Source organism: Nocardiopsis nanhaiensis (assembly GCF_054778635.1).
Genome location: NZ_BAAGZJ010000046.1, coordinates 1 through 57,671 on the forward strand (window position 1 = coordinate 1; position 57,671 = coordinate 57,671).

The window sequence follows — 57,671 nt, forward strand, 5'->3', positions numbered from 1 at the left end:
GGGTAGCGTCGGGCACGTCGAGGTCTTTCGGATGGATGGCGTAGGAACCTCCATCGTCGGGAGACCTCGACGTCTATCTGCGGACCGACGCGCCCGGCCGACCTACACCTTCATCTGGGAAGAGCCCATTTCCCTCCTCTGGGAAGAAGCCACCGGGAAAGGAGCGACCAGCCTTGTGTGCATTCTTAGGCAAAGCGGGCATATGCGCGCCCGATTGGGAATGATCTTGCTTCTGTCGCCATTCTTGACGGCCGAGGGTGGAGACAGGAGCAAGATCATCGGGGTTTTCGCCGCGCACCTTGACCGGCCGCGACACCGCCAGGCGTCAACACTCCGGCGGAGTGGCCCACCCGGCCGAAGGCCGCGCTGTTCGGGGTCCGCCGCACACATTGACCAGCCGCGACACCCGACCCGTCAACGCTCCGGTGGAGTGGCAGGCATCGGCCGCCAGGCCGACGCAGTTATCGGGCGGAGCCCGAGTATTTCCGCTCAGACCTCGACCACCCTTCCCCCTTTCCCGATAGCCGCCAACCCGCCGTCGTAGCGGAGCGGGTCAAGGTGGAGCGCCGTTGACGCGCGAAGCGCTCGACGGCGACGACCTTGACGCGCGCAGCGGAGACGGCCACAATCACGCGGCGGGAAAGGAGGGAACCCGCCATGACCGCCATGATCCGGGGCGACCTTCCCCGGACTGACTGTTTCTCTGACCCAATAATCCCCCCTTACTTCAATTCATTCCCTTTCCCGGAGACCGTTTCACCGGCGGCCGTTGTCTTTCCCAGTCAATGTCGGTAAACCTGGCCCGGCGAGGAACTCCGTCTCACCGGAGCTGATCTTCGGAAGCCCTTCCTTCTTTGGACTACAAGGGCTGCTTCATGAAGTGTGGACAGCCCTCAAGGATTCCTGAAGGACGACCAAGTCGTCGGGAAGCATGGGCTGTGCGTGGTGGGGTCGAGGGGAAAGCGGTTCTCTGAGCAGGGCGACGGGAACGGACTCCAGACCGAGCCGAAGAGCCACGGCGATTCGATGATTTCCGTCGAGCGCGCCGAACTCCTCGTTGAACCCGAGGCGAAGCGGTGTCAGGATCCCGTGTTCTCCGATGTCGGCTGCCAATGTATCCAGGTGACGTGGTGTGTCGACAAGCGCGGAACCGACACTCTCACGGTCGACAGCTCGGTATCGCGCCACAAGCGCGGTTGAGACGAGGACTGCGGCGAACGGCATGGGTCCATCGTGCACGACCACGCGCCGGACTGGCCCGAGTCCCCGGTCTTGCTGGGCTCTGTCAGGCCTGCGGGCGCAGGGGCGGCGGCAGCGGGCAGTAGGGGCCGATCAGGCGGCACAGCAGGACCAATCCTGCAAGTCCGGCCATGATGACCGCCAGGCCAAGGCTGACCTGCGCGGGGAGCTCCTGGATGAGTACGAAGACCCCCATGATGAGCACGAGGACCCCGAAGCCCTTGCGTAGGGCGGCCTCCGGCACCCGGGAGCTCGCGAGCGCGCCGACCAGCGACCCGGCGACCGCGACGGCGGTGACCGCGGCCACCAGTGCCCAGTCCGGGCTCACGGTCGTCAGGTATCCGGTGAATCCGGCGAAGGACTTCATCGCGATCACCAGCAGAGAGGTCCCCACCGCCAAAGGCATGGGCAGTCCGCCGAGCAGGACCAGGGCGGGCACGACGAGGAACCCTCCGCCCGCTCCGACGAGTCCGGTGACCGTCCCGACCACCAGGCCGTCGACCACGATCCGCCAGAAGGACAGGGTTCCGTGTCTCCTTCCCGGTTCCTTCCCTTCGGGGGACGTGCCGTGTGCTCGGAGCATGGCCGCAGCGGTGGCGACCATCATGAGGGCGAAGGCGATCATCAGCAGGGTGCCGGGGAGGTGTCCGCCTGCCAGGCCTCCCATGAAGGCCCCCGCCATGCCCGCGGTTCCGAAGACCAGGCCGGTGCGCCATCGGACGTTCCCCGAGCGTGTATGCGCGAGTGTGCTGACCAGTGAGGTGACACCCACGACGAACAGGGACGCGGCGATGGCTTCCTTCGGTTCCATGCCCGCGACGTAGGTCAGCAACGGGACCATCAGGATGGAACCACCGCCTCCGAGCAGTCCGAGCGCGAGCCCCACCACCATGGCGAGACCAAGAACGAGGACGAGGTGAAACTCCATTGACGGCTCTTCTTCCGAGGTCCGGCCACGCAGGCGTGGCCGACGGGTGGTGGGGCTCGACTTCGGCGCGGCGTGCTCAGCCGGTGGCGGCCTCTACTGGGGAACCACTGCCGAACCGTCCCGGCCCTGCTGCCACGCGACCCAGGCCGCGTAGCCGCCGTCGAGTTCGGCGACGTCGTATCCGGCGCGGCGCAGGGCACTGGCGGCAACGGAGTTGCGGGCGCCGGTCTGGCAGTAGGTCACGATGGCGCTATCGGTCGGCAGGGTGTCGAGGTTCCACAGGACCCGTCCGGCGCTGAGCTGCCGGGAGCCGGGGATGTGCCCCGCCGCGTGCTCGGACTTGTTGCGCACGTCCAGGACGAGCGCGGCGTCGGAGTCGGCCAGTTCCGCCGGGGTGATGCGCGGTGGCACGGTCGTCGGCAGGCCCTCCATGGTGGTGGTGTAGCCGGCCACGCGGTCGATGCCCACGCGCAACAGGTGGTCGCGCACCCGACGGGCCGCGTGTCCGTCGGGTGTGAGGAGCACCAGGGGGCGGGTTTCGGTCTCCGGGTCGTAGGCCCAGGCTCCGAAGGCCGCAGTCTTGGCCGGACCCGGGATGTTCAGCGCCCCGGCCGCGGTGCCCCGGTGCACGTCGGTGTGGGGCCGGGTGTCGGCGAGGACGACCTCGTCTTCGGTCAGGGACTGCCGGATCTCCTCATTCGAGAGTTCGGGCGGCGCGGTCAGTGGGCCCAGGACCTGCGGCCCCTCCTTGTTCTGGCGCTTCATCCGCGCGAAGTAGGCGTGGGCGTCGGGTTGTCCGTCGAGCAGTTCCCCGACGAAGCCGTCCATGTCGTCGTCGCGCAGGTACCGGGCCCACCAGGCGTTGAGCCGCTCGTATCCGACCGTGGTGGCCGGGAGCGCGCCGAGACCCTTGCCGCAGGCGCTTCCCGCGCCGTGGCCGGGAAGGACCTGGACGTGGTCGGGCAGCGCCAGGAAGGTGTCCCGCAGGCTGGTGAACAGCTGCCGGGCGCCCTCGAACCGGGTGTCGGTCCCTCCGGCGGCCTCGTCGAGCAGGTCGGGACGGCCCAGGTCTCCGGCGAAGACGAAGTCGCCGGAGAGCATGTAGCCCGGGTCCTGGCTGAATGCCCCGTCGGTGACCAGGAACGACAGGTGTTCGGGGGTATGTCCGGGGGTGTGGCGCGCCCGGAGGGTGATGTTGCCGATCGTGACGGTGCCGCCGTCCAGGAGCCGTTCGGCGTCGAAGCCGTACTGCCAGTCCTGGCCGCCCTCGCCGGAGACGTACACGGTGGCGCCGGTCGCGGCGGCGAGTTCGCGGGTGCCGGAGAGGTAGTCGGCGTGGATGTGGGTCTCGGTGACGGCCACGATCCGCATGCCGTGTTCGCGTGCCAGGTCGAGGTAGTCGTCGATGTCCCGGCGAGCGTCGACCACGACGGCCTCTCCCCTGGCCTGGCAGCCGATGAAGTAGCCCGCTTGGGCGAGGTCGTTGTCGTAGAGGCGTTCCAGCAGCATGTTTTCTCCTTGATCGATGTGTCCGGTGCGGAGTGCCACCGCAGGTCAGATACTCCGGGGAGTATCCAGAGGACAGAATTCGGCCCTGTGCACACCACTCACCCGCGGGCGCCGATCCGGGCAAGGGAGTCCTCGATGTCGACGTCGTTGCGGGGCTGGTTGTAGGGCAGGCGGGACAGGGCCATGCCCATGGCGCAGGTGTTGGTGACGGCGGCGAAGGCCAGCCCGGCGCCGACGAGCCCGGCGACCGCGACCGCCGGGGGCCACACCAGGGAGGTGAGCACGGAGGTCAGGACGATGCCGCCGGCCACCAGCCGGACCTGGCGCTCCAGGGCCCAGCGTTTCCGGCCGTGTACGACGGGGGCGCCCTGGGCTTCCCAGGCGTTCATACCCCCGTTCAGTACGACTGTGTCGTTCAGGCCCGCCGAGGCCAGCTTGTCCTGGCACTGCCCGGCCCGGCTTCCCGACTGGCAGACCAGGACGAGGCGGCCCCCGGCGTCGGCGGCGATGCGTTCCAGGTGGGCGTCCACTCGCACCAGGGGCAGGTTGATCGCCCCTGCGATGTGGGAGCTCTCGTACTCGGCGGGGGTGCGCACGTCGACGAACAGGGTGTGCGGATCGGTTTCGAGCAGGTCGCGCACAGCGGGCACGTCGATGCCGTGGTTTCTCATGTGGCTCTACCTTTCGTCGTGGGTTCGGTGATGGCGGATTTTGGTGGGGTACCCCGGGGAGTATGCATCGGGTAGACGTGTGCCGTGGATTCGGCGAGGACATGGCGCCCGAAGCGACTGAGTCACATACTGGGGGGAGTATCCAGAAGACGCGGGTTCACCCGTGTCGAGGACAAGGGCACCTTGTACGAAGTCGAAGCGTGGGCGCCCACCTCGCGGTCGGCGCCCCGGGTCCTCAGGCCAGGGCCAGGAACAGCTTCTCCAGCTCCTCCTCGGTGAGTTCGGGCTCCTCCCCCTCCTCACGCGCCGCGTTGCAGTGCCGCATTCCGCTCGCGACGATCTTGAACCCGGCCCGGTCCAGGGCACGGGAGACCGCGGCCAACTGCTGGAGGACCGTGGTGCAGTCCTCACCCTCCTCCATCATCGAGATGACACCGGAGAGTTGACCTTGGGCACGCTTGAGTCGCGTGATGGCGTCGCCCACCATTTCAGGCTTCATACTGGTCTCCTTTCGGCCCGCAGCCCCCACCATACCCCCGGGTGTATCTGACCCGCCAATCGCGTCGGTCACACCGCCCGGCGGCACGGGTCGCTCGCTCGGACCCGAGAGTCCGGGGGCCCGGGCCTTTCCGGGGCCGGTGAGGCCACAGCCGCAGTTGCCACTACCCGAGGCGGAGTCGGAGCATTGGCCGCAGTTCCCCGTGCCGGGGCCTTCACCCGCTGGCAGCCGCAGCGCGTACCTTTGGGTTCTGTACGGGTGGAGCTTCGGACGCTCCAGAACCTGTCGGCCTGGAGGAGAGACATCAGCCTCACAACCGTCCCTGTCACGCCTGCGGCGGAAGGAACACCCCGATGACCAATACTGAGGCGAACCCGGCCACCCACGTGTGCGCCGACGGCGGCCTGCCGGGGCCGTGGGCCGAGTGCGAGGGCGGGGCCGCGGTCGAGATCATCACCGCCCGCGCCGTTCCGCTGGGCGGGCCGCGCGCGATGAACGTGCGCCGCACCCTGCCGCAGCGGCAGCGTTCGCTGATCGGCGCGTGGTGCTTCGTCGACCACTACGGGCCGGACGAGGTGGCAGCCACCGGCGGCATGGACGTGGCCCCGCACCCGCACACGGGGCTGCAGACGCTCAGCTGGCTGTTCGAGGGCACCGTCGCCCACATCGACTCCGGAGGCCACAGTGCCCACGTACTTCCCGGGGAGATGAACCTGATGACGGCGGGGGCGGGCATCTGCCACTCGGAGACCTCCACACCGGACACCGGCCGGCTCCATGGCGTGCAGCTCTGGATCGCCCTCCCGGAGGAGGCACGCCACAGGCCGGGCCGCGACTTCGAGCACTTCGTCCCCGAACCGGTCGGGTTCGACGGGGGTTCCGCTTTGGTGTTCCTCGGTTCGCTGCTGGGGTCGGAGGCGCCGGTCAGCATGTACACGCCGCTGGTGGGCGCCGAGATCAGGCTCGATCCCGGCGCGGCCCTGGACCTCGCGGTCGAGCCCGGGTTCGAGCACGGCCTCCTGGTGGACACGGGCGAGGCCGTCACCCTCGAGGGCGTGCACGTGCCCGAGGACGCCGTGGGTTACACCGGGGTCGGAACCCGGTCGCTGCGTATCGCCAACGGCGGCGACGGACCGGCCCGGCTCGTGTTCCTGGGCGGTGCCCCCTTCGGCGAGGAGGTCGTCATGTGGTGGAACTTCCTGGGCCGCTCGACGGAGGAGATCCGGCAGTACCGGGAGGAGTGGCAGAACCACGGCGACCGGTTCGGCCACGTCGAGGGGTACGTGGGACACGGCGGCCCGGGTAGGAACAGGGACGGGATGGGGAGGATCCCCGCCCCGGAGCTGCCGCAGGTGAGAATGCGGCCGCGGAAGAACCCGCCGCCCCACGCGCGCTTCCAGGACTGACAGCCGCAGGAGCGTCCGGACGGGCACTCCCCCGGGCCGGGCACCACTGTGTCCGCCGCCGACCGAGCCGAGTACCGCCGCACAGAGAGGTCGTTGCCATGACCGAGCCGCAGACCGACAAGACCGGTGCCGTCGTCCACGTCGAACTTGACGAGACGCGCACCATCAGCGCCTACACCGTGAGTCTGGACGACGGCACCCTCGCCGGCCGCGCGGACTTCGTCGATCCCCCGGAGACTGACGGCGAGCGCGTCTTCTTCCACACCGAGGTTGATTCGGAGTTCGGCGGGCGGGGCCTGGGCGGGCTCCTGCTGCGTGAGGCGCTGGCCGACAGCGTTCGCCGGAACCTCACCGTGGTCCCCGTGTGCCCGCTGTTCGCCAAGTACTTGAAGGACCACGGCGACGAGTACACGGCCCAGGGCGGCAGGTTCCGACGTCCGCGGCCGGCCGATCTGGAGCTGGTCAAGCAGACCACCGAGGGCGGGGTTTGAGTGCGGAGCTCTCCTTCATCGACAAAGAGCACCCCGACGCTATGCAGTAGGAAAGGTGCTCCCCTCCGTAGTCGCCCGGTCCCGAGAAGCGCTACGGCGGTGGGACCGTCCTACTGCGTCCTGTCGGGGCCGCGTGCCTCTCCCAAGGCCGCACGGGCAACGCTCCCCAGTCTTGGCCACCTTGCGTAACACCGCGATCGGGCTGATCTGGGCGGCCGGGTTAGACAACATCACCGAGGCGAACCGTCGCAAGCTCCGTGACGAGAACCGCCAGCTCAGCCCCCCTAACGACCTGACTTTGCCGTGCCCTGGGGCTCTGGGCAAGCTTGGCGTCTGAAATTCTCTTCCCTGGTTCCGCCATCGAGGGGCGAGAAACTCTCAAGCTGACGTGAATTCCTGAGGTTCAGAAGAGGGCAGGCGGTGAGGAGATCGGCATGGCATCCAACGTCTTCGAGGACAAGTCCAACGAAACGATCAGGGCGCTCAGCCGCCTGCCCGACGCGTTCGCCCCACCCTCACTCAAAGAGCCGGTCCTGCGGTCAGCCCTGTCCGCTCTACGACGACGGCCGGATCACGCGAAGCCGACTTGTTGGCTGGTCCACGAGCTCGGGGACTCCTGTGCCCGAACCGCGTTGGAGTACGAATGGGCCGAGTTGTGTCACCCGCTCACTTACCACCCCTGGCAGAGCGATGCCCCGGGAACCGTGAACGATCCCGGAGTGCTCTTCGCGCAGCGCGCCGCGCACATCGGTTGGCACCCCCAACTAGGGTTCGGTGACGAGGAAGAGCTCAGCGACCACCTGGCTGCTCTCTTCCAGGACGAGAGCCTGGTGGAAAGGGCAGCGGCCCTGTGTAGGTACGGCCGATACCGGACCCTGGGCGCGTTGATCGAGCATCGAATCACGCAAGACCTCTTCTCCTGGGTGGCGCGCCACCGCCCGGAGGAGGCGGTCGGCGCAGTACTGGCGGAGCTGGTGGCCGCTCTGAACGCCGAGTTTCCGGCCCCGGTGCACACGGCCCGAGAGAAGCTTCGCCCCCGGGCGGTGAGTGGTGAGTCGAGATTTCCCATCTCGGTGCGCGGCATCGCGCACGGTTCCCAGACCACCCTGATCACGTCGAGGATCAAGCTGCCCCGACCCCATAAAACGGAGGGGCAGGTCTCCTGTCTGCACTGGGAGGGTTTCTCGAGGCTGGAGGACGACCTGGGCCACCTCTACCTGCTGCGGCTGGACACGGAGAAGCAGGGCCGGGGCCGCATGGGCACCGATGAAGAAGTGACCCAGGTCGTGATTCCCGCCATCGTGCCGCAGGCCCGACGGCTGTATCTGACCAGTCCCGGCTACTGGGAATCCCAGTTCCAGAAGCTCGAGGGCCATCTCCGAGGCAGACCGGTTCACACATCTGTGCCAGACAAGGCGATGGTGAGTGTGGACCTCACCTGAATTCCCTGCCGCGATCATGTGAGCCGTCGGGCTTTGGGAGCGCGGGGGCGGCGTACTGCCGACCGCGCCCGGTCCCAGGCGGTGGGAGGCCCGGCGCTGGGTACCGCGATCGCGAGAGCGGTGGGAGGCCCGCCCGTACCCGGTGCGGACCTCCCATGACTCAGTGCGTCCCCCGACTCAGTGCGGTGACGGCGGTCGATCCAGGCCCAAATGGCCCCGGAGCGTGTCGGACTCGTAGTCCCTCCGGAACAGCCCGCGCTTCTGCAGGACGGGCACCACGTGGTCCACGAAGTCCTCGATCCCGCCCGGCAGGGACGGCGGCATGAGGTTGAACCCGTCAGCGCCGCCGTTCTCGTACCACTCGGTCATCCGGTCGGCGATCTGCTCGGGGGTTCCGACCATGGTGCAGTGTCCGCCGCCGGCGGCCAGCCGCCCGAGCAGCTGCCGTACCGTGGGCTGCTCGGAGCTGATGATGCGCAGGATGGTCTCGTAGCGGCCCTTGGGGCCGGTGAACTCCTCCAGTGGCGGCAGGTCGGGAACGGGGGCGTCCAGCTCCCAGTCGCCGCAGTCCTGTTCGGTGAACAGGCCCAGTTGCTGCAGCGACTCCTCGGTCGGCAGCAGTTCATCGAGTTCGCGCTGCTTGGCTCTGGCCTCCTGCTCGGTGGAGCCGACGTAGGTGACCAGCCCGGGCATGATCCCGACGGACCGGGGGTCGCGGCCGGCCCGGCGGATCCGGGCTTTGACGTCGCTGTAGTAGGCCTGGGCGCTGGGCAGGTCGTAGGCCACGGAGTAGATGGCCTCCGCGCGGCGGGACGCCAGCGTGCGGCCCTGCTCCGACGAGCCCGCTTGGAACAGCACCGGGTTGCCCTGGACCGGGCGCGGCACGTTCAGCGGACCGTCGACCTGGAAGTGCTGGCCCTGGTGGTTGATGGGGCGCACCAGGTCCGGGTCGGCGAAGACGCCGCCCCGGTCGTAGTGGATGGCCTTGTCGCTCCAGGAGTCCCACAGCCCCAGTACCGCCTGCACGAACTCCTCGGCGCGCTCGTAGCGCTCCTGGTGCGCGGGCATCTGCTCGTACCCGTGGTTGCGGGCCTCGGTGTCGAACATGGACGTCACCACGTTCCAGCCGATCCGTCCCCCGCTGATGTGGTCCAGGGAGGCCAGCAGGCGTGCGGCGTGGAAGGGGGTGTAGAACGTGCTGGACACGGTGCTGACCAGCCCGATGCGGCTGGTGGCCCGGCTCATGGCCGACAGGGCGGTCAGGGGCTCGAGGAACCACCACGGGCCGCCGGCGACGTTGCCCGCGGCGTGGCCGTCGGCGAAGAACACCGCGTCCAGGCGCCCGCGTTCGGCGGTGCGGGCCAGTTCCTCGAAGTAGGTGATGTCGCCGACCCGTTCGGCGGGCGAGTCGGAGTGGCGCCAGGCGGCCTTGTGGTGGCCGCAGCCGAAGATGAACAGGTTGATGTGCATCTGGCGGTCGGTGGGGGCGTCCATCAGTTCATCACCAGCCCGCCGTCGACGACGAGGTTCTGGCCGGTGACCGCGCGCGCCCATGGGGAGGCGAAGTACAGGGCCGCGTCGGCGAACTCGGCCGGGGTGGTGACCCGGCGCAGCGGGGTGGTGGAGGCGATCATGTCGAACACCTCGTCGGGGGTGGCGGAGCTGGCGTCGGTGGTGCGCAGCAGGCCGCCGGAGACCATGTTGACGGTGATGCCGTCGGGGCCCAGGTCGTGGGCGAGCGTGCGGGTCAGCGACAGCAGGGCCGCCTTGGCCGCGGTGTAGTCGTGGTAGGGGACGACCGGGTGCTGGAACAGGTTGGTGCCCACGTTGATCACCCGGCCGAACTCCTGGCCGCGCATGGAGGCGAGGGCGGCCCGGACGGTGTTCAGGGCACCGTGGACGGTTCCGCTGAACTGCTGGTCGAGGTGTTCGGGAGTGAGGGTGTCGGCGTGGGGCCGGGCGTCGCCGTTGAAGGTGAAGTCGGCGAGCGCGTTGTTGACGACTGTGGTGACCGGGGTGCCGAAGTGGTCCTGGGCGGCTTGGACCATCGCGGTGACCTGTCCGGGGTCGCGGACGTCGGCCTGCACGGCCAGGGCGCGGTCGGGGTGGGCGGCGGCGAGTTCTTCGGCGGCGTCGGCGCTGTGGAGGTAGTTGACCACCACGCGGGCGCCTTGGCCCAGGAAGGCCTGAGAGAGGTGGGAGCCGAGACCCCGGGCCCCGCCGGTGACGACGACGGTCTGCTGGTCGATGGGGAGCGCGGTACGGGAGGAGCTCATCGGTGGCCTTTCTGACATGGGCGAAGGCGATCCCCTCGGCCACCGATGCCACCGGCCGTGTGCGGACATCCCTTCGCCAGCGTTACCTGGATCAGGTTCGACGGGTGTCATCTCAGCCCGGGAATTCGGTTCCGGGCACCCCGTGTCACTCCCGCTCAAGGTAGCCCATGGGTGCTGTCCCGGGCTACTCCTCACGCACACGGCCTCATCCCGTGGGAGGGCGGCTGTCGACTAGCCCCAGACCTCTTCGGCGGTCTCCACGATCAGGCGCAGCTTGGCCACCTGCTCGTCGTAGGTCAGGTCGTTGCCCTCGAAGGTCGAGGAGAAGCCGCACTGGGGCGACAGGCACAGCTGCTCCAGCGGCACGTGGCGGGCGGCCTCCTCGATGCGGCGCTTGAGCCCGTCCTTGCTCTCCAGCTCGCCCTTCTTGGTGGTGACCAGGCCCAGGACCACGTACTTGCCTTCGGGGACGAAGCGCAGGGGTTCGAATCCGCCGGAGCGCTCGTCGTCGAACTCCAGGAAGAAGCCGTCCACGTCCAGCTCGTTGAAGAGCTCCTCGGCCACGTGGTCGTAGCCGCCGCTGGCCACCCACGACGAGCGGAAGTTGCCGCGGCACATGTGGGTGGTGACGTTCATGCCGGTCGGCCGGTTGGCCAGTGCGGCGTTGAACTGGCGGATGTAGCGGGTGTGCAGCTGGTCGCCGTTGTCGCCGCGCTCGTCGATCATGCTGCGCTGTGAGGGGTCGTTGAGGTAGGCGAGGCTGGTGTCGTCCAGCTGCAGGTAGGTGCAGCCCAACTCACCGAGGGCGCGCACCTGATCGGCGTAGGCCGCCGACAGGTCCGCCCAGAACTGTTCCTGGTCGGGGTAGACCCCGGGGTCGATGGCGGCCGAGCCGCCCCGGTAGTGGACCATGCTCGGCGAGGGGATGGTCAGCTTCGGGGTGTTGCGCGTGACGGTCTCCCGCAGGAAGGCGAAGGCGTCCCCGAAGATGGTGTGCTCGGACCGGATGCGTTCGGTGACCCGCAGCCCGGAGGGGGTGAACTCGATGTCCTCCTTCTCGTTGTGGAAGGTGACCTTGAGTTCGTCCTTGACCTTGGAGATCCCGCCGAGCTGGTAGATGAAGTCCATGTGCCAGGACCCGCGGCGGTGCTCCCCATCGGTGGCCGACTGGAGCCCGACCTCTTCCTGCATGCGCACGACGTCGCGGATGGAGTCGTCCTCGACGGCCCGGAGCTCCGCGTCGTCGATGTTGCCCGCGGCGTGCTCGGTGCGCGCCTTGAGTAGCCGTTCGGGCCGCAGCAGGCTGCCGACGTGGTCTGCGCGGAATGGCGGTGTGGTCTTGGGTGCCATGTGGGGCTCGGCTTTCTGTCAACGGGGGCCGCGGCCAGCCGACACGTTCGCGCCCTCTGGCACGGTCACCGTCGGGGGTCAGGGTGCCGAGCCACTCGGTGCGGGCACGGTGCCACCGTGTCCGGTTGCGCATAACCCAATTCGTGCGGAATGCGAACATTTGTTCTCTGAGTGAACCTATTGGATCTCCCAAACGAGGTCAACCCTCTGACACGCCGGAAGGTGATCATCGCCAGCTCACCGGCCCGACCCATGTGCGGGCCGCACGCTTCCGCCCCCGTGGCCGCCAGTACGGACACCAGCGATCGCTGGCCGCGTCGACCGCCGCGATGACGAGCGCCGCGGCTCGGTCGCTCAAGGCTCCCGTACGTTCCCCTCCTCCAGGTGGCGTTTGGCCCGGGAGAGCTCCCCGGCGACCTCCCTCTGCAGCCGACTGCGCAGAAGGGGTTCGTAGAACCAGCGGACTGCCGCCGGGAAGGTGAAGTCCAGTGTCCGGGTGACCTCGGTGCCGCCGGGGACCTCACGGCAGACGAAGCTCGCGTGGAAGTCCGCCATCGCCCGCGCGATCCGGTTCCGCGGGGCGGGTGCGAGCGAGATGTCGACGCGTTCACCCGGCGTGAGTTCGATGAGCTGGATGACCGGGGTCGGCGTGGGAAGGCCGCCGAGCGTGGGGCGGCACTTGAACTCGGTGACGTTGCCCTGGCGCCTGGCCCAGTGGACGGGGCGGATCTTGTCGTCCACGTGCTGGTAGCGCTCTATGTCCATGACCAGCTGCAGGAGATCGTCCGGAGCGCACCGGACGGTCTCGGTGGCTTGCGCGGTAACCATGGTGAGAGAGTACTCTCTCACCATGGAGTCAACAAGCCCCCGGTCCTCGACAAGCCGCGATCGGTTCATCACCGAGGCCGCCCGCCTCTTCGCCGCCAAGGGCTACAAGGCCACGAGCGTCGCCGACATCCAGGTCGCCTGCGGGCTGACCCCCGGGTCCGGGGCGCTCTACAAGCACTTCCAGTCCAAGCGGACCCTGCTGGACGCGGTGGTGCGCGGGCACAGCCGAACCCTCAGCAACGGTAGAAGCAGTTTCGAGCGGGAGCTCCCGGAGAACCCCCACGACGCGCTGCGCCTGATCGTGGACGAGACCTGGCGGGGCATCGAGCGCGACCGCGAGCTGCTCCGCATCATCCTCCGCGACCTCGACGGTGTCCCCGACCTCCTGGAGGAGATCTGGGCCGACATCGTCGCGGCCGTCTACACCGGCCTCTCCGACTGGCTGCGCGCGGAGTCCGCGCAGGGCAGGATCCACGTGGCCGACCCGCGCGCCACCGCGGCCGTCCTCATGGGATCGCTGACCTACTATCCGATCCTCGACGCGCTCATCGGCCACGTCCCCGGAGACGTCTCCGCCGAGTCCTACGCCGCCGCCTGGGTGGCCCACGCCGCGGCGACGCTCGGACTGCCGCCGGAGGAGCCGGTCGCTCCTTCGGACGTCCCGTCCTGATCCGGCGCAGGAGCAGCCCGCGGCCATCGGCGGGAACCAGAACCGGATCGGCACAGTCAGACCCGTGTACGCAACCGAAGGGAGAGGAACGTGCTCATTCGTGCGGTGTGCGGGGCCGCGGTCGGGGCTGTGCTCGGTGTCCTCGCCGTCGCGATCGCGGCCGGGGCCACCGCCGCGCTCTCGCACTACACGCAGACGGTTCAGGAGATCCCCTACATCTTCCTGGCTGCTTGGGCGGAAGGCGGTCAACAGGTGCAGCGGTACTACTCACCCGACGAAACGGGGATGCTGGTCGTGGTCCTGCTCTTCGCGCTCGCGGGCCTGCTCTCCGCCGTGTTCGCCAAGGGCGGGCAGCGCCGGAAGAGCAGCAGCAAGTAGTAGTGGCGGCCGGGCACGGGTGGGAGCGTTGCTCAGGGACGCGGGGTGCGGACGGCGGCCTCCACGAGCAGCGCGCGGATGCCGGGCCGGTGGACGTCCGCAGTGGTGCGGAACTTGATGTGCCGCGCCTTCTTGCCGGTGCCCTCCAGCAGACCGCCCGGATCGAGGTCGGTGAGTTCGGCGCCCCTTGCGAGCATGAGGTTCACGTGCCCGCTGTGCACGGCGATCGCGGCAACCAGGTGCTTGTACGTGCCGGGCTTGTAGGTGAAGCCGATCAGCCTGGCCGAGGGGTCGGGCTCCTCGACCGCTTCAGGGACGGCATCGGCCGCGAGCTCGCGCAGCAGGTCGACGATCTCGCCAATGTGCGTATCGAGGCCCCTGACCAGGTCCTCCACGTCATCGCCCATGCCCCGATCCTACGGGCACGGCCGCTGCCATCCCAGGTCGCTCGGGTGTCAGTCCAGGTAGTTGCGTACCGTCTCGCGGATGGTTTCCGCGTGGTGGTAGATCTCGTCGACCGAGTCCACCGGGTGGCGGGTCTCGTTCTTGTCGGCGTCGAAGGTGCCCAGGTACTTCTTCGACTTGGCGTTGAAGTGCAGGCGCGCGATCGGCTTGCGGTTGTTGTCGTCGAACAGGATCGCGAAGTAGCTCTTGGAGTCGCGGTGTGCGATCCGCTGGGGTTTGATCTCGCTGCACGCGATCGCCTTGACCACCTGGAAGCCCTCCAGCTCCTCCAGGGTGGTCTCGATACCCGAGTCGGACTCCGCGTCCTCCTCCGCCGCTTCCCCGCTGTCGACGGGCTCCGCCTCGACCTGTGGACGCGTCGATTCCAGGGCGTTCTTCAGGCGGGCGTTGACCTGGTCGTCGAGGAAGGCGTTGGCGGCTTCCTGGACGAGCGGTGTGAACTGCTCCCGCGCCCGCTTGGTGAAGGACTTGTCGTAGACGCGGCCGGCGAGGAACTTCACCCAGTCGTCGTCGGGCTCGTGGAACTGATCCGCCAGCGTGCGCTTGAGCGCGCCGAGGTACTTGAGTTTCTCCGCGGCGTCGATCACCGAGGTGAGGTCGAAGGAGGCCTTCGTGAGCTTGCGCAGTTCCGGGAGGAGGCTCTCGTCGACGTCGTTGAGGTCGAGCACCATGAACGGCTTGGGGTCCATGAGGTTCGAGGAGTCGAGGTCGGTGTAGAACTGGTACTCCGCCCCGTTGGTGAGGATCGCGATCCGCGCCTTGGTGACCGAGAAGTACCGGTAGAGCTGCGAGGCGTGCTCCGCCTTCAGGCCGCCGTCGATCTTCTTGCACTCGACGAGGATCTGCACCTCGTCGTCGTGCATGATGACGTAGTCGACCTTCTCCCCCCTCTTCACGCCGACGTCGGCGGTGAACTCGGGCACCACCTCGTGCGGATCGAAGACGTCGTAGCCGAGCACGGTGGCGATGAACGGCATGACGAAGGCGTTCTTCGCCGCTTCCTCGGTCTGGATCACCTCGCGCTGCTTCTGCACCTTGGCGCTGAGCGCGGCGATCGTCTCTTCGAACTCCATACCGAACCCTTCGAAGTGTGATGGGGGAAGTAGGACTGCGGTCGGAGACGCCCGGGAGCGGGCCGGGTTCAGGACCAACGTCCTGTCGTTGAGCGGACCTCCACAGCCAGGTAAACCCGGAGGTTCACAGCACCGTCCTGACCATTGAAGCCCACGACGGCACCGTGCAACACATAGTACACACTTTGAGTGTAAACATAGCTAACAATGAAGTCTCGGCTGTCGACGAGGCCATCCGGGGCGGGGAGACTCCGGTCAGGGGTGGTCCGTCAGGCGCCGGGCACAAGCTTCCAGGTCCTGCTGCTGGACCAGATACGGCAGTGGGGCACCGACCTGCCTGTCCACGCCCGTTCCTCCCGTGAAACGACCGCGCTCGATGACGGTATCCCCGCTCCCGTCCTCCCGAACGGGCATGTAACCCGCGCTCCGCAGCGAAGCGACCGTCTCTTTCGCTGATTTCGCACTGATCAGGACGGTGTCGGCGATCAGGCGCGGACGCAGGTTGCGCAGGGACCGGTCCGCCACCATCTCCCGGGCCAGGGCCGGGTCCGCGCACCGCACACAGCTGGCCGCGGCCGCCACCCGGATCCGCCCGTGGGTGCGAGCGGTGTCCTTGACCAGGTATTCCAAGGTCTGGGGCAGGGCGCCGTCCGCGGCCACCTCGGACAACTCCCCGAGGATTCGGTCGCCGGTGTACCCCTCGTCCAGGGCGCGGCCCACGGAGGCGACGGATAGGCGCCACACACTCGCGTACCCGTCACCTTCCCGGTCGGCGACGGTGGACAGGAGCTGCTCCAGCCGGGTCGCCGGGGTCCCCATGACCGTGGCGGTCAGGTCCCCCTGGAAACGGACGGTGTCCTGCACCTCGGGCAGCAGGGTGTTCAAGGCTTCGGTCAGCGCCGCGTTCGTGCCGGTCAGGGCCCGTCCGATCGGGGTGAGCGCCCCGTGGGCGATCACCCCCACGCGTTCGGCTTCGCGTACGAGGTGAGCGGAGGGCACCATATCGTCCGCGACGAGGATGCCCGCGTCGCGGTACCAGGTTGCGGCACGGACCAACGACCACAGCGGGCTGAGTGACGGGATCTTCGTCCTGGCCAGCTTCCCCACCTCTGCCTGCCCGCTGATCCCCGTCCCGTATCCCTCGGGCAGGTCCGCCAGGGCCAGGAGCATGCCGGTGCGGAACGGGGCGACGCCCGGTTCCTCTTCTTCTGCCGGTACGGACGCTTCCCGCTCTGGCCGCGGGGTGGCGACGACGGGCAGTTCCGTCCAGGCGCGGAGCAGGGCGGTCAGCCGCTCCGCAGGTCCGGCTCGGAACCAGGCGCTGTCGGGTTGGTCCGCGGTGAGGGTCCGCTCGGTCGGCACGAGGGCCCCGGCCCGGTGGGCGAGTTCGATCCACAGGAAGGTGTGTTCCCGTGGCTGCCCCAGTGCGTCGGCGATGCGTTTCTGGTCGCGCGCGGTGATTCCGCCGCTCTTGCGCATGGTCAGCGGGGCGCGGACGACCTCTGCCACCAGCCGGTCCACGGCGCCCAGGAATCCGAGCAGTGCGGCCCGGCCTTCGTCGCGCACCAGGGTCTCGTCCACGGGTACCCGGTCGAGCTCGGGCGGGCGCGGGGTGAACGGCCTCGGGGTGCGCTCTTTGAGGTATTCGTCGATCTCCTGGGGCACCATCGCCAGGTCCCGCTTGTACGGGTGCGGGACGACGAGCCCGCGCTCGGCGAGCCAATCGGTGTCGGGGTCGCCCGACCCTTCCTCGCGGAAGCGGAACTTGGCCTCGAAGGGCGGGCCGCCGACGAAGCAGCGGGTGGCCAGGAGTTTCTCTTCGGCCGCGAGTGCCTTCATCATGTCCTTCGCGCCGGAAGGGGCCGCGTCGAACAGATCCCGGAGCCTGCTGGGATCGGTCAGGGCGGCGACGACGTCCTGCTGCACCTCGTGGCGCCTGCGTGTGGGGTCCACCCCCAGGGCCAACGCCACCCGGCGTACCTCGGGGACGTTGTAGCAGGTGTCGAGTGCTTCCGAGACGCGGGGCGGCCGTATCCGGCTGCTTCCGAACTGCTCCACCAGTCCGGTGGCCAGGTGGTGGTCACCTTGGCCGGTGGGCCAGGTGAGGGCCTGGGCGGAGAGTTCAGCGATGGCCGCCTCCGCCGCCCGCCGAGCCTCGTCACTGGGCAGGTCCAGCACTTCCATGACCCGCAGCCAGTCCACGGTCAGGGGCTCCCCGTGCCCGATGGCCCGCAGTGCCGTGGACATTCCGGGATCGTACCCGTATTCCCTGGGGTCGGTTACGGAGAGTTCGGCCGCCACCTTGAGGAGTTCGCCTTGGGGCTGGGTGAGTGTGTCCACTGCCCCGGGTCGGTGCATGAGCTCGGAAAGGCTGTGGGAGAGGCGGATCGGTTCCGAACCGCGAAGCCTCTCGGGGAGGGTGCGCAGGGCGTCCGCGACGCGTTCGACCGGGAGGGTTCGCAGGTGCTCACGCAAGGCATAGACGCGGTTCATACCTAGACGGTAGCGACTCGGCCCGGCGGTTGTTACCCGCTTCTACGAACTGCGCTCGTCGGAGTCCGCGCACCGCGCTCAAGGCGGCGGGCGACGGGCGGTCAGGCCTGTCGGGGCCAGGTCTGGAGCGCGGCTCGGGCCAACAGCTTTCCTTCGGCGGTCGGGCGGGCGTCGCGTCCCCTACCGTCCAGGGCGCCGAGGAAGGAGAGCACGTCGTGGGAGTCGCGGACCAGGTCGAGCACCGCGCCGCGTACCACGGACTTGTCTTCGGGTTGCAGGTTCCTCCACCCGAGCGCGCTGAGGGCCCGGCCCACGGCGGTGAGCACGTCGCCCTCTCCTCCCGCTACCGCGAGCAGCAACAGCAACCCGCCGTGCGAGCTCCCGGAACGGAGCTCGTCCACCGGCATCCGCTCGGCCAGGTGGGTCCACAGGGCGACCGGGCCGGTGGCCGCCTTCCGGCCGTCCGGAGTCACCATCAGACGCCCCCGGTAACGGCGGACCAGTTTCATCCGCTGCGCCGTCTCCCGAAGGACGCGGACGGGCACGGTCTGCTCCTCGCGGTTGAGCTTGCCGATCCAGGTCTCCCGGAGGCCGAGCACGTCCGCGGCCCCCTCGACGCTGGGGGGCTTGAGGTATCCGGCCTGGGTCAGCGGTACCCCCTCGGCCCCCGCGTGGTCGAGCAGCCAGGCGTAGGGGGCCACCATGCGGCGCGCTGTGCCCTCGTCGACCTCCACGGGGGTGTCGAGTCCGGCCCGCTCCACCATGGCGGTCAACTCGCCCTCCGCACCGAAGAAGGAGGCGTCGACGAGCAGATCCGCCACAGGGCCGGGCAGTCGTGTTCCCTGGCCCGGCCCGTCGGGGGTCCGCTGTTCCTTGGCCGGACCTGGTTCGGGGAACAGGCGCTCGAGGTCCTTGTTGACCGCCGCTTGGTTGAAGGGGACGGGCTTCCAGTAGGTGGGGTCCTCGCCCTCGTCGCGGTGGGCGTGGAAATCGGCCAGTGCCCCCTCGTGGTGGGGGTGGTCGGGGCTGTTGACCGCGTCCCAGAAGTCGTAGCCGCCTACCCCTCCGCAGCCCTCGACCGGTGCGGGGCGGCGGCCGTCGGTGCATCTGGCCCGAGGGGTGCCGTCGGACAGCGCGGCGGTCTTCTGGAGCGTGAGCACGTGTTCCCAGCAGTTCCCGAAGTCGTACAGGTAGAAGAGCCGGTCCGCCTTGCGTTCGAGGACCTCGTCGAGGCGGACCTGGTCCTCGGCGAGACCGGTTTCCCCTTCCTCCAGGTCGTAGGGGGACAGGAAGTGCGCCGTATCGCGGTCGTAGAAGCGCTTGCCGCCCTTGCCGAACTTGTGCAGGTGGTCGTCGTCCCAGGCGAACACGGCTTGGAGGATGTCGTGCACTTCGTCCAGGTAGAGGTCGGAGGCCAGCTCCAGGCGCCGCCACAGCGGGGGTGAAGTGTGCGCGAGCTCCACCCTGACCGTGAACAGGGCGGGCTCGTCGCGCCGGGGGTACAGGTTCGGGATGAAGGATTCGAGTCCGCGGAACATGCCGTTACCGTAGCGAGGATTCCGCTTGCTCGTAGCCCTTCGCCGGCTTCGGGCGCAGGGCAGGGAAGGTTCAGGTCAGGGACCGGACCGAGGTCCCATAGGAGGCGGTCCGGCGCCCACTTCTCCCACGGAGTCGCTGTGGTCGGCGAGGATCGAGCACGCCCGCATGAGGGCCGGGTACCACTCCGTGACGCTGTGGTCGTGGGAGGCTGTGGCGAGCCGTCACCGAACGAAGGGGCTCATGGCTGATGCGTGTCTCTCTGCTTGACCGGTCGCGGACGCGCAGTGGCGAGTCCGACGCGGAGACGATCGCGACGACTGTCGAGAGGGCAGTACGTGCGGAAGAACTTGGTTTGCACCGGTTCTGGACCGCTGAGCATCACGCGGTTCCAGGCATCGCCAGCGCGGCTCCCGCTGTGTTGCTCGCGGCGATCGGTGCCCGCACCCGCAGCATCCGCCTCGGCACGGGCGGGATCATGGTTCCCAACCACAGTCCGCTGGTGATCGCCGAGCAGGCGCTGCTGCTTGAGGCGCTCTCCCCCGGAAGAATCGACCTGGGGTTGGGCGGCTCGCTCGGCTTCACCGCTCCGATCCGGCGTGCGCTCGGGCGCACCGCCCTGCGCGAGGGCGAGTACCCGGCTGACGTCGAGCAGATCCAGCGGTACCTGAGTGGACGGGCCGGGATCACCGCCCGGCCCAGTGTCGGACCTCCGCCGGTTTTCCTGCTGGCCGTCCAGGGCGGATTGTCCCTCGCCGCAGAGCTGGGACTTCCGGCGGTGGTCGGAGGGCCGGTTCTTCGTGCCCCGGAGAGACTGGCCGCGTACTTCGAGGATTTCCGTCCGAGCCCGACGGCGCCCGCTCCCTACCTGATGGTGTCGGTGGACATCGCCGTCGCGGAGACCGCGGAACGTGCCCGCGACCTGCTGCTGCCCGAAGCCTGGGCGTTCGCGGACTCACGGGATGTCGGAGAGTTCCGCGCGCTCCAACCCGTCGAAGAGGTGCGTCGGCTGCTCAGTGACTCGAGCAGCGCAAAGAAGGTCAAAGCGGTGAACGACGCGATGGCCGCGGCGATCGCCGGCACCCCGGATCAGGTGGCGGACTCAATCACCGACCTTCTCGAGCGAACCGGTGCCTCTGAGGTTCTCGCGAGCGTCAGCACCTACGATCGCGACGCAGTCAGGAGAACCGACGAGTTCCTTGCTTCGCTCCAGGCTCCGTAGCAAGCCACTCCAGACCCGTTCGGCCCCGTCTGCGTGGAGTTGGCAGGCGGGGCCTCGTACTTGCCGGGTCAGGGCGAAGCGTGCCGGGGGCCGTGGCCGGGCGGCGGGTTGAGGGCGGAGCTGAAGTTCTCGCCGTCGATCAACGGGTTCTCCAGCGAAACACCAGCTCCCGCCATCCGGTCGTAGATCTCCAGGATCAACTCCTTAGTGCGGTAGGCACCGAACTTCGCCTCATCCTTCCTCTTCACGATCGGGAAGGTCTCCATGATGTAGTCCACGTCATCGCGGCCGATCTCATACAGGTGGAAGAACAGCGCGTCCAATTCAGCGCGCATGACGGCGCGACGATCGCCATCCCAGTGGAAAGGCGACCCCTGGTCTCCGAGGTCACGTGCGAACGGGGCCATGTCATACGCAGTGTAGGTCAGTTCGACGACTCTTGACGAGATGAATCCCGACCATCGGGACAACTGCCCAGGACTCAGAACGGGGAGCTGGTAGGCAATATAGAAATTGAGATGCGTTCCACCAACTTTCGGGCGAGCACAGTAATCAAATACAAACGACGAAGTGCAGGCGACGAAATCCGCCACCGATCCACCGCCAGAAAGATCGAGGAATGACACCGGAAGATTATTACCGACAGCAGCCCGGGGGAGAACGCCAATGATAGCGGTCCGTTCATCCGTGGAACGGCAGATATCACGCCATCCGAGAAGCCATTTTCGCTCCCACCCAGCTGCACCCAGCCTAGTCTGCACTCCGGGGCTCACGGGCGACTCCGCGCCCCGGCCGACCTCACCGTTGACAGCTCCTAGCTCTGAAACCCAGTAGCGCGGAATGACGGAGGAATCCGGGTCCATCTTCTCTTCAAGGGATAGATCGCGCGTATTTCCCTCGCCAGTGAACGTGGCCCACCTATGGTCGTAGTGGTGGAGCATTTTGGCCTCGTACAGGGGCAGCATCCTCTGCTCGTCCTTGACAAAGACGTTCCCTTCCAGGACCCAGTTTTCCTTTTCAAGGTCCTCGCGGACGCGGAACTTATCCGAATCCGTGTTCATCATGAACATCAGCTGGAAGCTGATCCCCCAGGGGTTGCCTTCCGGATCACCTTCTCTCACCAGAACCGGAACCCGCTGATAGATCCCCAGTGTGATCTCGGCGTCCCGACGGGACCGGAAGACCGGACTCGTTCCCGTGTTCGGGTTGAGTAGCGCGATCTCCTCGGGGGCCATGGCGAACGACTTATCGGCACTACCAAGTTCGACCGGGTCCTGCAGGAAGAACGCGAAAGACGCCGCAGGCTCCCTCCGCGCACGTCCAACCAAGGACAGGATGCAAAACTTGAACGACCGGTGCACGGCTGAGAACAGAGGGGACGAATTCTCAAAATCGTAGAGAGCCGATATCGAACCGTTCCGCACCAGATCACTGAAGAAGTGCTGGTTGAACGAATCCGTCGCGATGCCGGAGGGAACGATCTGCGCTGTCCTCCCCTGGGAAGACACCAGCTGCCGGGCGGCCTCCGCGAACAGGGAATAGGTGTTGAGGCGCCCATAGGAGGTCAGGGGAAACTGTCCCGATGCGTGAGCGAAATGTTTGAAACCATCGTTGGCTCGTTTCGCTTCCCGGTACTCGTTGAAGAGTCCCGGGTTCTCCTGTTCCAATTTCTGGATCATCCGGTTGCGAGCGGTCATATTATCGGCTTCCGCAATGTCTGCCCGCCTGGATCCGAAGAACTCGCGTGCGTCCACCTGTACCTGGTCCCACGGAGGATTCCCGACCACACAGTCGAACCCGCCGGACCAGCCGGTCCCCTCATCAGCCTCTGCGCCACCAGCCAAAGCGAAAACGTCCGGGAACTCCAGGTGCCAGTGGAAGAACCGGTACTGCTCGCGTAGGCGCACGATCTCGTCGTTGACCTCAACTGTGCCGCCTGCGCCCTCCGGGTTCTCCAGTTCCTTGAAGACGTTCTGAGTGATCGGCTTCGGGTACTCCGGAGTCTTCACCCACGTGAAGGCCGCACACCAGGCGTCAGCGACGTGCTGTGCTCTGGTGTACTCCTCGGAATTCCCCCACTCGCGGTATGCCTCCTCCTGACGGCGTACCTGGTCCAGAGAATCAGCGGTAATACCGGTAATTTGTTCCAACCGCCGCGCGTGAACGGTGTTGTCGACCTGCACCGGCTCGTCGTCGATGTCGAAGAGGCCGATCTGGCCGCCGCGCTCGTCCTTGTTGGTCTTGGCGAGGAACCGCGCGTACTTCTTGTCGTCGCCTTCAATGGGTTTGAACGCCTCGTCAGGAATACCATTGCGCAGAAGCTTCGGGGTCGCACCGATGAGCGCGTTGCCGTGCTTGACGTGCGCGTCCAGGAAACTCAACGGCTTTCCGGGCTCCAACGCCTCCAGCCACAGCGAGACCTTGGCCAACTCCACCGCCATCGGGTTGAGGTCCACCCCGTAGATGCAGCGCGCCACCACCTCGTGCATCGCCGCGCGGACAGCATCCACGGTCGGCTCGGGGTTACCCTCCCGCACCGCGGCGACCTTCTTGGCGATCCTCCGCGCCGCCGCCACCAGGAAATGCCCGGACCCACAGGCCGGGTCGCAGACGGTCAGCTTCAGCAGCTCACTGACGATCGCCTCGGCTTCATCCGCCTGGCCTGCCGCGCTCGCCTCAACCGATCCCCGCTTGATCGCCTCTTCGATGACCGGGTCCAGCGAGGAATCCAGCAACGTCTCGATCAGCGAAGAAGGCGTGTAATACGACCCCGTCGTCTTACGGTCGTTGCCCGCCAGCTCCACCAGCTCGAAGCTCCGCTCAGCGGCGCTGTGCTTGGGCACCAGCTCCAGCAGCGACTCGTAGACCGAACCCAGCTCGTCGGCGTCCAGGTTCCGGTAGTCCACCGAGCGCCACCGTTTGGAAGCCGGGTCACGCACCTGCGCCAAGTGCCGGACAGCCCCCAGCAGCGCATCGTTGGACAGCTCCAGGCCCCGCAACGGAGCATCAGCCTCAGTATCAGTGAACAGCCCGCCCAACCTAGGCAGAGCGAGCTCGGGCCGACCGTTCACATCACCCAGGGCATCCAGCACGATCTTCAGCGCCCGGTACTGATCGCCGTGCGCGGTACCCCGACGGCGGCGCGCGTGACCACGCAGCCGCTCGGATGAGAAGTACTTGGCGTAGCGCTCCCTGGCCTGTTCCGGAGCCTGCGGCGGGTGCAGGGCGCCCCGGTCCTCGGCCACGAACAGGAACAGCAGCCGGTAGACCATCCGCAACAGTGCCGCGTGCAGTTCCCGGGTGTCCAGGTTCTCGCGCAGGTGCCCGTTGGCCGGATGCTTGAGGAAACCCGTACCCAGCGTCGTGATGGCCTCCTGCACCCCCTTGCGCAGCTGCTCCAGGGCCCGCGTACCCGAGGTGATGGCATCGGTGCGCCACTTCTCCAACCAGCACGTCGTCGGCGGCTCACCCTCCCTGGTCTGGAACCGCGAGGCGTGCAGCAGCCGGTAGAGCAGCACGAACTCACTGAACAGCTCGCCGTCGAAGATCGCCTCCAGGTCGAACTCGACATACGACGCCGTCGCCAGCGCGCTGGAGTCGCGCAGCAACCGCACCTGCCGCCCATTGGTCACCACCGCCCACAAGTGGTCAGCGGTCCGGTTCAACGCCTCCTGCACCAGCGACTGCGGCGGAACCGTCCCCGCTCCCCCGGGCCGCCGGTCCAACTCGGTCCCCCACACCGAAACATGGATCGGCACGTGCTGCCAGCGGTGGCTGAGCGGGAAGACCTTCTCCGGATCGTCGTCAGCGGTGATCCCGCCCGAACCCACCTCACCCAGACGGCCGAAACCCAGCTCGTCGAAGAGCGGCAGCACCCACTGGGACAGGGCCAGACCGGTCGGGTCACCGGCCGGAGTACCGTCACTGTCCGCCGGAAGCTGCCTGCGCAACTCCTTCCACACCGACCTGAGGAACTCCCAGTGCCGCTCGGCGTCATCGCTCACCGAACGCGAACCCACCACCCCGTAGTCGGCGGGCTTGGAGCCGGGCACGTCCTTGCCCTCGGCGATGCGCACCAGCATGTCGGCGGGCAGCAACCCGCCCACCGTGTGCACGGCGGTGAACACCTGGTTCCTAGCGATGGCGGACATCAGGCGGCACCTCCGGCGGGGGCAGCGGCGTCAGCGACGGGCAGGTAGACGTAGGCCCCGAGGATGTCGGCGCCTTCCTGGGGTTCGACCTTCAACCCCCGGCGGATCTCACCGGAGGCCCCGCGCACCCGGCGGTGGGAGTCGGCGAGCTCCTCGGCGAGTTTGCGGCCGTAGGCGTCCAGATGGTCCGAAAGCGCGGGCAGTCCCTCCAGGACCCGGCCCATACGGCGCTTGGCCGGTTCCGGTTCGGCGTTGGCGTCCGGCTGGACGGTCAGCAGCGCGGTGGCCTCTTCCGAGCTCAGCCACTCGGCGCGGTCGGGCGCACCGCGGAAGGCCAGCAGGCGGGCGTCCTCGGCCACGAGCTGCCGGGTTCCGTGCCGGGAGGGCAGGGTCAGGTGGAAGCGGTAGCGCACCAGTAGCAGGGTGGTGGCCTTCTCCACGGCCTTGGTGCGGACCACCCCGCAGCGCCGGGCGGGCCGGGCCCCTGCGGTGGCGGGGTCCAGGGCGGCGTCCAGCACGTGGGAGGCCAGGGCGCCCACCACCGGGTCGGTGCGCACCAGGGCGGCCTCGCCCCTGGCGGTGGCGGTGGTGTCCCGGAAGGGGAAGGGCGGGAAGGGCTGGTCCGGGTCCACGGCCTTGCCCAGCGCGGGGGTGAGGGCGTCGCGCAGACCCACCGGGGTGCCGGACACCTCGGCGAGGAAGCCGTCCGGGGCCGGGCGCAGGACCGCCTCCAGCTCCCGCAGCGAGGTCTCCACGAACGCGCGGACCTCCTCGCTGCCGCCCAGGGCCTCGCGGACGGCGGTGACCTCGCGGGCCACCTCTTCGGGGTGGATGGCGCGCTGGGCGTACTTGGAGCGGGAGAGCTTCTCCCGGTCGGCGGCGGACTTCCACTCGGCGTCGAGCTCGTCGGCACGGGCGGTGAGTTCGTCGGTGCCGAACAGGGCCTCCTGCTCGCCAGAGCGGGAGCGCATTAGCAGCCAGTCGACGATGGCGTCGGTGACTCCGGCGGACGACTCGTCGGGCACCGACACCGCGATCCCGAGGTCCTTGCGGATCTGGCGGTACTTGCGCAGCAGCACCTCCAGGACGTTGCCGTCGATGCCGTTGTCCTCGCCGTACAGGGTGACGACGCGGACTTCGTCCCGCCGCTGTCCGTACCGGTCGACGCGGCCCTCGCGCTGGTCGTGGCGGGTGGGGTTCCACGTCAGGTCGTAGTGGACGACGGCGTCGAAGTAGTGCTGGAGGTTGACGCCCTCGGACAGGCAGTCGGTGGCGACCAGGACCCTGCGGCTCTGCGTACCGGTTCCCGTGGTGCCCGCGCCCTCAGCTCCCTCGTCGCCCCCACCCTGGGCCTCGGCCTCGCGGGCGGCCTCGGCTGCGGCCTCCTCCGCGAGCTCCTCGATGCGCTGGACGCGCTGCTGCGGAGAGAGGGTGCCAGTGACCGACTTGACGGTGGTCTTCCAACCGGGCCTGCCGTCCTTGGCTCGCCCGTTGAGCTTGTTGTCCAGGTGCTCGGCCACGTATTCGGCGGTGTCGATGTAGCGGCAGAAGACGACGGGGTTGTAGCCGTCGGCCAGCAGGTCCTTGAGGTGCTTGACCAGGGCCTTGAGCTTGGCGTCCTTGACGGGGCCCTCTTGCTGCCCGGCCCGCTCGGCCAACAGCAGCAGCGGGTGCTCGGTCTGCCCCTCCTCCTCGTCGGCCTTGGCACCGGGGGCGGTGTCCATGCCCTCCAGCTGGTCGGAGTCGACGGAGTCACGGACCAGCGGGGCGCCGAGTTCGTCGGCCTCCTTCGCCGTCTTGGCAAGGGCGGCCGCGGAACGGGTGGTGAGGGTCTTGGCGGCGGCCCGAGGGGAGGAGACCAGGGCGCGCAGGATGGCGATCGCCGACCACCAGGCGATCCGGTAGTTGCGCCCGCCGGGCGCCCCGGCCTGTTCCACGCGCTCGCTGGCGTAGGCGATGGCGTCCTCGAGCAGCTTCTTGTACTCGGGGGCGAGCTTGTACTTCTCGTCCTTGAACTGGCGGTCGGACGGGAAGGCGGTCTTCTGCGCGAGGGAGTCGTCCGCCAGGCCGTCACCCTCACGGGTCAGGTACTGGCGTACGTCGGCGCGCTTGCGCTGCACGAAGTGGCGGGCGAGGAGTTCCCGCCCGGCGCGGGTGTCGAAGTCGGCGGTGGCCAGCTCCGGGTTGACCAGCCCGAGCAGGTTCCGGAAGGCCGATTCCTTGCCGCTGTGCGGGGTGGCGGTGACCAGCAGCAGATGGCGCTCGGGGTCGGCGGCGACCTTCTGCAGGAGCTCGTAGCGCAGCTGGCTCTGGTTGGCCTTGGCGTCGTCGGCGGACACGCAGGTGTGCGCCTCGTCCACGATCACCAGGTCCGGGCAGTGGCGGACGAAGTCGTCGCGGTGCCGGGTGGGCTTGATGAAGTCGGTGGAGATGATGACGTGCTTGTGCTTGTCGAACAGCGACTGCCCCAGGTCCAGGCCGCGCTCCAGGCGCGAGACCGTGGAGGCGAGCACCAGTTCGGCGTCGATGTTGAACTTGGTGCGCAACTCCTCCTGCCACTGCTCGGCCAGTGCCGGGGAGCACAGCACGGCCAGGCCCTCGGCCTCGCCCTGGGCGAGGAGTTCGGAGGCGACCAGTCCGGCCTCGATGGTCTTGCCGATACCCACGTCATCGCTGATGAGCATGCGCACGGTCCGCTGGCGCAGCGCCATGAGCAGCGGCACCAGCTGGTAGGCACGCGGCTGCACGGCCATACCGGCCAGGGAGCGGAAGGGCCCGGCGCCGGACCGGAAGCCGATGCGCAGGGCCGAGCGCAGCAGCCCGGCGGCCTCGGCGTTGCCCGGGTCGGTGGGGTCGGGGGCGGCGAAAGTGGCCGCGGAGACCTCCTCGAAGGCGGGGAAGAGCGCGGCCACGTCGTCGTCGCTGCCGCCCAGGGGGCGCAGCACCAACATGTCGGCGGCGCTCTCGGGGAGCACCACCCATTCGCGGCCCCGGGCCGAGACCAGGGAGCCGGGCGCGTACGTGGTGGTCATGTGGCGGAGTTCCTCGTTCCTCACGGGGGGGTTTCGCGGGAGGTCTGCGTTCGGGCTTCCGTGATCTTGCTACCAGGAGCTATTTCGGCGCCGATTTCGCTTCTGGTAGCAAGATCACGCCGGGTCAGGCCGGGCGCCGGGGCCGAGGACGAACACCGCGGCCTGGGCCCCGGGGAGCCGGTAGACGGCGTCCTGGCGGCCCAGGCGGTCGCCCAGGTCCTGGAAGCGGTGGGAGGTGACGAGGCGGAAGCCCGAGCGGCGGCGCAGGATGAGCTTGACGGCGACGTCCTGGTCCCGGTGCTCGTCGGTGGCCAACTGGTCCTCGGCGCGGTGGACTCCGCCCATGTTGCCGCGGTCGATGATCTCCTTCAGGCGGAACCGTTCCGCCACGATCTGCCGATCCATCGCTGTGTCCTCGCGCTCCATGACGTCCGTCCCGCACACCTGGGTGTGCCCCATGCTCTCAGGGGCGCTCTTGTATTCTCGGCCGGTTGCGGGAAAGCACCGACTTGCGCACTGTTAACAACGCGAACATACACAGTGTTCTGTGGATCGACCATTGCGGTGCGGGCGCACGTGTGCGGGGACTCCACGCCTTACCCCTCCCTGACAGACGCACCGCACACCCGCCGGATGACAAGCGGCCGCCAGATGAAACGGCCCGCCGGACAGTAACGAACACGCCCCAGCGCGGCACGAACGTGTGGGCACAACTCCAGACGCGACTCTCGACTAGATGCGGTCCTCAACGCCATCCATCCCTAGCGACGGCGGCAGCACCGGGGACCTTGGGCCTCGGAGCCCGCCTTTCACGCCGTGTTTACACCGCAAACAAACTGACCTGGGGACACTTCGGCAATCCGTGTACTGTGATTCCATGGACTCCCGCGCCCAGGCCGACACCGAAGAACAGCAGATCAACGCCGCCGACATCGCTCGGCTGGCCGGGGTGACCCGCGCTGCCGTGTCCAACTGGCGGCGCCGCCACGACGGTTTCCCCGCACCCAGCGGCGGCACCTCCTCCAGCCCGCTCTTCCCGCTGAGCGAGGTCCGCGCGTGGCTGGACAGCCAGAACAAGGGCGCCCAGGAGTCCCCCGAGGTCCAGCTGTGGCACACCCTGCGCGGCGACTACCCGAGCAACATGCTCGGCGGGCTGGCCGACGTCGCCGAATACCTGGAAGGGAAGGGCCCGGGGTCGCTCAGCGCGGCCGCCACCGACCTCGCCCGCGCGCTGGCCGAGGAGAGCTCTCCGGCACAGGTCACCCGTGCTCTCGCCGAGCGCTTCCTCAACTCCAACGAGCGCTCCGGAACGGCGTCGGCCTCCACCACCCGGCTCATCCGGGCCCTGGCCAAGCTGACCGACCCCAACGCCACCAGTGTGTTCGACCCCGCCTGCGGGACCGGCGCACTCCTGTTCGCGCTGGGCGAGCCCGACGCCTACCGCACCGGCCAGGACCTCACCCCCGAAGCGGTCCGTTTCGCCACGGCGCGGGCCGCGCTGGAGGGCGGCGAAGCGGTCGACATCCGCGAAGGGGACTCCCTGCGCTCAGACCAGTGGCCCGGGCACCAGGCCGCACTCGTGGTGTGCGACCCCCCGACCTCCAGCACCGACTGGGGCCGGGAGGAACTCCTCATGGACCCCCGGTGGGAACTGGCGCTGCCACCCAAAGTGGAGAGCGAACTGGCCTGGCTCCAGCACGCCTACGCCCACACCGCCCCGGGCGGGCAGACCGCGATGGTCGTGTCCACCTCCTGTGCCTACCGGCGGACCGGCCGCCGCATCCGCGCGGAACTGGTGCGGCGCGGCCTGCTCACCGACGTCATCGCACTGCCCGGCGGGCTGGCCGCCGCCCACGCGCAACCGGTACACCTGTGGTTGCTCCGCCGCCCCTTCGACGACCGGGACACCGCCGCCTCGGTGCGCATGTGGGACCTCACCGGCATCGACCCCGACAGCCCTTGGGAACTCCACGAGGGCGCGAAGGCCGTGGTGCCCCTCATCGAACTGCTCGACGACGAGGTCGACCTGACCCCGGCCAAGTACCTGGCCCCCGACCTCAGCGACCTGCCCGAGGCCTTCGAGACGACCCGTGAACAGCTACGCCGCGCCTCCGCCGCACTCGACGGCCTCCTGCCCGCGCTGAGCGGCGGCGTCGCCCCGGGGACGGTCACGGGGACCCAGATCAAGGTTTCCGACCTGATCGACGCCGGCCTGGTGGAGCTGGAAGGGGACCGGCTGCGGGCCACGGACGACCGGGTGGACGCCGACTTCCTCAACGGATTCCTGCACAGCCCGGCCAACACCCGCCGGTCCACGAGCGCCAGCGGCACTTTCCGCACCGACGCCCGCGCCGCCCGGATCCCGCAGATGAGCGTCGAGGAACAGCGCCGCTACGGGGCCGCCTTCCGCGCCGTGGCCGAGTTCGAGCGCAGGGCCAAGGAGCTGGCGGCCGCGGCCGACCAGGCGGCCAAGCTGGCCAGGGAAGGACTGACCTCGGGGGCCCTGGCCCCGGAAGAGGATTCCTGACCGCAAGGTCCCTGCCCCTCGGGGCAGGGCGGGACCGGCCGGGGTGAGCGCAGTTGGCCTGGCCCGGGTCAGCGGGCGGAGACAGCAGGCGGAGACAGCTGTCAGAGCCTGGTGACACAGGGGTCAGGAGCGGGTCCACTCCCCGCAGCTCCTCGTCTCGAAGGCCACGTCCGACGCGGCGATCGTGACGACCTGCTGCCCGCCACCGAAGTGGTTGGCGATGACGGCGTCAAGGGAGCCGTCGGTGCTGGACAGCCGAGCCCAGTAGCAGCTCGATCCACCGTCAGCCCGGTAGGTGCCCGGGGAGATCTCGTCGTCGACCATGAACGTACCGGTGCCGGGGAAACTGTTCTCCTCCGCTTCGGTCTCCAACCCGGTGACCTCAGCTTCCCGGTCGTCGAGCTCCTCCTCGCGCTCGTCCATGTCCTCCTCGCGCTGCTCGAGGTCGTCGGTGCGCTCGCCGATGTCCTCCTCACGGTCGTCCAGCTCGCCTTCGCGCTCGTCGAGCTCCCGGAAAGGACTCTCCAGCTGGGTCACCTGCTCGCGCAGGTCGCTGATCGTGTCCTGGTAGTCGGTCTCCAGGGCTTGGGCGTCGTCGAGCTCGAGGGAAACAGCCTCGTGCTCCTCCGCCAGGTCCGTGTACACGTGAGCACGCTCCGGAGACCGGAACGCCCACCCCAGCACGATCCCCAACCCCAAGGAACCGGCCACGACCGCCACGAGCGGAAGCCGCAGCTTCGAGACCCAGTTCCACCTTCCCGACCAGCTCTTACCCGCAGGTTCGGTGTTCTCCCCAGACATGACCGTTCACCACTCTTCTGTGCTCCTCAGTAGCTCTGCGCACTGTGCAGATGGGATTCCACAGTATCCCCAGGCCACTTAGCTTTCAAGTGAAAGCTATGTAAACAGTCCATCGTGCACAGTACGCATACTCAGACCAGGGAACGTAGGACGGCCATAGCCCCGGCGGATACGCATCACCTCTGGTGAACACCGGGTTCCACCCGATCGACGGAGCCCTCTGGTTGCGCGACCAGGGGGCGGATGAGCGGCTGGTGTGTTTGGTGGCCCACCACACCGGAGCCGTCTTCGAGGCCGAGCGTCGGGGTCTATCCGACCATGTGAAGGACTTTTCCCGGGAGGAATCAGCGGTCGCCGATGCCCTGTGGTACGCGGATCTGACGAGCGGGCCCGACGGCCGCCCCAGCACGTTCGAGGCACGGGTAGCGGAGATCCTCACCCGCTACGAACCCGGCTCTGTGGTGCACGAGTCCGTTTCCGAGGCCAGACCGGCCCTCTCTGCCGCGGTACACAGAACCCTTGAGCGGCTGGCTGATCACCCCAGGTAGGGCACTGCCCGGCCCTCCAGCGCGTGCCGCACCCGCAAGGCCATCGACGGATGCATCCCGTAGTCGGCCACGCTCTCGGGTTCGGCCCACACCACCCGTGTCGACTCGCTGCTCGGCGTCGGCTCCCCACCCGTGGCGCGGGCCCGGAACACGAAGGAGCACTCCTGGCGGCACTCGCCGTCGCTGGTGTAGTAGATGAGGTGTCCCGGGTCGGTGTACATCCCCACGAACCCGGTCACCTCGCAGTGGACCCCGGTCTCCTCCAGGGTCTCGCGCACCGCGCACTCGGCCAGGCGTTCCCCGGGGTCCATCCCGCCGCCGGGCATCGCCCAGTTGCCGTTGTCACTGCGACGGATCAACAGCAGCCTCCCCGAGTCATCGAACACCGCCGCGTTCGCTGAGGGCACCAGGCTGTTGGGCTCAGGCGCAGCAGGGTCGTCGAGGTAGTCGATTCGTCGTCCCAAGGGGTCAGGTACCTTCCTACAAGCCGGAGCCAACAGGCCCGCTCAGGCATTGAGCCCAAGCCAGCTGGCGAAGTGCGCGATGCCGTCGGAGGAACACCGCTGTTCGGAGAGGTTCACATGGACCGTCTCCTGAACGCGCGGGAGCGGGTGCGGACCCGGAGGCGTCAGGTTGTGGCTCTGCCCTCTGCACGGGTGGCTGCCAGCCGGTCCGGGTCAGTGACAGGATTCCCGTGTACCGGTTCCCCTGCCCGGGAGTAGCCGCACACCGGCGGACAATATCTCGCCTCCGCATCGGTCACCGGTCGGTGACCCGGGTCGCGTAGAGGTACAGAAGCGCGTTCATGGAGGTGCCGCTGACGATCTCCCGCTTACGCACGAGATCCGGGATCTGGTCGATCGGAACCCAGTCCAGACGCTCGGCCTCCCAATCCTCCTCGGGCTCGCCGATCGGTTCGGCACTGTCGGACACGAAAATGTGGTGCTCGCTGTCCGAGATACCACTCGAGGGCTGGGTGTAGAGCAGTGGACGCAGAGGCCCCGGACGCCATCCGGTCTCTTCCTCGACCTCGCGTGCTGCCGCGTCCTTGGGTAGCTCACCTGCCTTGATGCCGCCGATGAGCCTGACAGTGAGGGTCCCACGGGATCCGGCTCTTGTCTGGAAGACGGAGCAGGCACTCCCACTCAGGTCTTGAGTCCAAGCCAGCTGGCGAAGTGCGCGATGCTGCCGGAGGAACGCCGCTGTTCGGAGACGATCACATGGACCGTCTCATGAACGTGCGGGTGGTACCGGGTCTGTTGGGGAGCGGCTTTCCTGGCCCTGTTCAGTGCCTTCAACGCAGCAGAATGATCGCCAGCCATGGTCCACGCACGCGCTACGTCCTGCCAATGGCGACCGACCCGTGTCGCCTTCACCCCGGAGGGCAGTCGCAGTCGCGTGCCCGTGTGGGCGGCTCGTCCGGGATCGCCGATGTCCAACGCCACCGCCACCTGATGGATCATCACGTTGCCCGGTCCGAAGTTCGTGTCGTAGGCAGCGGACTCATGACCGACGAGAGCGGCCAGCCGCTCCGCCTCCACGAGATGTTCTTCCGCACGGTCCGAGTCGAGATCGCGAGCCGCGAGAATAGCTCCTCGCAGATGCGCTGACCCGGACAGGGCGAGCTGCGCTTCGCCATCGAGCGGACCGATCTGGTCAAGGGATCGTTGAACACATCGTTGACCACTCGCGTAGGCAGAGTGGGAGAGCAGTAGGAGCGCGCGCTGCTGTACCGCGTGCGCGACCAACAACGACTGCCCAGAAAACGAGGCGGCGTGCTCCATCCGGTCCAGGAGGGTGGACGCCATGACCATCCAGCCGAACCGGTAAGTCAGCTGTGCGGCGTTCCCATAGGCACGGGCCAGCAGACGGTAAGAACGCTCTCGCTCAGCTCCGGTGCCGCCGGATTCGACCGCACCGTGCAGTTGTCGCAGTAGGACCGGAACCTTCGCCAGTGCGCGGCGCGCATGGTCCCCATGCCGGTCGCGTTGGACCGCCGCCAAGTCGGCGGCGAGTTCCTCGTGGGAGGAAGGTTCCACGGGGTCGACGAAGGATCCCTCCGCGAGGATCGCCTGGAGTTCCGCTACACCGGGAAGTCCACCACCGTCTTCAGCCAACAGCCGGTGGTAGGGCTGCCCGTACAGCTCTTGAGGCTCGATGCTCAGGGCTTTCGCCACGGCCGCCACGAACCCGGAGGATGCGGGTTCGCGGCCCTGCTCAACTGCTCGGACCATACTGACGCTGTAGTTGGCCCGTTGCGCAAGCGCCTGCTGATTCACACCGGCGATCTTGCGGGCTAGGGCGACGCGCTCCCCGATCGACACCCCAGGGTCGGTCACGGACATCGGCGCTCCTTCGAACTCGCGGCTCTTCGCGCACGAGCCTACGCAACCGACGTCGACCAGTACCACTGGCGGGACTGTCACTTCGCTGATACTTCGCCTCGACCACAGATGTTTGCCTGTGGTCATCAGCCCCCTACTCCTTGAGAAGTGTGCCGAGACTTGCCACGTCCTGCCGCCTTAACCGGCAGTTGAGACGCAGATGAACCCCGTTCTCGCACTCCTTCGCAAAGGTGGCTTGCTTCGTCAACACCATCTGGCAAGGATCAGCGGCCCTGCTCCGCCGTCTGTTGCATTTTCGTTCGAAGAGATGACCGAAGGACCCCAGAGCCCGTGGGCTCGCTTGGTTCGAAGGCGTCTCGCGGATCGCTTCACCACCACCCCCAGGAGAAGCCAATGCGCATGATCTTGCACGACGGAATCGCACACAACCCAGCGGGCACGAGTTTCGACGTGGTCGAACGCAAGGGGATCGGTCACCCGGACTCGCTCGCCGATCTCATCGCGGAGGAATTCTCCCTCCGCTACTCCCTGCTCGGTTTCGACCGGCACGGTTTCGTACCCAACCACTGGGTCGACAAGGTGGCACTGGTCGGTGCCGAGTCGGAGGTCGGCTTCGGCGGCTACACGATCCACAAGCCGATCAGCGCCTACCTGTTCGGCAAGGTGACGCGTGCGGTGGGCGCTGAGCCCCTCCCCATCGAGGACCTGTTCCGGACAGCGGTGGGGAACATTCTGGCCGAGGCCACCGGCAGCGACCGGATCGTTTCCTCCGTGCGCGTCTTCGTGGAGAACACCGCAGGTGTCGGAGCCGATCATCCTGCCTCGTTCTACCGACCCTCCGACCACGGCGAGTGCCGCAATGCCACGGTGAACACGTCGGCCAACGACACGGCCTTCTGCAGCGCCTACTCCCCCGCCGACCCCGCGGACATCCTGGCGATCGACGTGGAGAACCACGTCAACAGTGCCGCCTTCAGAGACGGGCTCAGCGGACTGGGTTCCGACGTCAAGGTGCTGTTGACCAGAGCAACGGACGTGCTGGAGGCGACGGTCTGCCTTCCCGTGTTTCCGGAAGCGGTCGGCTCGCACCGTGAGTACAGGGCGTTGGTAGCTGAGGCTCACGAGCGGCTCGACGCCTTCATCAACGAGCACCCGACCGTGCGGCGGCTTCCATCGCTCACGCGACTGAGTGTCAATACCAAGGACCACGGCAGCAGCGCCTACCTTGCGCCGTTCGGTACCTCACTGGGCAAGGGTGACTGCGGGCTCGTCGGGCGCGGCAACAAGGCCAACGGCGTGATCTCCGCCAGCGGCGGCGCGGGAGTGGAGGCCCTGGCCGGCAAGAACCCGATGCACCACACCGGCAAGCTGTACACACTCGCCGCCGCTCGCCTGTCGGACCGGATCCACTCCAAACTCGGCGCGCCCAATGAGGTCGTGCTCGTGTCGCGCAACGGTGACCGCCTGGACCTGCCATCGTTCGTCGGTGTCCGCCTGGCCCAGAGCGACAGCCGACTCGACCGCGGTGCCGTCGAGGAACTGACCACCGCCACCCTGGCCGAACTCCCGCTGCTCTCCAGCCGACTGCTCGCCTTGTCCCCCATCGACCGCTTCCGTGACCCGTCGCTGGTTCTGGAGGTGTGAACCGATGACGGACAACGACCTGGCCGACCGCAGCGTCATCCTCGTCACCCTTGACTCCTGCCGATACGACGTCGCGGCGAGCACACATACACCGAACCTGGAGAAGGTCGCTCCGCTGCTGCGGGCCGAGAGTCCCGGGACCTACACGCTCCCCGCGCACGCCGCGTTGTTCAACGGCTTCCTTCCCCGTTCGGTCTCCGGCTCCCTCAGGCTCGGCGGGCACCGCGTGGACGCTGTCTGGCGTTCGGCCGCGGCCAGAAGCTCTACGCGCAATGTCGCCGTTCCTTTCGACGGCCCCGCCCTGATGGACCACTACACCGCTCAGGGCCATCGGGTCTTGGGCGCGGGAGGTGTCAGCTTCTTCGATTCCTCAGACTCGGCGAACAGCCTGCCGCGGCTGTTTCCGGAGTTCCACTACTTCGGAAGGCCCTCCCGTGCCCCGGACGGATTGGAGCGGCGTGTTCTCGATAGGTACCAGACCCTGCCCTTGGCTCACACCCGCATGCTCGCGGACCTGTGTCTGGATGCCGAACGATTCTTCCTGTTCGTCAACTGTTCCAGCACGCACATTCCCTACACGACCCCGTTCAGCCCTCTCACCGACCGGAACAGGGCCCTCCTCCGACGCCTCTACCAACTGCACGACGCCCGGGAGAACGCCCCCCGCGGTGCCCTCACCGGTGAGGATGTCGAGGAACTCCTGGACATGCAACGCCGCGCCTTGATGTGGGCGGACAGTCGCCTGGGCGAACTGTTCTCGAGCTTGGAAGACCGGCACCCCTTGGTGGTGGTCTGTGCTGACCACGGCGAGGAGTTCGGCGAGGGCGGCAGGTTCGGTCACGCACACCCGCATCCGACGGTCACCACGGTCCCCCTGTGGTGCGGCATGTTGGGCGGGTGATGATCGATGGCCAGCCCCCACCCTTGGTTTGTACATCCAGCGCTCGTCGCCGCTTCCTCTGATGGAATTCGAACCCGGTTGGGCCTCTCCCCCAACCACGCGTCATTCCGCATCGGGGTTCTCAGGACCCACTTGCTCACCGCCCTGCTCGCCAACAGCTCCGCACGGTATTTCGGCGCACAGGCACACGTGACGATCAGGTGGGATGACAGCGACCCTTTCCGCAGCCACAACGCACACCGCGTCCCTCTGCTCCGCGAGGTCAAGCACGTGGCTCGGATACCGGTCGATGATGAGGACACTGCCGTCCGGCAAAGCAAGCGGGGCGATCGGCACCGGCAGGCCCTACGTCTACTTGACTCCCGAGAGCTCGTGGTCATCAGCCGAGGGCTTCCCTGCCTTGACGTCACCGCTGTCGATCGGTACATGGCCGCACACGGGGCCTGCCCAAGAGCTTTGACCGCGTCAGCCGCCGTGAACGCGACTACGGCCCTGTCGCCGCAGCGGAGGATGATCCCTCTCATGCGCAGTGATGGACGTGCCCTGTGGCACTTGGCCACAGTCGTGGACGACATCGACCAGCGCACCAACCTGATCGTCAGGGGAGCCGACAAGCGCGACGCCCTACCCATCCAGGTTCGTCTGTACTGGGCCCTGTCTGAGGGAAAGCACCCGCCCGCCCATGTGTTCTTACCTAAGCTGCTGGCGAAGCCGACCGAAGCGACCAGAGTCGCCGATCTCCTTGAACGGGGTGTCAGGCCCTCCGCGCTGCGGTACTTCCTGGCCGAGCCCTACCTGTCCCGCCCCCGGTCACCCGATCGGCCCACCGACTTCTCTGCGCTGGTGGGCCGGGTCAACAGGTACCTGCCTCGGTACGGGGACAGCATCCTCGACGAACGCCGCCTGGGCTCTCTGGACCGGAAGATGTCCGCGGCCCTGCCCGCGGAAGTGGCTACGGAGGAGCTACGAGACCGCTGTCCGAACTCCCCCGCGCACGCCATTGAGTGGACCATTGCGCACTATCCGCGGCCACTGGTTCAGCAGGCGCGGCTATGCCGGGCACTCACCGATGCTGCGATCGACTACGAACCGCCGCCTGCCCGATCTGAGGAGGCCTGTCTGTGGCTGGGTGCCTGGATTCGCGGCAAAGCTGAGGGCCCGCCCCCGCATCCGGTGCGCTGGGTGCTCACCGGGCAACGGAACGGGCCCTCCGCGTCAGACCTTCTGAAAGCCTTTGCTTCTCCTCTGCTGGCCGCGCGTCTAAGATCGGCGCGTCAGGAGTTGAGGCGGTCCAGCGCCACGCGCAGACGCTCCAAGGTGCGCTCCCGGCCCAGCAGTTCCAGGGATTCGAAGAGCGGGAGGCCGACCGTGCGTCCGGTCACCGCCACGCGGACCGGCGCCTGAGCCTTGCCGAGTTTGAGCCCTTGGGCGGCCCCGGCCTGCTCAAGGGCTCCCTTGAGGGATTCGGCGTCCCAGGCCAAGGACTCGTCCGAGTAGGTAGCGATCGCGGCGGTGAGCATCTCCGCACCGATGCCGGGCTTCATGGCTTTGGCCCAGCTCTTCTCGTCGAAGACCGGCTCATCCAGGAACAGGAAGTCAACGTTGGGCACGATCTCGCTGAGCACCGCCACCCGGCTCTGTGCGAGCGGCGCGATCTGTGCGAACACCTCAGCGTCGAAGGCCTCCTGCCGCCACGGTGCGTCCTCGCCCTCGAGGTAGGGGGCGCAGCGCTTCACGAACTCGTACGCGTCCAGGGCACGGATGTAGTCACCGTTGAAGGCCCGTAGTTTCTTTTCGTCGAAGAACGCGGGTGAGGAGTTGACGTCGGCCAGGTCGAAGAGCGGGATCATCTCCTCGATGGGCATGATCTCCCGGTCCTCACCCGGTGCCCAGCCCAGCAGCATCAGGTAGTTGACCATGGTCTCGGGCAGGAAGCCTTCGGCCTGGTACGACTCCATGGCGACCTTGTCACGCCGTTTGGACAGCTTCTGGCGCTTGTCGTTCACCAGGACAGGGGCGTGTGCCCACACCGGTGGGGTGTGTCCCAGCGCCTCCCACAGCAACTGCTGCTTTGGGGCGTTGGACAGGTGCTCCTCGCCTCGGATGACGTGCGTGATGCCCATCTCGACGTCGTCCACCACGTTGGCCAGGACGAACAGGGCGCTGCCGTCACCGCGCGCGATGACGAAGTCCTCCAGTGCTTCGTGCGGGAACTCCACCCGGCCGCGAATCTTGTCCTCGACCACGGTCGGGCCGCCCTCGGGGACACGGAAACGCAGCGCACGCCCCGGTCCGGCGTCGAGGCCGCGGGTACGGCAGAACCCGTCATAGCCCAGGTTGGGGTTGTCGCGGCGGGCCTGGACCTGGTCGCGGGTGCAGTCGCAGTAGTAGGCCAGGCCCTCCTTGAGTAGACGCTGGGCGGCCTCGGTGTGCTTGTCTGCGTAGTCGGTCTGGGAGTAGGGGCCTTCGTACTGGGTGGCGTCCACACCCAGCCACGCCATCGCCGCCAGGATGCCCTCGGTCCACTCAGGGCGGGAGCGGGCGGCGTCGGTGTCCTCGATCCGCAACACCAGACGTCCACCGGATTGTCGTGCGACCACCCAGTTCAGCAGCAGGGACCGGGCGTTGCCCACGTGGAACATGCCGGTCGGGGACGGAGCGAACCTGGTGCGAATCGAGGTGTCAGTCACCCCACAGAGCCTAGCGCGGCATCCCCGTGTTCAAGAACGAACGATAAGCCGCAAACTCCCCCTATTCAGTGGATCTCGCACGGTGGTAATCCCATGAAATCAGAGGCCACCAGAAGAGGGGGCGCGGGTGCGCAGCGTGTTCGAGGTGGGCAGGGGGATGCGGTCGGGGAGTGAGGTCCCCCGATACCGACAACGTTAGGGACTCGCGGGGGCGCGCGCGAGGCCCGGTGTCGGGGCTGTGGACAACCGGGGGTTGGAAGAGTGGCGGCCGGGCGGTGGGGGCCGCCCGGCCGGTGCTGTGCGGAGCGGTCACCACCACAGGGTGGTCAGGTGGTGGGCCGCGGCGCCGGTGGTGGCGGCCAGGGTGTAGGCGAGGAGTTTCCAGCCGGTGCGGCGGGGTTTGCGGTGGCTGCGCGGGCGGGGCGGGAAAGGGTCTTGCTCGGGGGCCGGGCGGGGGCGCGGCACGCGCGGAGTGGGTGGACCGGGTGGAGTGGGCGGTACGGGCGGCGTGGTCGGGGCGGGCGTCGTGGGCGGGTCGGGTGGGTCGGGGTGGTTCGGAGGCCGGTCGGCCTGCTGGCGGCGGGCCGCGGCGACCTTCATCCAGTGCGGGAGTGTGCCGTGTTCCCTGCGGTATTGGACGCGGGGGTTGTCGGCCATCTGGGCCAGCAGGCGCTGTTCCCGGGTGGGCGGCCGGGCGGGGGCGCGGGCGCCGGTTCGGGTGCGGGTGAAGCGCTGTCCCCGGGGCGCGGTCAGGACCTGGCGCACCCCGGGGTCCACCCGGTTGGGGGCGTTCACCGGGCCACCTCGCGGGCGGGGAAGGCGGGGAGCCCGGGGAGGGTGAACTCGGCCCAGGTAACGGTGCCCAGCCCTTCGCAGAAGGGGAAATCCAGCACCGAGCGGGTGCCCCACCGGTCGGCCAGGTGGTGGATGATCAGCAAGCCGCGGCCGCGCTCGGCCTCGGTCCACTCCTGCAGGGTGCGCTGGTGCGGGATCTGGGGCCGTGCGGGCGCGGTCCCGCCGCTGGTGTCGGTGCGGGTGCCGTCGTCGACGACGGCGACCTGGAGGGTGGAGGCGTCGGGCATGTGCAGCGTGCGGATGACGCGCCCTTCGGGGTCCTGACCCGAGCGCGAGTGGTCGCACGAGTTCGCGAACATCTCGCTGGCGCACAGCACGATGTTCTCGCTGGCCTGCGTGGTCATTCCGGCCAGCCGGGCGAGGTCGGCGGCCAGGTCGGAGCGGACCCAGGCGGTTTGGGCGAGGTCGCCGGGGTAGACGCGGGAGGGCCAGCGGCGCCCGGTGAAGGGCGTGGTGGGGGTGTGGATCCCGGCGCGGGCGTGCGGCACAATGGACATGTCGATCTCGCTTTCTGCTTTTCACATGGTTGGAAATTGGGTCGGCCTGCTCTGGGGGTGTTGGTAGCGCCCGCCAGAGCTTTTTCGTGCGTGGTTTCAGGGGGCCGGGTTCAGGTGCCGGGGTTTGAGGGATGCAGCGCGCGGCGCTCAGGTGTGGGCACGCGCGCGGCGATCTCGGTGATGCGGTGCAGGGAGTCGTCGGCCGACAGCGCGACGCCCTGGAGGGTGGCGTAGAGGTCGGTGTAGGCCTTGACGGTGGTGGCCTCGCTGATGAGGTGGCCGGGGCCGCAGGGGTGCGGGGTGTAGACGAGCGTGTGGGCCGGGGAGAAGGACAGCGTCCAGAAGGCGCCGCGCAGGCCGGGGTGGTAGGGGGTGCCGGTCGGGATGAGGTGCACGGTGATGCGGTCGGCCTGGGCGAGCCGGTGCAGGTGCACCAGCTGGGCGCGGGTGGTGTCGGGGCAGGCGAGGGTGCGGGTGAGCGCGCCTTCGTCGACGACCAGGCAGTGGTAGGGGGCGCCGCCGGAGGTGGGCAGGAGCCGGGCCAGGTGCGGGCGGTCCTCGTCCAGGGCGGCGGAGGCCATCGGGCGTTCGGCCCGGTGGAGCGCGGTGGCGTAGGCGTCGGTGAGGTAGGGGTCCGGCAGGACGAGGGGCGCGAAGGCGCGGACCTGGAAGGCTTCGGGGAGTGCGTCGGTGATGGTGACACGGCCCTGGAGGAGGGTGGCCAGATGGGCGCCGGCCCAGGCGTCCCAGAGATCGCCACCGGTGTTGAGGGCCCGGTCCAGGTCCTGAGCGACGCGGCGGCCTGGGTCGAGGGCGCCTGATTCGATCTCGTGGAGCATCTCGACGGTGACGTAGACCTGCACCGCGAGGTCACCGGGTGAGAGGGCGAGCCCTCGGCGGGCGGACCACACCCGCGCCCCGAACCCCTCCCAGCTCACTCCGACCTCTTGCACACGTATCCCAAGCTCACCAGCCACAGATGACCTCCTCGATGCTGTCCGACCCCAAGTCCACTGAGGGTCGGTGGATGACTACAGTAGATACCAGGAAACCCTCAGATGCAATCTGCATCTACAAATTCCCCAGGAGAATTTTGTTGAGCCGAAGAGCCGGGGCAGTATGGAAGACATGACGATGAGCCCCACAGTCGCCCAATGGCAGCTTGCGACCGATCTGCGCAAGTTGCGTGGAGACAAGAAGCTTTCCGAAGTGGCCCGCGCCATCAAGGTGAACGTCTCCACCGTCTCGCGTTGGGAGACACCCGGAGTCGAGGGCGCCATCCCGGGACCGGGCAGCCTGGAGCGCATCCTGGAGTTCTACGAGCTTGACGCCGAGGCCATCCAGCGCTTCCTGCATGTGCGCAAGGAAGCACGCTCCTCAGGCTGGTGGCAGTCCAGCGGAGTCGCGGAAGACTATGGCACCTACATCGGCCTCGAGAACGAAGCACGGCGCATCCGGACCTACGAGCCCGTACTCATCCCAGGTCTGATGCAGACTGAGGCCTACGTACGAGCCCTCTTCAAGGGCACGATGCCCAGCGCCGCACCTGAGGTCGTGGACGCGGGAGTGGAAGTCCGACTCACCCGGCAGACGAACTGGGAGGAACGGGGCGCGCATCTCTGGGCGATCATCAGCGAATCGGCGATCCAGACCACCGTCGGAGGGTCTAAGGTGATGGCCGAACAGATTCGGCACCTCATCCAGGTCTCCGAGCAGCGAAACGTCACTCTCCAGGTTCTGCCCTTCGAAGCGGGGGCGCACGCCGCACTGGAGATTGGGAAGTTCACACTGCTCACCTTGGATGAGCTGTCGGTCCTGGTCACCATCACCGACAACACGAGTCTCTTCTGGGACGATCAGGAAGCTTTGGAGCGACACACCGACGTATTCGAACGACTGCTCGCCGATGCCTGGCGACCTGCGCAGACCATCGAATTCCTAGACCGGTACGCCCAAGCTTTGGAGAAGGAGTAACCATGCAGCGGTACACAGCGAACTGGCGCAAGTCCAGCTACAGCGGGACTTCGTCGGACTGTGTCGAAGTGGCCGATTTGGGTCATGGCACTGCTGTACGAGACACCAAGCACCGCGACCTTGGCGTGCTGCTCTTCCCCGCAGCCGAATGGCAGGCCCTCCTCAACACCACCCTTGACAGGACTTCCAAGGAGACTGGATGACAAGTTGGTTCAAGTCCAGCTACTCACAGAGCGAAGCTGCCTGCGCGGAGATCGCTCATTTTCCCTGGCACACCGCCAGCTACAGTGCCGCACATGGAGAATGTGTCGAGGTCGCGGAAGGGTCTCTCACCGGAGTTCGGGACACCCAGAACCGTGAACTCGGCGCACTCTTCTTCGCCGCCAACGAGTGGCAGGCCCTCATCGACGCCGCCAAGGACAACCTCCGGTAGCACCCCTCCCCGAACTACCGGTGAACTCCCTGGTCAGGATCGTTTACGGTACCGAAAATGACTCCCGGCAGGAGCCCACATGTGTTCGGTCCCGCCTGCTGTGAGATAGCGGGCGGGGCCTCGTGCTCAGCAGATCAGGGTGAAGTGTGCCGGGGCGATGCCCGGGACGCGAGGTGAGGATGGCGGTGAAGTTCCGCCGTCGATCAGGGGGTTGGCGAGCGAGATCCTCGCCTCTGCCATCCGGGTGTGCAAGAAGAGTGCATCCAGCTCGGCACGCATGAGGGAACGAGAACACCTGGTAACTGGCCCAGGAAGCGACGTCTTCGACATGCAGCGCAGTTAAGGCCTACCACTCCCGCGACCGGCACCACTGGTTGTGCGAACGCCAGATCAGTGTGCCCATCGCCCGCCCCGGGACCGAGCCCTCCCAGCGTCTGGACCGGCACCGGTACAAGATCGAGCGCTCCATTGCCTGGCTGGGCTCCTACCGCAGGTTGAACGTGTGCTGGGAGCGCAATGCCTCCGCCTTCCTGGCCATGCTCGGCATTGCCTGCATCCTCATCTGTTACAAGCACACCGACGGCTCTTGAGATGAGCATTAATCCCAAGCCGAAGATCTAGCGATCCCGCACAATAAATCGAGCCCTCTCGTATAGTTCATCAAAGGTGATGATCTCAACGTCTCGAATGGAGTTTCGATAAAATTCAAAAGTTGACATCTTCTCTGGATTTAGCGCTCCATCGACTCGAAACTCAGCAAGATTTCCCACCACCAGCACCTGACGCGGCTTGACAGTAGAAAATTGAATACCGGTCGGCGTTCCATCATCTTCGTGGAGGTCATGAATTTGACGGGAAAGCTGGTCAAGTGCTTTTCCGACAGTCTTCTGAATCTGAGACAGTCCACCACTCACTTCCTTCGAAACCTGATACACATCCGGGTCTCGGTAAAGCCTCCTCTCCAGCAGCGGGGCCTCGTGCGTTTTGATTTCACAGAATGCCAGGCTACTCACAACGCCACGGGTCCGCATGATTGCATCTACCCGCTTACCAGCACCAGTGAAAATACTGGCCCCGGTAGTAATGCGCTCAAGCTTAGATTCATCCAGCGGCTCAAATGATACTAAATTCAACCCGTATCCAAAAATCCACTGATTGGCCTCAAAGAACTTCTGCCAAACAGCCTCCTTTCCAGATTTCCCCCCATCTTTCCCAAGTCGAGAGCGCTCCTCTTCAAAGAAACTGACATCGTTCAACATCCTCTCAAAGACGTTGAGCTGCTCCTTCCTGTTACTCATAATCTGAAGGTCTTCTTCGGTGATCGAGCCACCGAGGGAAATACGAACAGCCTCTACAATGGTGGACTTGTCTTCGCCACCAAGACTCTTTGCAAGCTGAGCCACACCGCCGGAAACAACACGGAAGTCATTGCTTGGTACATCTACATCCGCAAAGCTCTGCAAGAACTGGATAAGTTTCCAAAAATTATAAGACGATTCAGAATCGTCCCCAGCATTGACCGAAGCCTTGACGGTTTTCACATGGACATCGCCCGAGATTTTTTCCTCGAGAGCGGACTTCGACGCATTCGACTTATCTTTTTTCCAGATTTTCACTCGAGGATCGTATTTACCATCCTTCTTGATCAGAGTAATGTCACACAAGGTGTCCACCCTAGGACGTTCATGAATCACAAAGTGCTTGATCAACCTCCTTTTTTCAGCATCATAGAAGAAGTGAAAAACCCCGTCTTCGCCAGGCCGAATCTGGAGGGCAGAAAAATCATCCCGCGCAACTACAAACTCATCACCGAATCGAGATCCACCAAAAGCTAGACTCATAGATCCCCCACAGAAGCACCATAATTACTTTTACCGCCCACGTTGTTACACTCCTCTACTGAAACTTTTACCAAGCTAAATCCACAGATCTATACACCGGACAGCAGGAAAGAAAACACTTGAATCACGGCAAACCAACCACGAAAGCAATCCCTCGAATCCCTCACGCGTGGAGCGCCCTTCGCCCGGAGCCCCGAGGCGGCTTTCGTGACTGAGGGACAAGCTTTGGGGCTCCAGCAGAACGGTTGCGCCGTATCTTCCTGTGTTAGTCAGACAGTGTCCTGAAGCTCTGGTCAGCGGCTCGACTGTCGGGACATTCCCAGATGGTGGACAGGATCGCGTTCCTGTCCGTGCACCCGGGTATTCGCAGGGGTTTCCGGTGTGTCCGATACCGACGGACAGTGGGCGTCGTTTGTGGACGGGTTCTCCGGTACTGCGTGTCATCGCAACCTCCGGGGCCGGGGAGGGACCGGGTGCCCCGCTCGGGACCTTCGGCCCGACCTCTCTCCCAGTTCTCACGCTGGGTAAACCGCGGGACGGTGCGCACCGTCCTGGTTCACGGGCCCGACGGTGTCGGGCGTTGGGGACAACCTACACGTCTTGCGTGTGAACTTGGTTAACAATAGGATCTCAGTGGCCGACGGACCCCTCCGTCGGCCATAGCGTTATCCGTGAACCCAGGTGACACCCCTTGACAGGCACGAGGTAGCCCAACGATGCCAGCCACGACCGACGAACTCCCCCAACCGGGCTCTCTGGTCCGCGTCCGCAGACAGAAGTGGGTGGTCAGCGCGGTCGATCCCAGCGACGGCGCCACCATGGTCAGCCTCCAGAGCGTCGAGGAGGGCCGCTACGGCCAGACCCTGGACGTGCTCTGGGAGATCGAGGCCGGACGCCAGACCCTCCCCGAGGGCGCGCTTCCCGAGATCGCCGCGGGCGGCTTGGACGCGCCCGAGCAGCTCGCCGCCTTCCTGGACGCCGTGCGCTGGTCGGCGGTCACCTCCGCGGACGTGCGCAACCTGCAGGCTCCCTTCCGGTCCGGGGTGGCGATCGAGGACTACCAGCTCGAACCGGTCTCCCGTGCGGTCGGCGCCCCGCGGGTGAACCTCCTCCTCGCCGACGACGTGGGCCTGGGCAAGACGATCGAGGCCGGGCTGGTCGCGCAGGAACTGCTGCTGCGCAACCGCACCCAGCGGATCATGATCGTGTGCCCGGCCGGGCTGACGGTGAAGTGGAAGGACGAGATGGCCGAGAAGTTCGGCCTGGACTTCGCCGTCGTCAACTCCGAGACCGCCGCCCAGGTGCGCCGCGAGTACGGCAGCGCCGCCAACCCGTTCAAGGTGCACCCGCTCACCATCGTGAGTCTCCCCTGGCTGCGCGGCGCCAAGGCCCAGCGGCTGCTGGACGAGGTGCTGCCGGCGGACGGCCCGAGCTACCCGCGCACCTTCGACCTCCTCATCCTGGACGAGGCCCACCACGTGGCCCCCTCCGCACCGAAGCAGGTGTACGCGGTCGACTCCCAGCAGACCAAGCTGATGCGCCGCCTGGCCCCGCACTTCACCCACCGGCTGTTCCTGTCGGCCACCCCGCACAACGGCTACCAGCAGTCGTTCACCGCCCTGCTGGAGATCCTGGACGACCAGCGCTTCGCCCGGGGCGTCCCGCCGAGCCAGAACGCGGTGGACGAGACGGTGGTGCGCCGGCTCAAGACGCAGATCACCGACGCCGACGGCAACCCGGTTTTCCGCAAGCGCGACGCACGCGCCATCCCGGTGACCTATCCGGAGAGCGAACGGGAGATCCACGCGCTGCTCAAGGACTTCGCGGAGCTGCGCGGCCGCAAGCTCACCACCGGCAGGGGCAGGCGCGCCACGGACCTGGTGACGCTGCTGTTGAAGAAGCGCCTGTTCTCCAGCCCGGCCGCGTTCCGGCACACCGTGCAGGTGTACCGGGAGACCCTGCGCTCCCGGGAGAGCGGCGCGCTCCCCTTCGACGAGGCCGAAGAGGACTGGATCGACGACTGGTGGGACGAGACCGCCACCTTCGACGACGAGGACCTGGCCGAAGCCGAGGACGAGGCGCTGGACCGCAGCGGCCCGCTCCAGCCGGAGGCCGACCAGACCGAGGCGTCGCTGCTGGAGCGGATGCTGCGGTGGGCCGAGACGCACGAGGCCCAGCCCGACACCAAGGCCCGCGAGCTCATCAAGGAGCTCACCGCGATCTGCAAGCCGGACGGCAAACTCTGGACCAACGAGCGGGTGGTGGTCTTCACCGAGTACCGCGACACCCAGGCGTGGCTGGAGGGCCTGCTCCGGCAGGAGGGCCTGGCCGGTGACGGCCGCCTGGAGCTGCTCAACGGCGCGATGAACACCGACGACCGCGAGTCGCTGCGCCTCGCCTTCCAGAAGGACCCCTCCGAGCACAAGGTGCGCATCCTCCTCGCCACCGACGCCGCCAGCGAGGGCATCGACCTGCAGCGGCACTGCCACCGGCTGATCAACTACGACATCCCGTTCAACCCCAACAAGCTGGAACAGCGCATCGGCCGCATCGACCGGTACGGGCAGACCGAGGTGCCCCAGATCCGGCACTTCGTGGGCACCGGCTGGGAGGACGCCGTCGACTCCTTCGAGGCCGACCTGGAGTTCCTGTCCCGGGTGGCCACCAAGGTCGCCCGCATGGAGGAGGACCTGGGGTCGGTCAACGCGGTGATGTCCGACGCCGTGCAGCGCCGCATGCTGGGCCAGAGCACCGACCTGGACGCCGAGACCGCGAAGGCCAAGTCCAAGGACGGCCTCGCCGCCGAGAGCAACATCCGCGACCAGGTGCGCCGCCTGCGCCAGCGGCTGGACGAGACCGTGGAGCACCTGGCCATCACCCCCGAGCGGGTCAAGCGGGTGGTGGACACCGCCCTGGACCTGGCCAACCAGCCCTCGCTCCGCCCCCACCTGGACGAGAAGGAGGCCGCCGACGGGCTGTACGACGTGCCGTCCTTCTCCGACTCCTGGGTGCGGGCCTCGGCCGGGCTCACCGAGAAGCTGCCGGAGAAGGCGGGCAAGGGCGCCGTCCCCCGCCAGCTGCCGGTCGCCTTCGACGCGCAGGTCGCCAAGGGCCGCGACGACGTGGTGCTGGCCCACCTCAACCACCCGCTGGTGTCGATGTCCACCGGGCTGCTGCGCGCGGCCGTGTCCAACGAGCACCTGGGCCTGAACCGGGTCACCGCGGTGGTCAGCGACGACCCGGAGCTGGAGGACGTCCTGGTGGGCGCCTACACCCGGTTCGTGCTGGTGGGCGCGGACGGGCTGCGCCTGCACGAGGAGGTCCTGCACGCGGGCGGCTGGCTGCCGCAGACCGGCCGGTTCCGCCGGTTGGAGAACCTCACCACCCTGGGCGGCGTCCTCAACCGGGCCCTGGACGGCGGCATGCCGCTCTCGGAGCCGGTGTGGACCCGAGTGTGTGAACGCTGGGAGCGGGCCGGCGGCCGCACGGGCCTGGAACGGGCCATCGAGTGGCGGGCCGACACCCGCACCGAGGCGCTGGAGAACCGGCTGCGCCAGCGCGAGGACAATGAGCGCAAGCGTGTGACGTCGGTACTGGACCAGTTCGCCGACACCCTCCGCCACGAGCTGGACAAGGACGACGACGAGAACGCCCTGTTCAGCCAGGTGGACGTCACCGCCAAGACCAAGGAAGAGCGCGAACAGTACCGGAAGGACCGCGAGAACTGGAAGCGGAGGCTGGAGTCCCTGGCCGCCGAGCGCGACCGGGAGCTGGAGGCCATCACGGCCCGCTACGCCGACCCGACGCCGCACCGTTTCCCCGTCGCCGTCGTCTTCGTCGTTCCGCGCAAGGAGGCCACACGATGAGCAACCCCCAGCGCCGCTCGGGGCGCGACAGCGCCGAACAGCACCGCAACTGGCTGGACCTGGTGGAGGTGGACGGGCCGTTCCTGACCCTGCCCGTCCTGCTGGAGGAGTGGCCCAACGGCTTGGAGCCGCTGCCCCCGGAGCAGCGGGCCGACCTGCGCAGGGCGCACGCCCGCTGGCAGCGCGACGTCACCGGCGGGCAGGACGCCTGGGTGCGGTACGTGCTCGGCGACCTGCTGGGCTGGCAGGACACCCTGCGCACCGAGGGCCTGGAACCGCTGGCCATGGAGGTGGCCGAACACGACACGTCTGTGACGCCGTCCTTCGTGCTCACCACCCCCGACGCCGCCGCCGATGCCGGTGCAGCGGCCGAAGCCGGTGGCGGTCCGGAGGGCGGGCCCGGTGAGGTGAAGGCCGACAGCGTCCGGCTGCTGGGGCTGGTGCTTCCCGCCGGACAGGTCCCCACCGCCCGGGTCAAGGGCGAATCCTGGTCGGCCGCCCCGGTGGACCGGCTGGCCAAGCTGTGCCGCCACCACGGGGTGGAGCTGGGCCTGGCCACCGACGGCCGCTGGTGGGTGCTGGTGTGGGCCCCGCGCGGCGGGGTGACCACCACGGTGGTCTTCGACGCGGTGCTCTGGCCCGACCAGGCCGAGCGCGACGTGCTCTACGCCTTCCACTCCCTACTCAACCGCCGCCGCTTCTTCCAGGTGCCCGAGGACGAGACCCTGGTCAAGCTGCTCGCCAAGAGCATGGACTCCCAGGAAGAGGTCACCGAGGCCCTCGGCGTCCAGGTCCGCCAGGCGGTGGAACTGCTGGTCTCCGCGATCGGCCGCGCCGACACCCGGGCCGTGGCGCGGGGTGAGCGCGGGCTGAGCCACGTCGACGCCCACGAGGTGTACCGGGGTGCGGTGTCGGTGATGATGCGGGTGGTGTTCCTGCTGTTCGCCGAGGAACGCGGCCTGCTGCCCTCCGACAACGACCTGTACGCGCGGTCCTACTCGGCCGGAAAGCTCTACGACGAGCTGCGGAACCGGGTGCGCGCGGGCACCGAGCAGGACCTGGAGAACAGCAGCGAGGGCTGGCACCGGCTGATCGCCCTGTTCAACGCGGTCTACCACGGTGTGGACCACCCCCGCCTACGCATGCACGCCCACGACGGCTCGCTGTTCAACCCGGAGACCTTCCCCTGGCTGCCGCTGGACATCGACGACCGCACCGTGCTGCACATGCTCAAGTCCGTGCAGTACGTCCAGGTCGGGCGCGGGCGTAAGCGCGAGCCGCGCAAGCTGTCCTTCCGCGCCCTGGACGTGGAACAGATCGGTTACGTGTACGAGGGCCTGCTGTCCTTCGACGGTTTCCGCGCCGGTGAGCTGGTCGTCGGGCTGGTCGGCAAGGAAGGCGCCGAAGAAGAGGTGGTCCTGCGCGAGCTGGAGGAGCTGGCCGCCGGGACCACCGACGTCGAGGAGCTGGCCAAGACACTAGCCGACAAGTACAAGGCCTCCGGGATCGGCACCCCGAAGAAGCTGGCCAAGGCGCTGGCACCGCTGTCCCGGGAGGAACAGGAGGAGGCCCGCAAACAGCTGCGCGGTGTGGTGCCGAGGGGAGAGATGGAGCTGGCGGAGCGGCTGCTGCGGTTCTACCGGATCATCCGCACCGACCTGCGCGGCCTGCCGATGCTGGTCCGGCCCGGAGAGCTGTACGTCACCGAGTCTGCGCTGCGGAAGAACACCGGGACGCACTACACCCCGAGGTTCCTCGCCGAGGAGGTGGTGGAAGGTGCGCTGGAGCCGCTGGTCTACGAGCCGGGACCGCTGCAGACCGCCGACACGGGGGAATGGAAGCTCAAGAGCAGCCGGGAGATCTTGGACCTGAAGGTCGCCGATATCGCGATGGGCTCGGCGGCGTTCCTGGTGGCGGCGGCGCGCTACCTGGGCGACCGATTGATCGAGGCATGGACGGCCGAGGGTGACTCGCGGATCGAGGGCTACGAGACCGCGGGCGACGGGTTGCGCGAGGACGACGACCCGGTCGTCATCGAGGCCCGGCGGCAGGTGATCGAGCACTGCCTGTACGGGGTGGACATCAATTCGATGGCCGTGGAAATGGCCAAGCTGTCGCTGTGGCTGGTGTCGATGGACCCACAGCGGCCGTTCACCTTCCTGGATGACAAGTTGGCAGCTGGGGACTCGCTGCTGGGGATCACGTCTCTGGAGCAGATCGAGTACATGCACATGGACCCGAAGAAGGGTCGGAAGCTGCATGGTGACGACAACGCGCTGATCGACTTCACGTCAGGTATCCGGGAGTTGGTGGGCCGGGTGGCGGAGAGCCGTCGGAAGCTCACCGAGATCGACGGCACCACGCTGGAAGGGTTGAACCGTAAGCGTGCCGTACTGGGCGAAACAGAGTTGGAAACGGGACGGTTGAAGCTGCTGGCCGATCTGACTGTGGGTGCGGCACTGGCCAACGCGACAAAGGGTGAACGAGGGCTGAACCAGGGTTCATCTGAGGCGGTTGAGCTAGCGAGCAACCTGGACAAAAACGAAGCTCAGGCTCTACTGAAGACCAAGGAGTGGCTGGATAGCGACCGCCCTGAAGGCTCCTTCGAACGCAAACCTTTGCACTGGCCACTGGTATTCCCCGAGGTCTTTGAGAAGGGCGGTTTTGATGCAGTCATTGGCAACCCACCCTTCCTTGGTGGATCTAAGATCAGCGGATCGAGCGGACCCGCGTACCGAGAGTATCTACTACTGACAACAGCAAGTGGTGTCAAGGGAAACGCGGACCTTGTTGCATACTTCGCGCTCCAGTTCCATTCCACACTAAACCCATCGGGCCAAACTGGACTCATTGCAACAAACACCTTGGCCCAAGGAGACACTCGAGAAGTTTCCCTGGATCAACTCACCTCCAGCGGAGCACATATCAGGAAATCCATCAAAAGCAAACCTTGGCCCTCAAATAGCGCAGCTCTAGAGTACTGCGCAATTTGGACCACCCTCAGCCCTACAGCCAAAGACTCGCACATTGTCGCAGATGGGGTTCGTGTTTCGAAAATCGACTCATCACTGAACCCCCAGTCAAGAATCAAAGGTGCGCCATTTAAGCTTACCGAGAGCGCGGATATCTGCATTTACGGAACCTACATTCTTGGACTCGGCTTCACCATGCCCGAAAGCGAAGCCATTGAACTAATTCGGAAAAACGAAAAAAACAATGATGTCATCTTCCCATTCCTTGGAGGAAATGACGTCACAAGCCACCCGGAACAGGAACCAAGCAGGTGGGCTATTAACTTTCACGACTGGAGCGAAGAAAAGGCCCAAGGCTACAAAGAATGCTACACCAAGGTCTACCGTGAAGTTCGCCCCGAGAGGCTAAAAAACAACAACAAGCATGTGCGAACTAAATGGTGGCAATACAAGCGCCCCACCCTCGAACTATACAGGAAACTTAAAGAAAAAAGTCGGGCAATTGTCCTTACCAGGCACACAAAAAGCCTGGCTCCTGCCATTGTTTCAACAGGGCAAATTTTTAGCGACGCACTGGTGGTATTCGCAAGCGAAGACACTGCCATGCTGGCACTACTTTCGAGCTCTCCTCACTACTGGTGGGCCGTCACGCATGGGTCAACTTTGGAAACTCGCATCCGATACACCCCATCGGATGTCTTCGAGACGTTCGCCATGCCTGAACTCACCCAGAAACTCCGCGAACTCGGCGAACGCCTCGACACCTACCGCCGCGACGTAATGCTCTCGCGCAACACAGGGCTCACGAAGACCTACAACCTGGTCTTCGACCCCGAGTGCACTGACCCGGACATCGAAGAGTTGCGCACCATCCACCGCGCGATCGATGAGGCCACCATCCGCGCCTACGACTGGGAAGAGCGCATCGCAGAGGTCGGCGGGCTCGACCACGGGTTCCACAAGGTGGGTCGCGAAACCCGCTACACCATCGGTCCGGCCGCTCAGCGCGAGGTCCTCGACAGCCTGCTCGAACTGAACCACGAGCGCTACGCCGAAGAGGTCAAGCAAGGCCTGCACGACAAGAAGGGCAAGCGTAAGGCCGCCGCTTCCCAGGAAGGGACGCTCTTTGATGTCTGACGACGCACTCTTCGACAACCCCAACGGGGAACAGCAGTCCCTCAACACCTCCGGCTCGGACTCCGCCAAGCCCTCCCCCAATAACCCCGCCCAGAAGCTCACCAAGGAAGAACTCCACTCCCGCCGTCAGGCCGAGCTGATCGCTTCCCTGGACGAGCCCCAGCACTTCGAGGACGCCTCTTCCTTCCAGGTCCGGGGCGAGCTCCAAGAGCTCATCCAGCGCGATCTCCTCGGCCCCTGGGAGGGCGAGACCGAAGCCCTCCCGGTCGGGTCCTCCGGCCCGCGTGAGCGCTACCTGGTCGGGATGCTCGGCCCGCGGCACCAGCCCCCCAAGTCCTCCCGGGACGCCGCCGACGAGGTCCTGGACACCGAGAACGGCGCGGCCGGGGACGCCAAGGGTGAGAACTCCGGCGAGCTCCCCGAGGTGGTGACCTCGCAGAACATGGGACACCTCTGGGCTTCCACCATGGGGCTGGCCTTCGCCGTGCCCTCGGACGTCACCGCCGTCCACGTCACCGCCACCTGGGGTCAGTACGCCAAGTCCAGCAGCCTCGACGACGAGGGCCGCCAGACCTCCGCCTGGGCGCGCGAGCCCGAGGAGTACCCCCGGGAGATCCGGCTCGACAAGCGCACCGACTTCCGGGTCGGGCTCACCGACCGTGACCACCGCATCCCCTCCGTGTACCTGAACGTCACCGTCCGCCCCCGCATCGCCGAGGGCCGCAGCACGGTCGAGATCACCCTGGTCAACAACCGCGAACCCGTCACCCCCAACGGCGACACCCGGTGGCTCTTCCAGGCGCGGCTCGCCGTCACCGCCCTGGACGGGCACTCCCCCGTCTTCCTGCCCGTCGACGACCCGCTCGAGGACACCGCGCCCGTCACCGACGAGTACGAAGACCTGCACCTGCGCCTGCTCTACCGGGACCAGCTCAAGTACGCCGACGGGCGCAACATCGCCGTGGACGCCGAGGTCGCCCCGGGATCCCGTCGGGCCCACCGGCTGACCACCACCTGGCTCCCCCACCACGACGTGCCCGCCACCACCGCGGACGTGGGCGCGGGTTCGGCGCTGGCCCAGGCCGAGCTGTCCATGGACGCCCTGGCCACCGCCGAACCGGCCGAGCTGGGCACCGGGCTGGCCCCGCTCGCCGAGGGGTACGCCTCCTGGCTGGCCGACCGGGAAGCCAACATCCCGAACCTGCCCGAGGCGCTGCGCGAGACCGCTACGACCGCCGTGTTCCGGGCCAAGCAGGCGGCCGAGCGCATCCGGTCCGGGATCGACCTGCTCGCCGATCCCGCGCACCCCCGGCACGGCGAGGCCCTGAAGGCCTTCCGGTTCGCCAACCGGACCATGGCCGACCAGCGCCGCCACACCCAGATCGCGCAGCTGCGCGAGGACCCCGAGGTGTCCTACCCCGAGGCCGAGCGCGAGGTGCGCGAGCGCGGGGCCGGTGCCGCCTCCTGGCGCCCCTTCCAGCTGGCGTTCGTGCTGCTCAACCTGCCCTCGATCACCGACCCCGACCACGACGAGCGGGCGGCCGCCGCCTCCGCCACCGTCGACCTGCTGTTCTTCCCCACCGGTGGCGGTAAGACCGAGGCCTACCTGGGGCTGACCGCCTACACGTTCGCGATCCGCCGCCTGCAGGGCATCGTCGGCTCCGGCGAGGACGCCCGCAGCGGGCTGGCCGGGGTGGCGGTGCTGATGCGCTACACCCTGCGGCTGCTCACCGCCCAGCAGTTCCAGCGGGCCGCGGCGCTGGTGTGCGCGGCCGAGATGGCGCGCCGCGAGGACCCTCAGACCTGGGGCGAGGAGCCGTTCCGGATCGGCCTGTGGGTCGGCGGCGGGGTCTCCCCCAACTGGTACGACACGGCGGAGACGCAGATCAGCGAGGCCCGCGAGGCCGGTCGCGGCGAGCGCGCCAACGTGCTGCAGACCCTGTCGTGCCCCTGGTGCGGGGAGAAGCTCACCGCCCACCAGAACCTTGAGGCGCGCCCGGAGAACCGCCGGGTGCTGCTGCACTGTGCCAACGCCGAGGGCACCCACGCCTGCCCGTTCTCCCGGAAGGTCTCCCCCGAGGGCCTGCCGATCCTCACCGTGGACGAGGAGATCTACCGGTACGTCCCGAGCCTGGTCATCGCCACCGTGGACAAGCTGGCCCAGCTGCCCTGGCGGGGGTTCGCGGGCATGCTGTTCGGGCGGGTGGACCAGTACTGCCCCCGGCACGGGTTCCGGCACGCCGACCTGGACGCCAGGACCGGGTGCGCGGCCCGGCACAACGCCAAAGGCAAGCTCCCCAAGGTGAACAGCCGGCCGGTGCCGCGGCTGCGCCCGCCGGACCTGATCATCCAGGACGAGCTGCACCTGATCTCCGGCGCCCTGGGCACCACCGTGGGGCTGTTCGAGTCGGCGGTGGACGAACTCACCTCCTGGACCACGCCGTCGGGCAAGCGCACCTCCCCGAAGACCGTGGCCTCCACCGCCACCACCAAGCGCGCCGAGGACCAGGTGCGCGGGGTGTTCGGCCGCTCCCTGCAGATCTTCCCGCCGCAGGTCACCGAGGTCAGCGACACCTTCTTCTCCGCGCAGGTCCCGGTCACCGAGGAGAACCCGGGCCGCCGGTACATGGGGGTGTGCGCGCACGGGGTGCGGCTCAAGTCCGCGGAGATCCGGCTGGCGGAGATCGTCATGCTGGCCGGGCAGCAGATGTTCGACACCTACGGGGAGCCGGCCGACCCGTACATGACCATGGTCGGGTACTTCAACGCCACCCGCGAGCTGGCGGGCATGCGCCGGTACATGGACGACGACATCACGGTGCGGGTGCGCAAGCACGGCCGGAGCAAGGGGTTGGCCGAACGGCTCGGCCCCGCCGGCATGTTCACCGTGCAGGAGCTCACCTCGCGCATCTCCTCCGCGGACATCAGCGAGGTCCTCAAGCGGCTGGAACAGGGCTTCGACCCCGAGATCGACACCAGTGCCCGCCGCAAGGCCACCGGGACGGAGCTGAACGCCTTCAAGAAGGCAGCCGGGCGCTCCTCCGGCAACCAGGTGATCCTGCACCAGCCCACCGCCCGGCGGCGCGAACGCAACGCCCCGGTGGACGCCGTGCTGGCCACGTCCATGCTGCAGGTGGGCGTGGACGTGTCCCGGTTCGGGCTGATGGTGGTCACCGGCCAGCCCAAGAACACCGCCGAGTACATCCAGGCGTCCTCCCGGGTCGGCCGCGACGCCAGGCGCCCCGGCCTGGTAATGACCCTGTACAACTGGACCCGCCCGCGCGACCTCGCCCACTACGAGGACTTCGGGTACTACCACGCCACCTTCTACCGGCAGGTGGAGGCGCTCAGCGTCACCCCGTTCACCCGGCGCTCCCTGGACCGGGGCACGGCGGCGATGTTCGTGGCCGCCGTGCGCAACGCGGCGCAGGAGCACTCGCACAACGCCGACGCGCACGACGTGGACCTGGACGGGCCCGAGGTGGCGGCGATCGTGGCGCGGATGCTGGAACGCGCCGAACGGGTCCACGGCCAGCGCGGCCGCGCGTACCTGGCCGAGCGGATCAAGGTGCTGTGCGACACCTGGAAGAACGGCAAGGAGGGCTCGGCGCGGCTGGGCTACGAGCGCTCCACCGAAGCCAAGCAGCAGCTGCGCGGGCTGCTGAACAAGCCCGGCGAGGGCCCGTGGTCGAGCACCACCGTCGGGATATCCATGCGCGAAACCGAGAACGAGATCAACCTCCTGGTGCCCGGCGGCGGCGACCTGTACGACCTGCCGGGTGAGGCGCCCGCCTGGTCGTTCCGTCCGCCGAAGGCCGAGGGCGACCAGGCCGACGAAGCAGACGAGGGTGACGAGATGGGTGACTCGGCCGTGTCCGGGTCCGCGAAAGGGAGGGCCCGCCGCTGATGAGGGACACCAACTACCGGCGCCGGGTCGGCGCGGTCCGGCCCAGCCACCTGATGTTCACCAGCGGCGTGGGCGCCCTGGTGGACCTGCCCAACTTCGCGGTGCTGGTGCGCGGCGTGGACGAGTGGAACTACACCAACGCGCACGGGTGGGAGCGCATCGACGAGCCGCGGCTGCTGCAGGCGGTGCGGGAGAACAAGCGCAACCGCAAGGTGAGTGAGCTGCGTCCCGCGCCGTGGACCGAGGGGCTGGAGCGCGACCCGGGCGGGGTGGCCTCCAAGGTGGGGGTACCCACCCTGCCCTTCCCCGACTGGTTCCGGTGCACCACCTGCCACGAGCTCGGGCAGCTGGACTCGGACGCCTTCGCCTTCGAGAACTCCAACCCGCGCCGGGCGCACGAGGCCCGGTTCACGCACAACACCGGCGCCCACCGGGGCCGCAAACCCCTGGCGGTCGCGGCCCGATTCGTGCTGGCGTGCGCGGGCGGACACCTGGACGAGTTCCCCTACCGGCACTTCGTGCACCGGGGCGATGTCTGCCCGAAGGCCAGCCACCCGCGGCTGAAGATGGACGACCGGGGCGGCAACATCGGCGCCAACGTGGAACTGACCTGCCTCAGCTGCGGTGAGTGGCGCAATCTGCGCGATGCCAGCGGTGAGCGGGGGCGGGAGAACCTGCCGCGCTGCCGGGGCCGCCACCCGCACCTGCGCCGGTTCGAGGAGGGCGGCTGCGACGAGGAGCCCAAGGTGCTGGTGCTGGGCGCCTCCAACCAGTGGTTCTCGGAGGTCCTGTCCGCGCTGGCGCTGCCGCCCGCGGGCGACAACGAGCTGACGGCGCTGGTGGAACAGCACTGGGACCAGGCGTTCGCGACCCTGCCGCCGGACCCTGCGTTCCTGGTGTACGCGCGCAACAACGTGCCCGCCCTTCGCCACTTCGAGAAGTGGGACGACGCCACCCTGTCGGCGGCCGTCGCCCAGGTGCGGGCGCGCAAGGAGAACGGCGCCGCCGCGGAGGAGGAGCCGCAGGGCAACCCGGACCTGCGCACCCCCGAGTGGAAGGTGTTCTCGGCCGCCG

Annotated in this window: 42 protein-coding genes, 1 pseudogene and 1 riboswitch (1 of these 44 running past the window's edge); of the genes and pseudogenes, 18 read left to right on the top strand and 25 right to left on the bottom strand. The window is 67.5% G+C overall.

What is annotated here, in order from left to right; translation table 11 throughout:
* Positions 1-873 precede the first annotated feature (873 nt).
* The 5 genes from ACYVD1_RS20965 to ACYVD1_RS20985 form a co-directional block, all read right to left on the bottom strand.
* Positions 874-1,224, bottom strand: a complete 351-nt coding sequence (locus ACYVD1_RS20965) for a ParB N-terminal domain-containing protein (RefSeq protein ID WP_460775487.1) — start codon at positions 1,222-1,224, stop codon at positions 874-876.
* Between the two features lie 61 nt (positions 1,225-1,285).
* Complete coding sequence (locus tag ACYVD1_RS20970) at positions 1,286-2,167, bottom strand: sulfite exporter TauE/SafE family protein (RefSeq protein ID WP_460775490.1); 882 nt, start codon at positions 2,165-2,167, stop codon at positions 1,286-1,288.
* Positions 2,168-2,260: 93 nt separating this feature from the next.
* Positions 2,261-3,676 carry an MBL fold metallo-hydrolase gene (locus ACYVD1_RS20975; protein WP_460775494.1) on the bottom strand — a complete coding sequence of 472 codons (1,416 nt, stop codon included), beginning with the start codon at positions 3,674-3,676 and terminating at the stop codon, positions 2,261-2,263.
* A gap of 98 nt (positions 3,677-3,774) precedes the next feature.
* The gene (locus ACYVD1_RS20980) at positions 3,775-4,347 is read right to left on the bottom strand and encodes a rhodanese-like domain-containing protein (protein WP_460775497.1); all 573 of its coding nucleotides are present in this window, start codon (positions 4,345-4,347) and stop codon (positions 3,775-3,777) included.
* A gap of 235 nt (positions 4,348-4,582) precedes the next feature.
* On the bottom strand, positions 4,583-4,834 hold the full coding sequence (locus ACYVD1_RS20985; RefSeq protein WP_460775605.1) for a metal-sensitive transcriptional regulator: 252 nt from the start codon (positions 4,832-4,834) through the stop codon (positions 4,583-4,585).
* Between the two features lie 365 nt (positions 4,835-5,199).
* Between ACYVD1_RS20985 and ACYVD1_RS20990 the strand changes: the two genes are divergently transcribed.
* The 3 genes from ACYVD1_RS20990 to ACYVD1_RS21000 all read left to right on the top strand — a co-directional run bounded on the left by ACYVD1_RS20990 (position 5,200) and on the right by ACYVD1_RS21000 (position 8,185).
* Entirely contained in the window at positions 5,200-6,252 is a 1,053-nt protein-coding gene (locus ACYVD1_RS20990; RefSeq protein WP_460775500.1) for a pirin family protein, read from the top strand.
* Positions 6,253-6,350: 98 nt separating this feature from the next.
* A complete protein-coding gene (locus ACYVD1_RS20995; protein WP_460775503.1) occupies positions 6,351-6,743 on the top strand; it encodes an N-acetyltransferase in 393 nt (130 codons plus the stop codon).
* 434 nt (positions 6,744-7,177) lie between these two features.
* Positions 7,178-8,185, top strand: a complete 1,008-nt coding sequence (locus ACYVD1_RS21000; RefSeq protein ID WP_460775505.1) for a hypothetical protein — start codon at positions 7,178-7,180, stop codon at positions 8,183-8,185.
* Between the two features lie 177 nt (positions 8,186-8,362).
* On the opposite strand, the gene ACYVD1_RS21005 is transcribed toward ACYVD1_RS21000, so the two are convergent.
* The 4 genes from ACYVD1_RS21005 to ACYVD1_RS21020 all read right to left on the bottom strand — a co-directional run bounded on the left by ACYVD1_RS21005 (position 8,363) and on the right by ACYVD1_RS21020 (position 12,639).
* Positions 8,363-9,679: an LLM class flavin-dependent oxidoreductase gene (locus ACYVD1_RS21005; RefSeq protein WP_460775508.1), complete on the bottom strand. Its 1,317-nt coding sequence runs from the start codon at positions 9,677-9,679 to the stop codon at positions 8,363-8,365.
* A complete protein-coding gene (locus tag ACYVD1_RS21010) occupies positions 9,679-10,461 on the bottom strand; it encodes a 3-oxoacyl-ACP reductase (RefSeq protein WP_460775512.1) in 783 nt (260 codons plus the stop codon). Before ACYVD1_RS21010 ends, ACYVD1_RS21005 begins: the two co-directional genes overlap by 1 nt.
* Before the next feature lie 51 nt (positions 10,462-10,512).
* Positions 10,513-10,614: riboswitch (TPP riboswitch) on the bottom strand.
* Between the two features lie 78 nt (positions 10,615-10,692).
* Positions 10,693-11,811 (bottom strand): 5-methyltetrahydropteroyltriglutamate--homocysteine S-methyltransferase, encoded by a 1,119-nt coding sequence (locus ACYVD1_RS21015; protein WP_460775516.1) that lies wholly within the window; start codon positions 11,809-11,811, stop codon positions 10,693-10,695.
* A 354-nt stretch (positions 11,812-12,165) separates the two neighbouring features.
* Positions 12,166-12,639, bottom strand: coding sequence for an SRPBCC family protein (locus ACYVD1_RS21020; RefSeq protein WP_460775520.1), 474 nt, complete (start codon positions 12,637-12,639; stop codon positions 12,166-12,168).
* Positions 12,640-12,661: 22 nt separating this feature from the next.
* On the opposite strand from ACYVD1_RS21020, the gene ACYVD1_RS21025 reads away from it, so the two are divergent.
* The gene (locus ACYVD1_RS21025) at positions 12,662-13,309 is read left to right on the top strand and encodes a TetR/AcrR family transcriptional regulator (protein ID WP_460775522.1); all 648 of its coding nucleotides are present in this window, start codon (positions 12,662-12,664) and stop codon (positions 13,307-13,309) included.
* Between the two features lie 90 nt (positions 13,310-13,399).
* Entirely contained in the window at positions 13,400-13,687 is a 288-nt protein-coding gene (locus ACYVD1_RS21030; protein ID WP_460775526.1) for a hypothetical protein, read from the top strand.
* A 32-nt stretch (positions 13,688-13,719) separates the two neighbouring features.
* On the opposite strand, the gene ACYVD1_RS21035 is transcribed toward ACYVD1_RS21030, so the two are convergent.
* From ACYVD1_RS21035 to ACYVD1_RS21050, 4 genes are all read right to left on the bottom strand, one after another.
* Positions 13,720-14,094 (bottom strand): DUF1801 domain-containing protein, encoded by a 375-nt coding sequence (locus ACYVD1_RS21035; RefSeq protein WP_460775528.1) that lies wholly within the window; start codon positions 14,092-14,094, stop codon positions 13,720-13,722.
* Between the two features lie 48 nt (positions 14,095-14,142).
* Entirely contained in the window at positions 14,143-15,225 is a 1,083-nt protein-coding gene (locus ACYVD1_RS21040; protein ID WP_460775531.1) for a type I restriction endonuclease, read from the bottom strand.
* Positions 15,226-15,480: 255 nt separating this feature from the next.
* Positions 15,481-17,718, bottom strand: coding sequence for a helicase-associated domain-containing protein (locus ACYVD1_RS21045; RefSeq protein WP_460775534.1), 2,238 nt, complete (start codon positions 17,716-17,718; stop codon positions 15,481-15,483).
* A 101-nt stretch (positions 17,719-17,819) separates the two neighbouring features.
* Positions 17,820-19,256 (bottom strand): plasmid pRiA4b ORF-3 family protein, encoded by a 1,437-nt coding sequence (locus ACYVD1_RS21050; protein WP_460775536.1) that lies wholly within the window; start codon positions 19,254-19,256, stop codon positions 17,820-17,822.
* Between the two features lie 248 nt (positions 19,257-19,504).
* On the opposite strand from ACYVD1_RS21050, the gene ACYVD1_RS21055 reads away from it, so the two are divergent.
* Complete coding sequence (locus ACYVD1_RS21055) at positions 19,505-20,476, top strand: MsnO8 family LLM class oxidoreductase (RefSeq protein ID WP_460775540.1); 972 nt, start codon at positions 19,505-19,507, stop codon at positions 20,474-20,476.
* 68 nt (positions 20,477-20,544) lie between these two features.
* Here ACYVD1_RS21055 and ACYVD1_RS21060 read toward each other — a convergent pair whose 3' ends face one another.
* The 3 genes from ACYVD1_RS21060 to ACYVD1_RS21070 form a co-directional block, all read right to left on the bottom strand.
* Complete coding sequence (locus ACYVD1_RS21060) at positions 20,545-24,627, bottom strand: Eco57I restriction-modification methylase domain-containing protein (RefSeq protein ID WP_460775542.1); 4,083 nt, start codon at positions 24,625-24,627, stop codon at positions 20,545-20,547.
* Positions 24,627-27,659 carry a helicase-related protein gene (locus tag ACYVD1_RS21065; RefSeq protein ID WP_460775546.1) on the bottom strand — a complete coding sequence of 1,011 codons (3,033 nt, stop codon included), beginning with the start codon at positions 27,657-27,659 and terminating at the stop codon, positions 24,627-24,629. Before ACYVD1_RS21065 ends, ACYVD1_RS21060 begins: the two co-directional genes overlap by 1 nt.
* A gap of 114 nt (positions 27,660-27,773) precedes the next feature.
* Positions 27,774-28,118 carry a hypothetical protein gene (locus ACYVD1_RS21070; protein WP_460775550.1) on the bottom strand — a complete coding sequence of 115 codons (345 nt, stop codon included), beginning with the start codon at positions 28,116-28,118 and terminating at the stop codon, positions 27,774-27,776.
* A gap of 418 nt (positions 28,119-28,536) precedes the next feature.
* Here ACYVD1_RS21070 and ACYVD1_RS21075 point away from each other — a divergent pair, with 418 nt between their 5' ends.
* The gene (locus tag ACYVD1_RS21075) at positions 28,537-30,186 is read left to right on the top strand and encodes an N-6 DNA methylase (protein ID WP_460775552.1); all 1,650 of its coding nucleotides are present in this window, start codon (positions 28,537-28,539) and stop codon (positions 30,184-30,186) included.
* 123 nt (positions 30,187-30,309) lie between these two features.
* On the opposite strand, the gene ACYVD1_RS21080 is transcribed toward ACYVD1_RS21075, so the two are convergent.
* The gene (locus ACYVD1_RS21080) at positions 30,310-30,987 is read right to left on the bottom strand and encodes a hypothetical protein (RefSeq protein ID WP_460775554.1); all 678 of its coding nucleotides are present in this window, start codon (positions 30,985-30,987) and stop codon (positions 30,310-30,312) included.
* A gap of 185 nt (positions 30,988-31,172) precedes the next feature.
* Between ACYVD1_RS21080 and ACYVD1_RS21085 the strand changes: the two genes are divergently transcribed.
* Positions 31,173-31,535 (top strand): phosphohydrolase, encoded by a 363-nt coding sequence (locus tag ACYVD1_RS21085; RefSeq protein ID WP_460775556.1) that lies wholly within the window; start codon positions 31,173-31,175, stop codon positions 31,533-31,535.
* Here the strand turns inward: ACYVD1_RS21085 and ACYVD1_RS21090 are convergent.
* The 3 genes and pseudogenes from ACYVD1_RS21090 to ACYVD1_RS21100 form a co-directional block, all read right to left on the bottom strand.
* On the bottom strand, positions 31,523-31,999 hold the full coding sequence (locus ACYVD1_RS21090; RefSeq protein ID WP_460775560.1) for an NUDIX hydrolase: 477 nt from the start codon (positions 31,997-31,999) through the stop codon (positions 31,523-31,525). The genes ACYVD1_RS21085 and ACYVD1_RS21090 overlap by 13 nt on opposite strands.
* A gap of 295 nt (positions 32,000-32,294) precedes the next feature.
* A pseudogene (locus ACYVD1_RS21095) lies at positions 32,295-32,615 on the bottom strand (NUDIX hydrolase); the annotation flags it as partial.
* 65 nt (positions 32,616-32,680) lie between these two features.
* Positions 32,681-33,880, bottom strand: coding sequence for a helix-turn-helix domain-containing protein (locus ACYVD1_RS21100; protein ID WP_460775563.1), 1,200 nt, complete (start codon positions 33,878-33,880; stop codon positions 32,681-32,683).
* A 393-nt stretch (positions 33,881-34,273) separates the two neighbouring features.
* Here ACYVD1_RS21100 and ACYVD1_RS21105 point away from each other — a divergent pair, with 393 nt between their 5' ends.
* On the top strand, positions 34,274-35,524 hold the full coding sequence (locus ACYVD1_RS21105) for a methionine adenosyltransferase (protein ID WP_460775565.1): 1,251 nt from the start codon (positions 34,274-34,276) through the stop codon (positions 35,522-35,524).
* Positions 35,525-35,528: 4 nt separating this feature from the next.
* On the top strand, positions 35,529-36,425 hold the full coding sequence (locus tag ACYVD1_RS21110; RefSeq protein WP_460775567.1) for an alkaline phosphatase family protein: 897 nt from the start codon (positions 35,529-35,531) through the stop codon (positions 36,423-36,425).
* 1,274 nt (positions 36,426-37,699) lie between these two features.
* Here the strand turns inward: ACYVD1_RS21110 and gltX are convergent.
* The 4 genes from gltX to ACYVD1_RS21130 form a co-directional block, all read right to left on the bottom strand.
* Positions 37,700-39,115, bottom strand: a complete 1,416-nt coding sequence (gene gltX / locus ACYVD1_RS21115; RefSeq protein ID WP_460775569.1) for a glutamate--tRNA ligase — start codon at positions 39,113-39,115, stop codon at positions 37,700-37,702.
* Between the two features lie 309 nt (positions 39,116-39,424).
* Entirely contained in the window at positions 39,425-39,910 is a 486-nt protein-coding gene (locus tag ACYVD1_RS21120) for a hypothetical protein (protein ID WP_460775571.1), read from the bottom strand.
* Positions 39,907-40,467: an ATP-binding protein gene (locus tag ACYVD1_RS21125; RefSeq protein ID WP_460775575.1), complete on the bottom strand. Its 561-nt coding sequence runs from the start codon at positions 40,465-40,467 to the stop codon at positions 39,907-39,909. Before ACYVD1_RS21125 ends, ACYVD1_RS21120 begins: the two co-directional genes overlap by 4 nt.
* A 110-nt stretch (positions 40,468-40,577) precedes the next feature.
* Positions 40,578-41,444, bottom strand: coding sequence for a helix-turn-helix domain-containing protein (locus ACYVD1_RS21130; protein ID WP_460775578.1), 867 nt, complete (start codon positions 41,442-41,444; stop codon positions 40,578-40,580).
* Between the two features lie 157 nt (positions 41,445-41,601).
* Between ACYVD1_RS21130 and ACYVD1_RS21135 the strand changes: the two genes are divergently transcribed.
* From ACYVD1_RS21135 to ACYVD1_RS21150, 4 genes are all read left to right on the top strand, one after another.
* Positions 41,602-42,441 (top strand): helix-turn-helix domain-containing protein, encoded by an 840-nt coding sequence (locus tag ACYVD1_RS21135; protein ID WP_460775582.1) that lies wholly within the window; start codon positions 41,602-41,604, stop codon positions 42,439-42,441.
* A 2-nt stretch (positions 42,442-42,443) separates the two neighbouring features.
* On the top strand, positions 42,444-42,644 hold the full coding sequence (locus tag ACYVD1_RS21140) for a DUF397 domain-containing protein (protein WP_460775585.1): 201 nt from the start codon (positions 42,444-42,446) through the stop codon (positions 42,642-42,644).
* A complete protein-coding gene (locus ACYVD1_RS21145; protein WP_460775588.1) occupies positions 42,641-42,874 on the top strand; it encodes a DUF397 domain-containing protein in 234 nt (77 codons plus the stop codon). The genes ACYVD1_RS21140 and ACYVD1_RS21145 overlap by 4 nt, the downstream gene beginning before the upstream one ends.
* Positions 42,875-43,176: 302 nt before the next feature.
* Entirely contained in the window at positions 43,177-43,464 is a 288-nt protein-coding gene (locus ACYVD1_RS21150) for a transposase (RefSeq protein WP_460775608.1), read from the top strand.
* Between the two features lie 27 nt (positions 43,465-43,491).
* On the opposite strand, the gene ACYVD1_RS21155 is transcribed toward ACYVD1_RS21150, so the two are convergent.
* A complete protein-coding gene (locus tag ACYVD1_RS21155) occupies positions 43,492-44,715 on the bottom strand; it encodes a Shedu immune nuclease family protein (protein ID WP_460775591.1) in 1,224 nt (407 codons plus the stop codon).
* A gap of 716 nt (positions 44,716-45,431) precedes the next feature.
* On the opposite strand from ACYVD1_RS21155, the gene drmD reads away from it, so the two are divergent.
* The 4 genes in view from drmD to drmB are tightly spaced (each overlapping or abutting the next) and all read left to right on the top strand, a layout consistent with a single transcriptional unit that may run on beyond the window.
* A complete protein-coding gene (gene drmD / locus ACYVD1_RS21160; protein WP_460775595.1) occupies positions 45,432-48,581 on the top strand; it encodes a DISARM system SNF2-like helicase DrmD in 3,150 nt (1,049 codons plus the stop codon).
* Entirely contained in the window at positions 48,578-52,690 is a 4,113-nt protein-coding gene (locus tag ACYVD1_RS21165) for an Eco57I restriction-modification methylase domain-containing protein (protein WP_460775597.1), read from the top strand. Before drmD ends, ACYVD1_RS21165 begins: the two co-directional genes overlap by 4 nt.
* A complete protein-coding gene (gene drmA / locus ACYVD1_RS21170) occupies positions 52,683-56,597 on the top strand; it encodes a DISARM system helicase DrmA (RefSeq protein WP_460775600.1) in 3,915 nt (1,304 codons plus the stop codon). Before ACYVD1_RS21165 ends, drmA begins: the two co-directional genes overlap by 8 nt.
* A protein-coding gene (gene drmB / locus ACYVD1_RS21175) for a DrmB family protein (RefSeq protein WP_460775603.1) crosses the window boundary here: on the top strand, positions 56,597-57,671 show its 5' portion. The gene runs 839 nt beyond the window's last position; only the first 1,075 of its 1,914 coding nucleotides appear in the window; its start codon is at positions 56,597-56,599; its stop codon lies off the right edge, out of view. Before drmA ends, drmB begins: the two co-directional genes overlap by 1 nt.

Coding starts and splice junctions, on each gene's coding strand:
- ACYVD1_RS20980 (WP_460775497.1), bottom strand. CDS start 4,347: ATGAGAAACCACGGCATCGACGTGCCCGCTGTGCGCGACCTGCTCGAA.
- ACYVD1_RS21080 (WP_460775554.1), bottom strand. CDS start 30,987: ATGTCTGGGGAGAACACCGAACCTGCGGGTAAGAGCTGGTCGGGAAGG.
- ACYVD1_RS21020 (WP_460775520.1), bottom strand. CDS start 12,639: ATGGTTACCGCGCAAGCCACCGAGACCGTCCGGTGCGCTCCGGACGAT.
- ACYVD1_RS21135 (WP_460775582.1), top strand. CDS start 41,602: ATGAGCCCCACAGTCGCCCAATGGCAGCTTGCGACCGATCTGCGCAAG.
- ACYVD1_RS21075 (WP_460775552.1), top strand. CDS start 28,537: ATGGACTCCCGCGCCCAGGCCGACACCGAAGAACAGCAGATCAACGCC.
- ACYVD1_RS20990 (WP_460775500.1), top strand. CDS start 5,200: ATGACCAATACTGAGGCGAACCCGGCCACCCACGTGTGCGCCGACGGC.
- ACYVD1_RS20970 (WP_460775490.1), bottom strand. CDS start 2,167: ATGGAGTTTCACCTCGTCCTCGTTCTTGGTCTCGCCATGGTGGTGGGG.
- ACYVD1_RS21010 (WP_460775512.1), bottom strand. CDS start 10,461: ATGAGCTCCTCCCGTACCGCGCTCCCCATCGACCAGCAGACCGTCGTC.
- ACYVD1_RS20975 (WP_460775494.1), bottom strand. CDS start 3,676: ATGCTGCTGGAACGCCTCTACGACAACGACCTCGCCCAAGCGGGCTAC.
- ACYVD1_RS21070 (WP_460775550.1), bottom strand. CDS start 28,118: ATGGGGCACACCCAGGTGTGCGGGACGGACGTCATGGAGCGCGAGGAC.
- ACYVD1_RS21140 (WP_460775585.1), top strand. CDS start 42,444: ATGCAGCGGTACACAGCGAACTGGCGCAAGTCCAGCTACAGCGGGACT.
- ACYVD1_RS21145 (WP_460775588.1), top strand. CDS start 42,641: ATGACAAGTTGGTTCAAGTCCAGCTACTCACAGAGCGAAGCTGCCTGC.
- ACYVD1_RS21065 (WP_460775546.1), bottom strand. CDS start 27,659: ATGACCACCACGTACGCGCCCGGCTCCCTGGTCTCGGCCCGGGGCCGC.
- ACYVD1_RS21000 (WP_460775505.1), top strand. CDS start 7,178: ATGGCATCCAACGTCTTCGAGGACAAGTCCAACGAAACGATCAGGGCG.
- ACYVD1_RS20985 (WP_460775605.1), bottom strand. CDS start 4,834: ATGGTGGGCGACGCCATCACGCGACTCAAGCGTGCCCAAGGTCAACTC.
- ACYVD1_RS21100 (WP_460775563.1), bottom strand. CDS start 33,880: ATGTCCGTGACCGACCCTGGGGTGTCGATCGGGGAGCGCGTCGCCCTA.
- ACYVD1_RS21035 (WP_460775528.1), bottom strand. CDS start 14,094: ATGGGCGATGACGTGGAGGACCTGGTCAGGGGCCTCGATACGCACATT.
- ACYVD1_RS21055 (WP_460775540.1), top strand. CDS start 19,505: ATGCGTGTCTCTCTGCTTGACCGGTCGCGGACGCGCAGTGGCGAGTCC.
- ACYVD1_RS21105 (WP_460775565.1), top strand. CDS start 34,274: ATGCGCATGATCTTGCACGACGGAATCGCACACAACCCAGCGGGCACG.
- ACYVD1_RS21155 (WP_460775591.1), bottom strand. CDS start 44,715: ATGAGTCTAGCTTTTGGTGGATCTCGATTCGGTGATGAGTTTGTAGTT.
- ACYVD1_RS21005 (WP_460775508.1), bottom strand. CDS start 9,679: ATGGACGCCCCCACCGACCGCCAGATGCACATCAACCTGTTCATCTTC.
- ACYVD1_RS21025 (WP_460775522.1), top strand. CDS start 12,662: ATGGAGTCAACAAGCCCCCGGTCCTCGACAAGCCGCGATCGGTTCATC.
- ACYVD1_RS21165 (WP_460775597.1), top strand. CDS start 48,578: ATGAGCAACCCCCAGCGCCGCTCGGGGCGCGACAGCGCCGAACAGCAC.
- ACYVD1_RS20995 (WP_460775503.1), top strand. CDS start 6,351: ATGACCGAGCCGCAGACCGACAAGACCGGTGCCGTCGTCCACGTCGAA.
- ACYVD1_RS21110 (WP_460775567.1), top strand. CDS start 35,529: ATGACGGACAACGACCTGGCCGACCGCAGCGTCATCCTCGTCACCCTT.
- ACYVD1_RS21015 (WP_460775516.1), bottom strand. CDS start 11,811: ATGGCACCCAAGACCACACCGCCATTCCGCGCAGACCACGTCGGCAGC.
- ACYVD1_RS21040 (WP_460775531.1), bottom strand. CDS start 15,225: ATGGAGTTCGAAGAGACGATCGCCGCGCTCAGCGCCAAGGTGCAGAAG.
- ACYVD1_RS21125 (WP_460775575.1), bottom strand. CDS start 40,467: ATGTCCATTGTGCCGCACGCCCGCGCCGGGATCCACACCCCCACCACG.
- drmD (WP_460775595.1), top strand. CDS start 45,432: ATGCCAGCCACGACCGACGAACTCCCCCAACCGGGCTCTCTGGTCCGC.
- ACYVD1_RS21060 (WP_460775542.1), bottom strand. CDS start 24,627: ATGTCCGCCATCGCTAGGAACCAGGTGTTCACCGCCGTGCACACGGTG.
- drmA (WP_460775600.1), top strand. CDS start 52,683: ATGTCTGACGACGCACTCTTCGACAACCCCAACGGGGAACAGCAGTCC.
- ACYVD1_RS20965 (WP_460775487.1), bottom strand. CDS start 1,224: ATGCCGTTCGCCGCAGTCCTCGTCTCAACCGCGCTTGTGGCGCGATAC.
- ACYVD1_RS21050 (WP_460775536.1), bottom strand. CDS start 19,256: ATGTTCCGCGGACTCGAATCCTTCATCCCGAACCTGTACCCCCGGCGC.
- ACYVD1_RS21045 (WP_460775534.1), bottom strand. CDS start 17,718: ATGAACCGCGTCTATGCCTTGCGTGAGCACCTGCGAACCCTCCCGGTC.